The sequence below is a fragment of the Aeromonas rivuli genome (assembly GCF_000820045.1).
In the GTDB taxonomy this organism is placed as follows: domain Bacteria; phylum Pseudomonadota; class Gammaproteobacteria; order Enterobacterales; family Aeromonadaceae; genus Aeromonas; species Aeromonas rivuli.
The window spans coordinates 274,212-331,246 of sequence record NZ_CDBJ01000027.1 but is presented as its reverse complement, the minus strand read 5'-3'; the positions used below and the strand labels follow the sequence as shown (position 1 = coordinate 331,246).

General features: G+C 59.3%; 55 protein-coding genes and 1 pseudogene (2 of these 56 cut by a window edge). 27 read left to right on the top strand and 29 right to left on the bottom strand.

The features are described from left to right. Positions 1-545, top strand: partial view of a 3-deoxy-8-phosphooctulonate synthase gene (gene kdsA / locus BN1130_RS05760; RefSeq protein WP_042040827.1) — the 3' portion only. The gene continues 310 nt to the left of window position 1, outside the view; the window shows 545 of its 855 coding nt (coding positions 311-855); its start codon lies beyond the left edge, outside the window; the stop codon is at positions 543-545. Between the two features lie 71 nt (positions 546-616). Here the strand turns inward: kdsA and grcA are convergent, their stop codons facing one another. After that, complete coding sequence (gene grcA / locus BN1130_RS05755; RefSeq protein ID WP_042040826.1) at positions 617-997, bottom strand: autonomous glycyl radical cofactor GrcA; 381 nt, start codon at positions 995-997, stop codon at positions 617-619. 471 nt (positions 998-1,468) lie between these two features. Here grcA and ung point away from each other — a divergent pair, with 471 nt between their 5' ends. Beyond that, entirely contained in the window at positions 1,469-2,137 is a 669-nt protein-coding gene (gene ung, locus BN1130_RS05750; RefSeq protein ID WP_042040825.1) for a uracil-DNA glycosylase, read from the top strand. A gap of 81 nt (positions 2,138-2,218) precedes the next feature. Further along, a complete protein-coding gene (locus BN1130_RS05745) occupies positions 2,219-2,764 on the top strand; it encodes a hemerythrin domain-containing protein (protein WP_042040824.1) in 546 nt (181 codons plus the stop codon). A 127-nt stretch (positions 2,765-2,891) separates the two neighbouring features. Here BN1130_RS05745 and BN1130_RS05740 read toward each other — a convergent pair whose 3' ends face one another. Both BN1130_RS05740 and tal read right to left on the bottom strand, forming a co-directional pair. Beyond that, positions 2,892-3,074, bottom strand: a complete 183-nt coding sequence (locus BN1130_RS05740; protein ID WP_042040823.1) for a DUF3545 family protein — start codon at positions 3,072-3,074, stop codon at positions 2,892-2,894. 166 nt (positions 3,075-3,240) lie between these two features. Then, entirely contained in the window at positions 3,241-4,194 is a 954-nt protein-coding gene (gene tal, locus BN1130_RS05735; protein ID WP_042041004.1) for a transaldolase, read from the bottom strand. Positions 4,195-4,908: 714 nt separating this feature from the next. Between tal and BN1130_RS05730 the strand changes: the two genes are divergently transcribed. The 4 genes from BN1130_RS05730 to yidZ all read left to right on the top strand — a co-directional run bounded on the left by BN1130_RS05730 (position 4,909) and on the right by yidZ (position 10,189). Next, a complete protein-coding gene (locus BN1130_RS05730) occupies positions 4,909-6,339 on the top strand; it encodes an alanine/glycine:cation symporter family protein (protein WP_042040822.1) in 1,431 nt (476 codons plus the stop codon). 253 nt (positions 6,340-6,592) lie between these two features. Further along, on the top strand, positions 6,593-7,759 hold the full coding sequence (gene ampC, locus BN1130_RS05725; protein ID WP_042040821.1) for an FOX/MOX family class C beta-lactamase: 1,167 nt from the start codon (positions 6,593-6,595) through the stop codon (positions 7,757-7,759). Positions 7,760-8,033: 274 nt separating this feature from the next. After that, the gene (locus BN1130_RS05720; protein ID WP_232301932.1) at positions 8,034-9,251 is read left to right on the top strand and encodes an MFS transporter; all 1,218 of its coding nucleotides are present in this window, start codon (positions 8,034-8,036) and stop codon (positions 9,249-9,251) included. Then, a complete protein-coding gene (yidZ, locus tag BN1130_RS05715; protein ID WP_042040820.1) occupies positions 9,224-10,189 on the top strand; it encodes an HTH-type transcriptional regulator YidZ in 966 nt (321 codons plus the stop codon). The genes BN1130_RS05720 and yidZ overlap by 28 nt, the downstream gene beginning before the upstream one ends. Positions 10,190-10,315: 126 nt before the next feature. Here yidZ and ruvX read toward each other — a convergent pair whose 3' ends face one another. From ruvX to metK, 7 genes are all read right to left on the bottom strand, one after another. Beyond that, on the bottom strand, positions 10,316-10,741 hold the full coding sequence (ruvX, locus tag BN1130_RS05710; protein WP_042040819.1) for a Holliday junction resolvase RuvX: 426 nt from the start codon (positions 10,739-10,741) through the stop codon (positions 10,316-10,318). 33 nt (positions 10,742-10,774) lie between these two features. After that, entirely contained in the window at positions 10,775-11,329 is a 555-nt protein-coding gene (locus BN1130_RS05705) for a YqgE/AlgH family protein (protein WP_042040818.1), read from the bottom strand. 313 nt (positions 11,330-11,642) lie between these two features. Then, a complete protein-coding gene (gene gshB / locus BN1130_RS05700) occupies positions 11,643-12,593 on the bottom strand; it encodes a glutathione synthase (protein WP_042040817.1) in 951 nt (316 codons plus the stop codon). 121 nt (positions 12,594-12,714) lie between these two features. Continuing rightward, the gene (rsmE, locus tag BN1130_RS05695; protein WP_042040816.1) at positions 12,715-13,446 is read right to left on the bottom strand and encodes a 16S rRNA (uracil(1498)-N(3))-methyltransferase; all 732 of its coding nucleotides are present in this window, start codon (positions 13,444-13,446) and stop codon (positions 12,715-12,717) included. 95 nt (positions 13,447-13,541) lie between these two features. Beyond that, on the bottom strand, positions 13,542-14,225 hold the full coding sequence (locus BN1130_RS05690; protein WP_042040815.1) for an endonuclease: 684 nt from the start codon (positions 14,223-14,225) through the stop codon (positions 13,542-13,544). Between the two features lie 68 nt (positions 14,226-14,293). Beyond that, the gene (locus BN1130_RS05685; RefSeq protein WP_042040814.1) at positions 14,294-14,812 is read right to left on the bottom strand and encodes a SprT family zinc-dependent metalloprotease; all 519 of its coding nucleotides are present in this window, start codon (positions 14,810-14,812) and stop codon (positions 14,294-14,296) included. 149 nt (positions 14,813-14,961) lie between these two features. Beyond that, entirely contained in the window at positions 14,962-16,113 is a 1,152-nt protein-coding gene (gene metK, locus BN1130_RS05680; protein ID WP_042040813.1) for a methionine adenosyltransferase, read from the bottom strand. A 375-nt stretch (positions 16,114-16,488) separates the two neighbouring features. Between metK and tkt the strand changes: the two genes are divergently transcribed. Together tkt and BN1130_RS22155 are read left to right on the top strand one after the other, a co-directional pair. Beyond that, positions 16,489-18,480, top strand: a complete 1,992-nt coding sequence (tkt, locus tag BN1130_RS05675) for a transketolase (protein WP_042040812.1) — start codon at positions 16,489-16,491, stop codon at positions 18,478-18,480. A 149-nt stretch (positions 18,481-18,629) separates the two neighbouring features. Further along, entirely contained in the window at positions 18,630-19,205 is a 576-nt protein-coding gene (locus BN1130_RS22155) for a hypothetical protein (RefSeq protein ID WP_157013913.1), read from the top strand. 108 nt (positions 19,206-19,313) lie between these two features. Here BN1130_RS22155 and BN1130_RS05670 read toward each other — a convergent pair whose 3' ends face one another. Next, positions 19,314-20,579 (bottom strand): RidA family protein, encoded by a 1,266-nt coding sequence (locus tag BN1130_RS05670; protein ID WP_042040811.1) that lies wholly within the window; start codon positions 20,577-20,579, stop codon positions 19,314-19,316. A 407-nt stretch (positions 20,580-20,986) separates the two neighbouring features. Here BN1130_RS05670 and BN1130_RS22150 point away from each other — a divergent pair, with 407 nt between their 5' ends. After that, complete coding sequence (locus BN1130_RS22150) at positions 20,987-21,307, top strand: hypothetical protein (RefSeq protein ID WP_157013912.1); 321 nt, start codon at positions 20,987-20,989, stop codon at positions 21,305-21,307. Positions 21,308-21,619: 312 nt separating this feature from the next. On the opposite strand, the pseudogene BN1130_RS21545 reads toward BN1130_RS22150, so the two are convergent. Together BN1130_RS21545 and BN1130_RS05655 are read right to left on the bottom strand one after the other, a co-directional pair. Then, positions 21,620-22,803, bottom strand: a pseudogene (locus tag BN1130_RS21545) (anhydro-N-acetylmuramic acid kinase). Between the two features lie 98 nt (positions 22,804-22,901). Continuing rightward, a complete protein-coding gene (locus BN1130_RS05655; RefSeq protein ID WP_042040808.1) occupies positions 22,902-24,203 on the bottom strand; it encodes a peptidoglycan DD-metalloendopeptidase family protein in 1,302 nt (433 codons plus the stop codon). 112 nt (positions 24,204-24,315) lie between these two features. On the opposite strand from BN1130_RS05655, the gene tyrS reads away from it, so the two are divergent. After that, positions 24,316-25,515 (top strand): tyrosine--tRNA ligase, encoded by a 1,200-nt coding sequence (tyrS, locus tag BN1130_RS05650; protein ID WP_042040807.1) that lies wholly within the window; start codon positions 24,316-24,318, stop codon positions 25,513-25,515. Between the two features lie 123 nt (positions 25,516-25,638). On the opposite strand, the gene BN1130_RS05645 is transcribed toward tyrS, so the two are convergent. Together BN1130_RS05645 and BN1130_RS05640 are read right to left on the bottom strand one after the other, a co-directional pair. Next, positions 25,639-26,196: a DJ-1 family glyoxalase III gene (locus BN1130_RS05645; RefSeq protein WP_042040806.1), complete on the bottom strand. Its 558-nt coding sequence runs from the start codon at positions 26,194-26,196 to the stop codon at positions 25,639-25,641. Between the two features lie 36 nt (positions 26,197-26,232). Continuing rightward, entirely contained in the window at positions 26,233-27,168 is a 936-nt protein-coding gene (locus tag BN1130_RS05640) for a ketopantoate reductase family protein (protein ID WP_042040805.1), read from the bottom strand. A gap of 195 nt (positions 27,169-27,363) precedes the next feature. Between BN1130_RS05640 and BN1130_RS05635 the strand changes: the two genes are divergently transcribed. Continuing rightward, complete coding sequence (locus BN1130_RS05635; protein WP_042040804.1) at positions 27,364-27,846, top strand: YajQ family cyclic di-GMP-binding protein; 483 nt, start codon at positions 27,364-27,366, stop codon at positions 27,844-27,846. A gap of 102 nt (positions 27,847-27,948) precedes the next feature. On the opposite strand, the gene BN1130_RS05630 is transcribed toward BN1130_RS05635, so the two are convergent. From BN1130_RS05630 to BN1130_RS05605, 6 genes are all read right to left on the bottom strand, one after another. Then, positions 27,949-28,767: a nucleoside-specific channel-forming Tsx family protein gene (locus BN1130_RS05630; RefSeq protein WP_042040803.1), complete on the bottom strand. Its 819-nt coding sequence runs from the start codon at positions 28,765-28,767 to the stop codon at positions 27,949-27,951. A 156-nt stretch (positions 28,768-28,923) separates the two neighbouring features. Beyond that, positions 28,924-30,303, bottom strand: coding sequence for an AmpG family muropeptide MFS transporter (locus BN1130_RS05625; RefSeq protein ID WP_042040802.1), 1,380 nt, complete (start codon positions 30,301-30,303; stop codon positions 28,924-28,926). A gap of 224 nt (positions 30,304-30,527) precedes the next feature. Continuing rightward, the gene (locus BN1130_RS05620) at positions 30,528-30,857 is read right to left on the bottom strand and encodes a hypothetical protein (protein WP_042040801.1); all 330 of its coding nucleotides are present in this window, start codon (positions 30,855-30,857) and stop codon (positions 30,528-30,530) included. A gap of 116 nt (positions 30,858-30,973) precedes the next feature. Then, positions 30,974-31,522, bottom strand: a complete 549-nt coding sequence (locus BN1130_RS05615; protein WP_042040800.1) for a peptidylprolyl isomerase — start codon at positions 31,520-31,522, stop codon at positions 30,974-30,976. A 26-nt stretch (positions 31,523-31,548) separates the two neighbouring features. After that, positions 31,549-32,124: a YajG family lipoprotein gene (locus tag BN1130_RS05610; RefSeq protein ID WP_042040799.1), complete on the bottom strand. Its 576-nt coding sequence runs from the start codon at positions 32,122-32,124 to the stop codon at positions 31,549-31,551. Positions 32,125-32,135: 11 nt separating this feature from the next. Further along, positions 32,136-33,281 carry a methyltransferase gene (locus BN1130_RS05605; RefSeq protein ID WP_042040798.1) on the bottom strand — a complete coding sequence of 382 codons (1,146 nt, stop codon included), beginning with the start codon at positions 33,279-33,281 and terminating at the stop codon, positions 32,136-32,138. 282 nt (positions 33,282-33,563) lie between these two features. Between BN1130_RS05605 and BN1130_RS05600 the strand changes: the two genes are divergently transcribed. From BN1130_RS05600 to nqrM, 9 genes are all read left to right on the top strand, one after another. Next, the gene (locus BN1130_RS05600) at positions 33,564-33,878 is read left to right on the top strand and encodes a BolA family protein (RefSeq protein WP_042040797.1); all 315 of its coding nucleotides are present in this window, start codon (positions 33,564-33,566) and stop codon (positions 33,876-33,878) included. A 422-nt stretch (positions 33,879-34,300) separates the two neighbouring features. Beyond that, a complete protein-coding gene (locus tag BN1130_RS22145; protein ID WP_042040796.1) occupies positions 34,301-35,644 on the top strand; it encodes a Na(+)-translocating NADH-quinone reductase subunit A in 1,344 nt (447 codons plus the stop codon). 3 nt (positions 35,645-35,647) lie between these two features. Continuing rightward, entirely contained in the window at positions 35,648-36,877 is a 1,230-nt protein-coding gene (locus BN1130_RS22140; RefSeq protein ID WP_042040795.1) for an NADH:ubiquinone reductase (Na(+)-transporting) subunit B, read from the top strand. Next, positions 36,867-37,655, top strand: coding sequence for a Na(+)-translocating NADH-quinone reductase subunit C (locus tag BN1130_RS05585; RefSeq protein WP_042040794.1), 789 nt, complete (start codon positions 36,867-36,869; stop codon positions 37,653-37,655). The genes BN1130_RS22140 and BN1130_RS05585 overlap by 11 nt, the downstream gene beginning before the upstream one ends. Further along, positions 37,648-38,280 (top strand): NADH:ubiquinone reductase (Na(+)-transporting) subunit D, encoded by a 633-nt coding sequence (locus BN1130_RS05580; RefSeq protein ID WP_042040793.1) that lies wholly within the window; start codon positions 37,648-37,650, stop codon positions 38,278-38,280. The genes BN1130_RS05585 and BN1130_RS05580 overlap by 8 nt, the downstream gene beginning before the upstream one ends. Positions 38,281-38,283: 3 nt before the next feature. Next, on the top strand, positions 38,284-38,880 hold the full coding sequence (gene nqrE, locus BN1130_RS05575; protein ID WP_042040792.1) for an NADH:ubiquinone reductase (Na(+)-transporting) subunit E: 597 nt from the start codon (positions 38,284-38,286) through the stop codon (positions 38,878-38,880). Between the two features lie 18 nt (positions 38,881-38,898). Beyond that, positions 38,899-40,122, top strand: coding sequence for an NADH:ubiquinone reductase (Na(+)-transporting) subunit F (gene nqrF / locus BN1130_RS05570; protein ID WP_042040791.1), 1,224 nt, complete (start codon positions 38,899-38,901; stop codon positions 40,120-40,122). Between the two features lie 3 nt (positions 40,123-40,125). After that, positions 40,126-41,169, top strand: a complete 1,044-nt coding sequence (locus BN1130_RS05565; RefSeq protein WP_042040790.1) for an FAD:protein FMN transferase — start codon at positions 40,126-40,128, stop codon at positions 41,167-41,169. Positions 41,170-41,178: 9 nt separating this feature from the next. After that, positions 41,179-41,403: a (Na+)-NQR maturation NqrM gene (gene nqrM, locus BN1130_RS05560; protein ID WP_042040789.1), complete on the top strand. Its 225-nt coding sequence runs from the start codon at positions 41,179-41,181 to the stop codon at positions 41,401-41,403. A 68-nt stretch (positions 41,404-41,471) separates the two neighbouring features. On the opposite strand, the gene BN1130_RS05555 is transcribed toward nqrM, so the two are convergent. Beyond that, positions 41,472-41,696 (bottom strand): hypothetical protein, encoded by a 225-nt coding sequence (locus tag BN1130_RS05555; RefSeq protein WP_042040788.1) that lies wholly within the window; start codon positions 41,694-41,696, stop codon positions 41,472-41,474. Positions 41,697-41,835: 139 nt separating this feature from the next. Between BN1130_RS05555 and dinB the strand changes: the two genes are divergently transcribed. The 6 genes from dinB (at position 41,836) to rlmM (ending at position 48,469) form a co-directional block, all read left to right on the top strand. Beyond that, positions 41,836-42,894: a DNA polymerase IV gene (gene dinB, locus BN1130_RS05550; RefSeq protein WP_042040787.1), complete on the top strand. Its 1,059-nt coding sequence runs from the start codon at positions 41,836-41,838 to the stop codon at positions 42,892-42,894. 62 nt (positions 42,895-42,956) lie between these two features. Beyond that, a complete protein-coding gene (locus BN1130_RS05545; RefSeq protein ID WP_042040786.1) occupies positions 42,957-45,098 on the top strand; it encodes a methyl-accepting chemotaxis protein in 2,142 nt (713 codons plus the stop codon). Positions 45,099-45,415: 317 nt separating this feature from the next. Beyond that, positions 45,416-46,336: a transcriptional regulator GcvA gene (locus BN1130_RS05540; RefSeq protein ID WP_042040785.1), complete on the top strand. Its 921-nt coding sequence runs from the start codon at positions 45,416-45,418 to the stop codon at positions 46,334-46,336. Further along, positions 46,329-47,006, top strand: coding sequence for an alpha/beta family hydrolase (locus BN1130_RS05535; protein WP_042040784.1), 678 nt, complete (start codon positions 46,329-46,331; stop codon positions 47,004-47,006). The genes BN1130_RS05540 and BN1130_RS05535 overlap by 8 nt, the downstream gene beginning before the upstream one ends. Further along, positions 46,996-47,382, top strand: a complete 387-nt coding sequence (locus BN1130_RS05530; protein WP_042040783.1) for a DUF423 domain-containing protein — start codon at positions 46,996-46,998, stop codon at positions 47,380-47,382. Before BN1130_RS05535 ends, BN1130_RS05530 begins: the two co-directional genes overlap by 11 nt. Continuing rightward, positions 47,375-48,469, top strand: a complete 1,095-nt coding sequence (rlmM, locus tag BN1130_RS05525; RefSeq protein WP_042040782.1) for a 23S rRNA (cytidine(2498)-2'-O)-methyltransferase RlmM — start codon at positions 47,375-47,377, stop codon at positions 48,467-48,469. The genes BN1130_RS05530 and rlmM overlap by 8 nt, the downstream gene beginning before the upstream one ends. Positions 48,470-48,573: 104 nt before the next feature. Here rlmM and BN1130_RS05520 read toward each other — a convergent pair whose 3' ends face one another. The 7 genes from BN1130_RS05520 to queF form a co-directional block, all read right to left on the bottom strand. Further along, positions 48,574-49,011, bottom strand: coding sequence for a hypothetical protein (locus tag BN1130_RS05520; RefSeq protein ID WP_042040781.1), 438 nt, complete (start codon positions 49,009-49,011; stop codon positions 48,574-48,576). A gap of 120 nt (positions 49,012-49,131) precedes the next feature. Continuing rightward, the gene (locus BN1130_RS05515; protein WP_042040780.1) at positions 49,132-50,139 is read right to left on the bottom strand and encodes an isocitrate dehydrogenase; all 1,008 of its coding nucleotides are present in this window, start codon (positions 50,137-50,139) and stop codon (positions 49,132-49,134) included. Positions 50,140-50,287: 148 nt separating this feature from the next. Beyond that, positions 50,288-51,088, bottom strand: coding sequence for a flap endonuclease Xni (xni, locus tag BN1130_RS05510; RefSeq protein WP_042040779.1), 801 nt, complete (start codon positions 51,086-51,088; stop codon positions 50,288-50,290). Between the two features lie 142 nt (positions 51,089-51,230). Beyond that, positions 51,231-52,586: a nucleotide 5'-monophosphate nucleosidase PpnN gene (gene ppnN, locus BN1130_RS05505; protein ID WP_042041003.1), complete on the bottom strand. Its 1,356-nt coding sequence runs from the start codon at positions 52,584-52,586 to the stop codon at positions 51,231-51,233. A 245-nt stretch (positions 52,587-52,831) separates the two neighbouring features. After that, positions 52,832-54,445: a GGDEF domain-containing protein gene (locus tag BN1130_RS05500; RefSeq protein ID WP_042040778.1), complete on the bottom strand. Its 1,614-nt coding sequence runs from the start codon at positions 54,443-54,445 to the stop codon at positions 52,832-52,834. Between the two features lie 92 nt (positions 54,446-54,537). Then, positions 54,538-56,805: a hypothetical protein gene (locus BN1130_RS05495; RefSeq protein WP_042040777.1), complete on the bottom strand. Its 2,268-nt coding sequence runs from the start codon at positions 56,803-56,805 to the stop codon at positions 54,538-54,540. Positions 56,806-56,868: 63 nt separating this feature from the next. Further along, a protein-coding gene (queF, locus tag BN1130_RS05490) for an NADPH-dependent 7-cyano-7-deazaguanine reductase QueF (RefSeq protein WP_042040776.1) crosses the window boundary here: on the bottom strand, positions 56,869-57,035 show its end. 676 nt of this gene lie beyond the right edge of the window; only the last 167 of its 843 coding nucleotides appear in the window; its start codon lies beyond the right edge, outside the window; its stop codon occupies positions 56,869-56,871.

Here is a 57,035-nt window from a genome sequence, read left to right as displayed (position 1 = left end):
CGGTGGCGGAAGTGGTGGATGTCATCCAGCTGCCCGCCTTCCTGGCGCGCCAGACCGATCTGGTGGAGGCCATGGCTCGCACCGGCAACGTCATCAACATCAAGAAGCCGCAGTTCCTGAGCCCGAGCCAGATGAAGAACATCACCGACAAGTTCGAGGAGTGCGGCAACGATCAACTTATTCTCTGTGAGCGCGGTGCCAACTTCGGCTATGACAACCTGGTGGTGGACATGCTGGGTCTGGGAGTGATGAAGAAGAGCACCGGTGGCTACCCGGTTATCTTCGACGTGACCCACTCCCTGCAGTGCCGCGATCCCCTGGGCGCCGCCTCCGGTGGCCGTCGGGATCAGGTCACCGAGCTGGCCCGTGCCGGCATGGCGGTCGGTCTGGCCGGCCTGTTTATCGAATCCCACCCGGATCCGAAATCGGCCCGTTGCGACGGCCCAAGCGCCTTGCCGCTGGAGAAGCTGGAAGGCTTCCTCAAGCAGATGAAGGCGATCGATGACCTCATCAAGGGCTTTGAGCCCCTCGATACCTCCGCTTGAGCCTGCGCGCAACAGCCATAAAAAAACCTCCCGTCGGGAGGTTTTTTTTCATCCGTAACCTTAAGCGTGGCTTACAGGCTCTTGGTAAAGGTACGGGTGATCACGTCACGCTGCTGTTCCGGGGTCAGGGCGTTGAATCGCACTGCGTAACCGGAGACACGGATGGTGAGCTGCGGGTACTTCTCGGGGTTGGCGACGGCGTCTTCCAGGGTCTCGCGGCTCAGCACGTTGACATTGAGGTGCTGGCCACCTTCGACGACGGGGTCGCTCTGCAGCGGCAGTTCACGATATTCGAACTGGCCAAGATCGGACAGTTTGACGTCCTGATCGGCGGCGAAGGCATCGTCTTTAGCGCAAATGCAGCGAGCCTGTTGCTGTGCTTCATCCAGCAGCCAGAAAGAATTCAGCAGCGCCGGGTTGGCGGCCTGGGTGATTTGAATGCCCTTGATCATGGCATGACTCCTCATTAAAAGCGGATCCACTGTAAGGAAATTACCCAAATGCGCTGAAAATAACTGAAACAGCCTTAACGGGCGCTTGCCTTACACCTTTACTCTGATGGGGTCATATATAGCATGTTAGTAATAAAACCAATTTTGATCTAAATCAAAAAATATCCAGAAAGCTGGGCTTTTAGATATTTAATTCATTGAGTTTAATCAATATTAAGTCATTTGTTCCGAATCGTAAGATGGTCTAATTATGCATCTTTTCAACTCTTAATCTAGTAATTTAACTACATCTTATGCGCTTGTTAACCACACATATAAGCTCAGGGCGGTGAGGATATATGCGGGTGGCTCAATCTCTTATCCCGTATCTCACTCTCTTTGTCCGGTGGCGCCTGAGTCGGCCCTGGTTGCGTCCGGCGGTTCCTCCCCCTATTCTGGGCACCTTGCAGAAACTGAGAACGAGGTATCCCGGTGTTGACCTGGACGGATGTGATTGGCTCCCAGAAGGAGCAGGACTATTTCAAGCAGACCCTGGCTGCGGTCAGGGCTGAGCGGGAAGCGGGCAAGCTCATCTACCCTCCGACCAGCGAGGTGTTCAACGCCTTCAAGCTGACCGAGCTGGCGGATGTCAAAGTGGTGATCCTGGGACAAGACCCTTACCACGGCCCGGGCCAGGCCCATGGTCTCTGTTTTTCCGTATTGCCCGGAGTCCGTACCCCGCCCTCGCTGGTCAACATCTACAAGGAGATGGCACGGGATCTGCCCGGCTTCACCATCCCCAACCATGGCTTCCTCGAGTCCTGGGCGAAACAAGGGGTACTGCTGCTCAATACGGTACTGACGGTGGAGGCGGGTCAGGCCCACTCCCACGCGGCTCTGGGTTGGGAAACCTTCACCGACAGGGTGATAGAGCAGCTCAATGCCAGCCGGGAAGGGGTGGTGTTTCTGTTATGGGGTGCCCATGCCCAGAAGAAGGGGCGTTTCATCGACAAGGAGCGTCACCATGTGCTCACAGCGCCCCATCCCAGCCCGCTTTCAGCCCATCGTGGTTTCATCGGCTGCGGTCATTTCACCGAGACGAATCGCCTGCTGGTTGAGCAGGGTCAGCACCCGGTCGACTGGTGTTCTGTCTGCGTCTGACTTGATGGAGGGCAAAGTTGAGGGGATAAATGGCCGTATACTCAAGGATGGACATGTTCATTTTTAAGCCAAGGAGAGCTTATGTTAGCCAAGCTGCACCAGGATCACCTCAACATAGCCAGGCTGTTGGAGCTGCTCAAAAGCAAGCTCAATGCTATCCATGAGGAGCGGCCGGTCGATTATGCGTTGGTGCGTGACGTGATCGACTACTTGCGGGAAGTGGCCGACAAATACCACCATCCCAAGGAAGATCTCATCTATGACTACTACCTCAAGTACCGTCTGGTCGAGGGAAATGTCAGCCAGCGGCTGCAACTGGAGCATGCCTCTCTGGTCGAGACTGGCTCCCACTTGAAGGAGATGGTGGAGATGATCCTGATGGACGCCGTCATCCCCCTGGATCAATTTACCGCCAAGCTAGCCCAGTTCGTGGCCTTGCAAGAGGGACACATGAACTATGAGGAAGGGGTGATATTCCCGCATCTGCGCGATGTGCTGACCGAAGATGACTGGCGTCAACTGGAGCAACAGTGGCAGAACCGTGCCATAGGCGATCCCCTGTTCGGACCCGAGGTGAGCCAGCACTTTCAGGAGTTGGCCCGTCGCCTCTCTCTGCCAGTCATCTAGATGGTTATTTCACTGAAAGGGGGCTGTGATAGCGGGCCTGTTGTTGAGAGAGAATGGCGGTGGCAGCAGCCTCGTTGAAATAAGAAGACCCCGCGCAGGCGGGGTCTTTTCATGAGAGTCGATGCGGTTACAGCACTATCTCCTCGGAGAGACCATCGTAGGTGATATCGATCGACTGCAGCTCCTTCTGCAAGCGATGTTTATCCTTCAATGCCTCAATTTCTCTCCACTTGCGTTTTTTTCCCGTTGTCCCGCGACCGCGTGAACCCAGCTCAACAACATCATCAACGTCATAGCTGAACATATCCATGGATCCCTCCTTGGTTGTTATTCTTTTCACCAACCGTATAACACAACGCTATGGAAATTAAAACGTTTTCGTGACATTCATATGACAGGGTTCAATTGGCTAAATTAATCGACGAAAAAAAACCGGGCTCCCAACAGGGAGCCCGGTTTTTTCATCCGATGCAGACTCACGCCAAGCGGCTGGCCAGCATGGTTTCCAGTTTGCCCTGATCGACGGCGAACAGGCGGATGCCTTCGGCCAGTTTCTCGACGGCCATGGCATCCTGGTTCAGTTCCCAGCGGAATTGGGCTTCACTCAGGGGGGCGGGTTTGGCCTGGCGTTCACCGGTGTAGCTCAGTTTGCGTACCACGGCGCCTTCGCTCTTGCTCAGCTCTTCCAGCAGGGCAGGGCCTATGGTCAGGCGGTCGCAGCCGGCCAGTTCCAGGATCTCGCCGGTATTGCGGAAGCTGGCACCCATGACCACGGTCGAGTAGCCGTGCTGCTTGTAGTAGTCGTAGATGGCGGTAACGGAGACCACGCCCGGATCTTCGCTCGGAGTGTAGTCACGGTTGTGCTTGGCCTTGTACCAGTCGAGGATACGGCCCACGAAGGGGGAGATCAGGAAGGCACCGGCTTCGGCACAGGCACGGGCCTGGGCGAAGGAGAACAGCAGGGTCAGGTTGCACTGGATGCCCTCTTTCTCCAGCACCTCGGCGGCACGGATCCCTTCCCAGGTGGAGGCGAGCTTGATCAGGATACGATCGTTGCTAATGCCCGCTTCGTTATAGAGACGGATCAGCTTGCGGGCCTTGGCGATGCTGGCCTCGGTATCGAAAGAGAGACGCGCATCCACCTCGGTGGAGATGCGACCCGGCACTATCTTCAGCACTTCCAGGCCGATATTGACCGCCAGCTTGTCACCGGCGTCGATAAGCTGCTGAGCCTTGTCCTGGCTCTGGGCCTTGGCCCAGTTGATGGCGTCGTCGATCAGCGGTGCATACTCGGGGATCTCGGCGGCCTTGAGCACCAATGATGGGTTGGTGGTGGCGTCGGTCGGCTGGTAGCGCTTGATGGCTTCGATATCACCGGTGTCGGCGACGACTGTGGTCAGGGCTTTGAGCTGAGTTAATTTATCGGCCATGGCAAATATCATCTCTTGATGGGGAGTCATCCCAGGGTGATGGCGTGGGCGGTACGTTTTGAAACAAAATTACAAAAACGCGGCGGCAGACGCTCAGAACTGCTGGATGAGGCGACCCCATCCACACTGTTTGCCTACTTAATACAGTTGAAGGGCCTACCGCAAGAGGGGGGATTGCACAGGGATCGAACAGCAGCATGGTCTTTAGGGTAAACCATGGTTAAAGCGTATGATTTATATGATTTTTTTAATATCTTCATCGCACTATCGAGTGGCTTGTCAGCGTCACTTTTTTTATGTTTTTATCGGATATGTGGAGTTGGTCACAAAAAACTTGATGGCCACTACTTGAAATTTTATTACGTGTAAAACGTTTTTCAGAAAACCTCCTGTTTTGGCCCTTGTTCTGGGAAACGTTTGAGCAAACGATGGCGCGTGGATCGGGGAGGGCCGGGCACTGGCATCTTGTACATCTGCGCGGGCTAAATATGCCCAGATTGGGTATGGATTATTGTTTTTGTTGAATGTTTGCTGAATAACTGCGGTTTTTCGGCCTGGTATCGTTCACTTATTGTGATCGGGGTGACGGGGATCACTATTCTGAACCTGCCCGCTATGCTAGATTCCGCCCCTTTAGCAGAAAGCTAATGCGGCAACATACAGCAAAGCGGTCAGCGCAGACTGGCCATGGATGTGAATAACAACGAGAGAATTATGGATACCTTGATAGCGCTACTGAACGACCTGATGTGGGGAGCCGTGCTCATCTACCTGCTGATTGGGGTCGGCATCTTCTTCACTGTCCGCCTGGGGTTTATCCAGGTGCGCCACTTTGGCCACATGTTCTCGGTACTACGCAACAGCCGTAAATCCGACCAGGCCGGCATCTCCTCCTTCCAGGCACTCTGTACCAGTCTGGCCGCCCGCGTGGGGACAGGTAATCTGGCCGGTGTCGCCGTTGCCATCTATCTGGGGGGCCCGGGCGCCATCTTCTGGATGTGGCTGATTGCCTTCATCGGCATGGCGACCGCCTTCGTCGAGAGCACCCTGGCTCAGCTCTACAAGGTCAAGGATGAGGATGGCAACTACCGAGGGGGCCCCGCCTATTACATGGAGCGTGGCCTTGGCATGCGCTGGATGGGGGTGCTCTTCTCCCTCTGCCTGCTGCTGGCCTTCGGTCTGGTATTCAATGCCGTGCAAGCCAACTCCATCAGTCTGGCCATGAACGTGGCGTTTGGCATTCCTGACTGGATGAGTGGCATCGTCCTGGTGCTGCTGGCGGGTCTTATCATCTTCGGCGGCATTCGCGGCATCGCCCGCTTCGCCGAACTGGTCGTGCCCTTCATGGCCTTGGCCTACATACTACTGGCCCTGGTCATTGTCGCGATGAACATCACCGAGCTGCCCGGTGTGTTTGCCCTCATCTTCAAGTCTGCCTTTGGCATAGAGCAGGCCGGATCCGGTGCCATGGGGTATGCCATCTCCCAGGCGATGATCAACGGCATCAAGCGTGGTCTCTTCTCCAACGAGGCTGGTATGGGGTCTGCCCCCAACGCCGCCGCGACCGCCACCCCCTATCCGCCGCACCCGGCCTCCCAGGGTTATGTGCAGATGCTGGGGGTCTTCATGGACACCATCGTCATCTGTACCTGTACTGCCGCCATCATCCTGATGTCCGGTCAGTTCGAGCCGGGTTCTGGCATCACGGGGGTCGAGTTGACCCAGCGGGCACTCTCGTCCCAGATTGGCAGCTCGGGCAATATCTTCATTGCCACCGCCATCTTCTTCTTTGCCTTTACCTCGATCGTGGCGAACTACTCCTACGCCGAGACCAACCTCATCTTCCTGGAGCACAACCACAAGGGCGGCCTGCTGTTTTTCCGTCTGCTGGTGCTTGGCATGGTGATGTTTGGCTCTGTGGGTGAGCTGCCGACCGTGTGGGCCCTGGCGGATGTCTCCATGGGCTTCATGGCCATCGTCAACCTGGTCGCCATACTCCTGCTCTCCGGGGTCGCCATCAAGTTGGCCAAGGATTACAACGATCAGCTCAAATTGGGCAAGGTGCCGACCTTCGATGCCAACAAGTACCCGGAGATCCGCAGCCAACTGGAGGCGGGGATCTGGGATACGCCGGTCAAGAAGTAACACCGCACACCAGACCGATAGCAAGAGGGGAGCCAATGGCTCCCTTTTTTATGGATTGAGGGCGGGGAAGTGGGTCAGGGCGGGAGAGGCGCAGACCAGAAGGTTTCGGAGCGACTGGCCCGCAGTGAGATTATCCGGCGCGACTTCACCCAGACTTCACATGACCTCATCACCAGCACATGCTGCTCGCCTATGTTGGTCTCACTGTGCGCCATGACGGCGACCTGCCGATAAACAAGAGGATGAAGACACAATGCAACAACGACAGCGGATTAACTGGGTGGCAGCGAGCACGCTGTTGTGGGTCGGTCTGGCCCAGGCTGGCAGCGCAGCCACCGACATTCAAGCCGATACCCTGAACAAGTTGGTCGATGCCAACATTCAACCCCTGCTCAAAGAGCAGAGGATCCCCGGCATGGCGGTCGCCGTGCTAAAAGGGGGCAAGGCGCACTATTTCAACTATGGGGTGGCTGATCGGGCAAGCGGGGCCAAGGTCAGCGAGCAGACCTTGTTCGAGATTGGCTCGGTCAGCAAGACTCTTACGGCAACGCTTGGGGCTTATGCCGTGGTGAAGGGAGGGATCAAACTGGACGACAAGGTGAGCCAGCATGCGCCCTGGCTGCAAGGCTCGGTATTTGACGGCATCACCATGGCTGAGCTTGGCACCTACAGCGCCGGGGGCCTGCCGCTGCAGCTCCCGGACGAGGTGAATTCGACCGACAGCATGCAGGCTTACTACCGCCACTGGTCACCTCCGTATCAGGGGGGAACCCATCGCCAGTACTCCAACCCCAGCATAGGTCTGTTCGGCCATCTGGCGGCGAGTAGCCTGGGCCAGCCCTTCGAGCAGTTGATGAGCCAGACTCTGCTGCCCAAGCTAGGTCTCGAGCATACCTATCTCACCGTGCCCGAGGCTGCCATGGCGAATTATGCCTATGGCTACGCCAAGGATGACAAACCGATCAGGGTCAATCCGGGGATGCTGGCGGCAGAGGCCTATGGCATCAAGACCGGCTCGGCCGATCTGCTGGCCTTTGTGCGGGCGAACATGGTGTATCAGGGGGATAGCGAGGTCAAAAAGGCGATAGAGCTGACCCACACCGGTTTCTACTCGGTGGGGAAGATGACCCAGGGGTTGGGATGGGAGATGTATGAATACCCGCTGAGCCTGGAGACATTGCAGGGGGGGAACAGTGCCGAGATGGTCCTCAAGCCTCATCCCGTGAGCCCTGTCACCAAGCCGGCCGTGGCGGGGGGCAGTGTGCTGTTCAACAAGACGGGTTCCACCAATGGCTTCGGCGCCTATGTGGCTTTCGTGCCTGCCAGGGGGATTGGCATCGTCATGCTGGCCAATCGCAACTACCCCAACGAAGCCCGGGTCAAGGCGGCCCACGCCATCCTGAGCCAGCTGGGCGAGTGACAGCTCGGCCCCGTTGATTGACATGAGTACGCCGGGATAGCCCGGCGTACTTTTTGGTGTTGCCCGGCACAGTCACGGATCACCTGATGGCCCCAATGGCTTGCCCCCCGCCACCTAATTTCCAAACTGGAATCTACCGATCGCCATCTCGTCACTAGGTGCGAGCGGGCGCCCCTCCTATAGTGCTGCCCATATTCAACCTGTCCCCCCTGCTCCCGCCACCGACGCTGGTTGGCATGGTCTGCGTGGGCTGGCCTTTCGCAATGGAGCATCCATGGGCATTTTCCTGCTGTGCACTTTCCTGATGATCATCCTCTACCCGGTCGGGATCGATCTCTATCTGGTGGCAGTGCCCCAGATTGCCGATGCCCTGCAGGCGAGCGAGGCGCAGATCCACACCGCCTTCTCCATCTACCTGTTCGGCATGGCGGCCACTGTGCTGCTGGGGGGGATCATTGCCGATCGCCATGGACGGCGTTGGGTGGTGCTGGGAGGCGCCCTGATTTTTGTCCTCGCCTCCCTGGTGGCGGCCAATGCGGTGGGGATCCGCCAGTTCTATCTCGGCCGTTTCTGGCAGGGGGTCGGGGCGGGGGCGCTCTACATCATGACCTTTACCGTGCTGCGGGATGTGCTGAGCCAGGCGCGGCTGGCGATGGCGCTCTCCATGATAAACGGGGTGATCTGTGTCATCCCTGTGCTGGCGCCTGTGCTCGGTTATCTCATCCTGTCGCATTTCGACTGGCGCGGGATCTTTGTGGCGATGGCGTTGCTGGCCGCCGTCAGCGGTCTGGTCAACCTGCTGCTGCTCAGGGAGACTCGCCCGGCCCGCCAGCAGAGTGGCGCTACCCGGCCAATGGCCCTGCTGGGCTCCCCGCGCTTCATGCTGCACTCGCTTCTGACCAGTGCCAGCGTGACCGCCATCCTGGTCTATGTCAGCGTCTCGCCGCTGATCCTGATGCAGGGGCTTGGCTTCACCACTGAGCAGTACTCCATAGTGATGATGGTGATGGCCGGGGTGAGCATGTCCACTTCCTTCCTGACCCCGCTGCTGCTGCGCTGGCTGGGCAAGCACAGGGTGCTGGCGCTCTCCCATCTGGCCTACCTGCTGGCGGCCTGCCTCCTGCTCGGCAGCTGGCAGCTGGCAGCTGGGGGGCGACATCCCCTTGCTGCTGCCGGGCTTTGCCCTGGTCTGCATCGGCTTCTCCTGCGGCTTCGGGGGGGCGATGGGGGAGGCGCTGGCGGAGTGTCAGCACCATGCGGCATTTGCCAGCGCACTGCTCTGCATCATGCAGATCAGCCTCTCCGGCTTCTATATCTGGCTGCTGGGCCAGCTTGGCGTGGCCCCATCCTTGATGCTGATCTCTGCCCTGCTGTTGACCCTGCTCAGTTACCTGGCCGTCAAAGGGCTGCTACCATGGCTCGCGCTGCGCGAAGCGCGGTCGCGGGGATAAGGGGAGAGGAAAGATGCGCAACCTGGGTGAACTGGATTTGAACCTGCTGGTGGTCTTCAAGCACCTGATGCAGGAGCGCAGCGTGACAGGGGCGGCCAAGAAGCTCTGCGTCACCCCCTCGGCGGTGAGCAAGGCGCTCGCCAAGCTGCGGGACTGGTTTGACGATCCCCTCCTGGTGCGGGTGCGTCAGGGGCTGCAGCCGACCCAGCTCTCCCTGACCCTGGAGGAGGAGCTCAAGGCCTGGTTCCTGCTGACGGACAGCATCATTTCCCTTAACAGCGAGGCGATCCCCGAGGGGGCCCGCTTCAGCCTGGTGATGGAGTCCCCCTTCAGCACCAGCTTCCTGAGCGAGCTGCCCATGACCATCTACCAGAAGTATCCCCACTCTGTGGTCAGGATGCTGGGGTGGGATCATCACTCCCTCAACGACATAGTCAACGGGGATGCGGATCTCGGCTTCTGCGCCCGGGAGACCCACGGTCGCTCCCAGGCCAGGGTCAACCGGCTGCCCTATTACATCGATCACGAGGTACTGTTCAGCGACAGGCCCGTGGTGTTCCTGCGTAAAGATCACCCCCTGCTCCAGCAGACCTGGTCCCTGGAGAACTTCCTGGCCTGTCCCCAGGTAAGCGTGGTGTGGGAGGCCAGCGACAGCTGGGCGCTGGACGATCTGCTGGAGGACGAGGGGCAGAGGCGGGAGGTGCCCATCATGGTGGCGAGTTTCGAGCAGGCCCTGCACATCGCCTCCCAGTCGAGCCATGAGCTGATCGCGGTGGCGCCGTCCTATTGCGCCGGCTATGCCGCCAGGCACCACGACAACCTGATCGCCATGCCTCTGCCGCTGGCCGAGGCGCTCTATCAGCAACTGGAGATCGCCTTCATCTTGTTGTGGCATAAACGCCACAACCAGGATGCCAAGGTGATGTGGTTGCGCAATGAGATCAGAAGGCTCTATAGCGAGGCATCGAAGGGGACATAACGGGCAGGGCACGAGGCATGGCCATGGGCGTTCGCCTGTCTCATGGTCGGGAGCGGGATCAGGCTGGAAACCGCGAGAAAGATGGGGGCGGTGTCGAGGCCAGCGGATATCTGGCCTCGTGTGGCATCAACCGTATTGCTCTTCCATCCAGGCTTCGACGATGAGCTGAGCCGAGACCCCATCCACGCTGCCCTTGTCGAGCGCCTTGTAGCCGCCACGTTCGAACAGACGGGCGCGGGCATCCGTGGTGGTGAGCCGCTCGTCCTTGAACTCGACCGGCTTGCCGAAGCGGCCATGGAGGCGGTTGCCGAACTTGCGGGCCCGCACCGTGATCTCCTGATCGGTACCATCCATATTCAGCGGCAGGCCCACGACCAGCAGATCCGGTTGCCACTCCTTGAGCAGTTTCTCTATCTCGTCCCAGTTGGGCACACCGTCATTGGCCTTGAGGGAGCGCAATGGCTGCGCCGTGCCGGTGAGCTCCTGGCCGATGGCGACCCCTATGCTCTTGGTGCCGTAATCGAAACCCATGATGCTACGCGCTGATGACATGTCTGTTCCTGTGAGGTGGGAGAAGGGCCAGGCTTAGCTGTGCCCTATGTCGCTGGAGAGGTGCAGGGGGTTGACCCCTATGCTGGCGGCGGCTTGCTGCCAGCGCAAATGGGTTGGGGTATCAAACAGCAGGGCCTTGTCCGGTGGTATCACCAGCCAGGCGCTGTCGACCAGCTCCTGCTCGAGCTGACCCGCACTCCAGCCGGCGTAGCCCAGCGCCACCAGATAGTGATCCGGCGCCAGCTCCGTGCCCAGGGTCTCCAAGATGTCCTTGGAGGTGGTGACCATCAGCTCGTCACTGACCTGCAGGCTGGAGTTGAAGCCGGGGCGAAAGCTGTGCAGCACGAAGCCGCGTTCGGCGGCGACCGGCCCGCCCTGCAACACCGGCTGCTTGAGTTCGGGTTTGGGGGGCGGCGTCAGCTTGAGCTGCGCCAGCATGGTATCGAGCGCCATGTCGACGGGGATGTTGACCACCAGCCCCATGGCCCCCTCTGGGCTGTGCTCGCACAGGTAGACGAGGGCACGCTCGAAGTAGGGATCCTTGAGGCTCGGCATGGCGAGCAGAAAATGATTTTGCAGTGTTTGCATGGGTCAAAGAGTGCAAGGCCGAGGTATTTGGGCCAATTATGGCAGCTAGGGCGGGCGGGCAAAACCGCTTTTTTAGTGGGCGGGCTGGAGAGTTGCCATCGGATGAGCCTGATGGGAGCCCTGAAACGGGGGCCAGTTCTTGGTAGAAGAGGCTGCGAAAGCGCTGAGTCATGCCACTTTCCTGGCGGTGGCCACTGCGTGCTTGGCGGTTATCGCCGCGCGGGATCTTCGGCGCTGTGGCGACAAGATGGCAGGCGAAAAAACGAGGGAGCGGGTTGCCCCACTCCCTCGTTGTGTTGCCAACCTGGGCTGATCAGTGGCCCAGGCGACGCTCGATGGCATCCATCAGCATGCCGGTGACGGAGACGTCGAAGGCCGCCTCAATCTCGCGGATGCAGGTCGGGCTGGTGACGTTAATCTCGGTCAGCCGATCGCCGATGATGTCGAGGCCGACGAAGATCAAGCCCTTGGCCTTGAGGGTCGGGCCGACCGCGCGGGCGATGGCCCAGTCCGCCTCGCTCAAGGGGCGCGCCTCACCGCGGCCACCGGCCGCCAGGTTGCCACGGGTCTCCCCTTGGGCCGGGATACGGGCCAGGCAGTAAGGCACCGGCTCACCGTCCACCACCAGTACCCGCTTGTCACCGTCCTTGATGGCGGGCAGGAAGGTCTGCGCCATGCAGTACTGGCTGCCATGTTCGGTGAGGGTCTCGATGATGACGCCGACGTTGGCATCGTCCTCCTTCATGCGGAAGATGGAGGCGCCTCCCATGCCGTCCAGCGGCTTCAGGATCACGTCCTTGTGCTCGGCGTGGAAGGCGCGCAGCTTGTCGGCGCGACGAGTGACCAGCGTGGTCGGGGTGTTCTCGGCGAACCAGGCGGTGTAGAGCTTCTCGTTGGCATCGCGCAGGCTCTGGGGCTTGTTGACGATGAGGCTACCCTCGTCCTCGGCCCGCTCCAGCATGTAGGTGGCGTAGATGAATTCGGTGTCGAACGGCGGATCCTTGCGCATCAATATCACATTGAGCTCGCTGAGCGGCTGATCGACCACCTCGCCCAGTTCATACCACTTGGCCGGGTTCTGATCCACGCGCAGTGGGCGCATGGTGCCAAAGGCGCGCCCGGCCTCCATGTAGAGATCCGCCATCTCCAGATAGAAGAGCTCATAGCCACGGCGCTGGGCTTCCAGCAACATGGCAAAGCTGGAGTCTTTCTTGATGTTGATGGTCGAGATGGGGTCCATCACGATGCCGAGTTTGATGGTCATCCGGAATTCCTTCTGTGGCTCGGTTGGGTTGTAGGGTCGATTAGCGAAGCGTAATCGGCCGTTTAAGGCTGCAATCGTTCGAGGATGCCGCCACGGGGCTTATCGACGCTGCCCGATGGCATTAAGCGAGATCGCCAAACCGGCACTGCAGTGCCGTGATGACGGTCAGGGCCGCGGTTTCGGTGCGCAGCACCCGGGGCCCCAGCAGCATCTCTTTGAAATCTTCCTGCACAGTACGGGCGATCTCGTCGCTGGACAAGCCGCCCTCCGGGCCTATCAGCAGGCGTACGCCGTGCGCAGGGATAGGCAGGGTGCTGATGCTGTACTCGGCGCGCGGGTGCAGGTTGAGCTTGAGCTCCTGGGTCTCTTCTGCCAGCCAGGCATCCAGCTCCATGGGCATACGCACCTCTGGCACCACATTGCGGCCGCACTGCTCGCAGGCACTGATCACCACCTTCTGCCACTGTTCGCGTTTCTTCTCCAGCCGATCGGCGGGCAGTTTGACGCCGCAGCGCTCGGAGAAGAGCGGGGTGATGCAGGTGACGCCCAGCTCCACCGATTTCTGGATGGTGAAGTCCATCTTGTCGCCACGGCTGATCACCTGGCCCAGGTGGATGGCCAGAGGCGACTCGATCGAGCGGGCCTCGGCGCTCTCTATGCTCACCTCGAGGGATTTTTTCCCGACGCTGGTGATGAGGGCGTGGTACTGCTGGCCATCGCCGTTGAACAGCTCGATGGCCTGACCGGCCTGCATGCGCAGCACCCGGCCTATGTGATTGGCACCGTCTTCCGACAGGGCGAGGGTCTGGCCAACCTGCAGGGCGGCCGGTTCATAGATACGTGGAATGCGCATGGCTGAGTGTCTGTCTCTTGGCTGATTCAATGAGCGGGATGGCTCTCATCCCGCCCTGTCTGGGAGCAAGGGGACGCCTGCTTCCTTACATGGTGTCATTGGCACTGCTTTTCAATGAAGGGATTGGTGTTGCCCTGCAGCTTGCCGATGCGGCGATTGCGTTCGCACTCCCAGCTATCTGCCGGGTACTGCCTGTCCCAGGCTTCGAACAGTTTACGTTGTTGTGCGGCCAGACGCAGCCCGTGTTGTTTGCTCATATAGAGATAGGCGCGGGCTATCTGGCCCCGTACCGGCCCCTTGGGCGGCTGTACCCGGCGCTCCTTGAAATCCACCAGCATCTGGCACTGGCCATACTGGTTCGGCTTGCCGTTCCAGTCGGAGAAGCGGTAGTTGGCTCTGTCGCCATTCACCTCGCCGATGGCGGGGAAGAGGTTGTGCATGTCCCCCTCCATCTGGTTGAACTCGTCGCTCTTGCCGCAGTTTTTGCGCCCACCCTCCTGCCAGCACTGCAGCTGGTGGCCGAACTCCCAGGCGGGCACCACATGTTCCCACTCGATGCGGGCGGCGCGTTTGGCCTGCTTGCGCGGCTCATAGCCACAGCTGGCCAGATCCGGGCTCATCTGCTTGCCCTGATAGTCGATGTCGCAGCCGCAGTAGAAGCTGGTGGGGTGGGACTGATAGAGGCGATTAAGACTTTGCTTGGCGGTGCGAAAGGTCTGGGCTTGCAACGGCAGGGCCATGAAGAGGGCAAGCAGGATGAACGAGGCGAAACGAGACATGGGCTTCCTTAAGGGGGTCGGGAGTGAGGTTGGCCGCGCCCCTGGCATGGGGGCGACAAGAATGCGACTCAGGGGCGAGTGAGCACCTGCTTACAGCGGCGGCAATGGTAGTTGGCCTCCCCGCGCGCCACCTTGTTATGGCGGCGGATGGAGAGCTGGTGCTGCTGACAGGCACAGGCGTAGGTCACGTTAGGCTGAGCCAGTACGGCGAGATCGAAGCTGTGGGTGGTTCTGGGTTCCAGATTGAAGACCTCCTGCATCACCGATTGCCACTGGCGGCCGTGGGGAAGCACTCGCCCCTTGCCTCGTCCTGCGCCCCACAAGGCATGCACCAGCAGGTGCGCTACCTCATGGGGCACCACCTCATCGAGGAAGGCCTGATAATTGGCCGCAAACAGTGCCGGGTTGAAGCGCAGCTCCCAGGTTTGCAGCCGTGCCGCTCCCGCAGCCCGGCCACGCATGTTGCAGTGGATGTGCGGACGCGGGAACGGGCGCCCCAGTTTCTGCTCGGCTTGACTGAAACAGAGATGGACCCGTTCGGTCAGGGTCTGCTGCATCTGTAGCGGGGTGAGAGTAAGTGCTGACATGGGCAATTGAAGGCTATTCATGCAGGTGAGCGAAAGGGGGCAGTCTACCTCTTGCTCATGCTGACGAAAAGCAGGCAAGGGGTCTGTTCATCAGGATCCCGGCCATGAAAAAGGGGAGCCTGAGCTCCCCTTTCTGATTACCGGCTGGCTTAGAGGCCAGCGGCGGCGCGCAGCAGCTCGGCCTTGTCGGTACGCTCCCAGGGGAACTCTTCGCGACCGAAATGGCCGTAGGCGGCGGTGGCCTTGAAGATGGGGCGCTTGAGATCCAGCATCTCGATGAGGCCGTAGGGGCGCAGTTCGAAGTGCTCGCGCACCAGCGTGACCAGCAGCTCCTCGGAGACCTTGGCGGTGCCGAAGGTTTCGACGCTGATGGAGGTCGGCTCGGCCACGCCGATGGCGTAGGAGACTTGCAGCTCACAGCGGTCGGCCAGACCGGCGGCCACTATGTTCTTGGCGACATAGCGAGCGGCGTAGGCGGCGGAGCGATCCACCTTGGATGGATCCTTGCCGGAGAAGGCGCCACCACCGTGACGGGCCATGCCGCCGTAGGTATCGACGATGATCTTGCGACCGGTCAGACCGCAGTCACCCATGGGGCCGCCGATGACGAAACGGCCGGTCGGGTTGATGAAGAACTTGGTGTTCTTGCTGATCCACTCGGCGGGCAGTACCGGCTTGATGATCTCTTCGCGCACCGCTTCGACCAGATCGGCGTGGCTGATGGAGTCGCAATGCTGGGTGGAGAGCACCACGGCATCGACGCCAAGGATCTTGCCTTCGCTGTCATAGGCGAAGGTGAGCTGGCTCTTGGCATCCGGACGCAGCCAGGGCAGGGTGCCATTCTTGCGCACTTCGGCCTGACGCTTCACCAACAGGTGAGAGTAAGTGATGGGTGCTGGCATCAGCACCTCGGTCTCGTTGGTGGCGTAGCCAAACATCAGGCCCTGGTCACCGGCGCCCTGCTCATAGGGATCGGCACGGTCAACACCCTGGTTGATGTCCGGGGACTGCTTGCCGATGGCGTTGAGCACGGCGCAGGAGTCGGCATCGAAGCCCATGTCGGAGTGGGTGTAGCCAATCTCGCGCACGGTATCGCGCACGATCTGCTCGATGTCGACCCAGGCAGAAGTGGTTACTTCGCCGCCAACCAGTACCATGCCTGTCTTGACCAGGGTCTCACAGGCGACACGGGCCATGGGATCCTGTTCCAGGATGGCATCCAGCACCGCATCGGAGATCTGGTCGGCGATTTTATCGGGATGGCCTTCGGAGACCGACTCGGAAGTAAACAGCTTTGCCATGGAAGCATTCTCAACGCTAGGGGTTATCGCCTTGGCCATAACCGGGTAAAAAGGAGAGTCTTGGTATTTGAGATATCTGCATCGGGACGTCACTCTAGGGACGTCTTTGTAGAGGTATCTCCATCTGGACGTCTATTTTAAAGAGGGGGGAGGGTGATTGCCAGCACTATTTTGGTTTGGTGCCAGCTGTGGCCAGCCTTACCCATAAAGGGTTGCAAATGGCCGCAACGCGAATCGTTTGCCGGGGCAAGAAAAGCGACTGCGCTCCCAAAGCCACTTTATTCGCCCAGATAATATTTGCACCTCGCCCGCCCTGCTGGGACAATAACGCGCCTTAATCTTGGCCATCAAATGAAGCAATCGCAGGAGATACAGATGCCTTCTCGTAAAGAGCTTGCCAATGCCATTCGCGCATTGAGTATGGATGCCGTACAAAAAGCCAACTCCGGTCACCCGGGCGCCCCCATGGGAATGGCAGATATCGCCGAAGTGCTGTGGCGTGGCCACCTCAAGCACAACCCGAACAACCCCAAGTGGGCCGACCGCGACCGTTTCGTGCTGTCCAACGGCCACGGCTCCATGCTGATTTACTCCCTGCTGCATCTCTCCGGTTACGACCTCACCATCGAGGATCTGAAAAACTTCCGCCAACTGCACTCTCGCACCCCGGGTCACCCTGAGTACGGTTATGCCCCTGGCATCGAAACCACCACTGGCCCGCTGGGTCAGGGCATCACCAATGCCGTGGGCATGGCGATCGCTGAAAAATCCATGGCCGAGCAGTTCAACCAGCCGGGTCACGACATCGTCGACCATTACACCTACGCCTTCATGGGCGACGGCTGCCTGATGGAAGGTATCTCCCACGAGGCTTGCTCCCTGGCCGGTACCCTGCAGCTTGGCAAACTGATCGCGTTCTGGGATGACAACGGCATCTCCATCGACGGTCACGTGGAAGGCTGGTTCACCGATGACACCCCCAAGCGTTTCGAAGCCTACGGCTGGCACGTCATCCCGGCCGTTGACGGTCACAGCCCGGAAGCCATCAATGCCGCCATCGAAGCCGCCAAGGCCGAGACCGGCAAGCCGACCCTGATCTGCTGCCGCACCATCATTGGCTACGGCTCCCCGAACAAGTCCGGCTCCCACGATTGCCACGGCGCACCGCTGGGCAACGACGAGATCGCCGCCGCCCGTGCCTTCCTGAAGTGGGATCACGCGCCCTTCGTCATCCCGTCCGAGATCGCCGCCGAGTGGAATGCCCAGGAGAAAGGCACCAAGCTCGAATCCGACTGGGCTGCCAAGTTTGCCGCCTATGAAGCCGCTCACCCGACCCTGGCAAGCGAATTCAAGCGCCGTACCGCAGGCGAGCTGCCAGCCAACTGGGCCGCTGAATCCGCCAAGATCATCGAAACCCTGCAAGCCAACCCGGCCAAGATAGCGACCCGTAAAGCGTCCCAGAACTCCCTGGAAGCCTTCGGCAAGCTGCTGCCCGAGTTCATGGGTGGTTCCGCCGATCTGGCGCCGTCCAACCTGACCATGTGGTCCGGCTCCAAGTCTCTGACTCCCGAGAGCGCGGCAGGCAACTACATCCATTACGGTGTGCGCGAGTTCGCCATGTCCGCCATCATGAACGGCATCGCCCTGCACGGTGGTTTCATCCCCTACGGCGCCACCTTCCTGATGTTCATGGAGTACGCCCGTAACGCCCTGCGCATGGCCGCCCTGATGAAGCAGCGCGCCATCTTCGTTTACACCCACGACTCCATCGGTCTGGGTGAAGATGGCCCGACTCACCAGCCGGTAGAGCAGATAGCCTCCCTGCGTCTGACTCCGAACATGAGCACCTGGCGCCCCTGTGATCAGGTTGAATCCGCCATCGCCTGGAAGCACGCCATCGAGCGTATGGACGGCCCGACTGCGCTGATCTTCTCTCGTCAGAACCTGCCCCAGATGGACCGCACCGCCCAGCAATTGGCCGATACCGCCAAGGGTGGTTATGTGCTGAAAGATTGCGCCGGTACTCCGGAGCTGATCCTGATCGCCACCGGTTCCGAAGTGGAGCTGGCCGTGGCCGCCTATGAGCAGCTGACCGCCAAGGGCCGCGCCGTGCGCGTGGTTTCCCTGCCGGCCACCGACGTGTTCGACGCACAAAGCGCCGAGTACAAGGAGTCTGTCCTGCCGTCTTCCGTCACCAAGCGCGTGGCCATCGAAGCGGGCATCGCCGACTACTGGTACAAGTACGTGGGCTTTGGCGGCAAGATCATAGGTATGACCACCTTCGGTGAGTCCGCCCCGGCCGAGCTGCTGTTCAAGGAATTCGGCTTTACCGTGGAAAACGTGGTCGCGACCGCAGAGTCCCTGTAATTGCTGATTGCTTGGTACTGAATTGAAAAGCGCCTCCCTATGGAGGCGTTTTTTTGTTGAACAACCTTTGACTGAAGAAACTGTGAGTAGCAGGATGTGAATTATTATTTTTTGAATAGGGTTTACTGGTAAAAATAGGGAGCATCTCTTTGAATAATCAATTAAAGCAAAGGGTTTCACGATATATAAGTAAATCATCAAATTTAGAATGGCCTGAAAATATAGTTGATTTTAATAATCATAGTTTTATTGTTAATGGAATAAAACCCCTTATCCAAGTTCAAGACGATATCGAATCAGCATTTGTTTGGTGTTGGTCAATAAAAGACCTGCTTATAGCTGAGTTAATAAATATAAACCCAAGTATTAACAAAGAAATGCTTGAAAGTGAAATTAACAAGCATAGCTGTTTGACATATTGTTCTGATATAGCAAATGGTCTAAAGCACGGTGGGCTTAGAAAAAGCCGTAGTGGGAATTTTGCTCAGCTTTCAGTTGTACAAAGCATCTTGGTTAATTCTGAATTAATCTCAGTTATTTATCGGTTGGAGGGGAGGTATTTTATTGTGCCTAAAGATAGAGGTTGTGTAAAAATTAAAGCCTGTGTAAATGATGAAAATGGACAGTTTTTATTAGATGCATATAAGTGTCTTCATGAATCACTAATCGCATGGGATTATATATATAATAGTTATAACCTCGTAGGTTCGATTAGCGAAGCGTAATCGAACGTTCGCGTTCTTTACGTCGATGCCATAAAAATAATATCTCTTCGTGTTACGTAAAAAGAGACCGACATATAGCCGGTCTCTTTTTGCTATTTAAACCGCCCCTTACACCTGCGGCGGGGTACTTTCCGCATTGGAGAGTACAGCATCCATCTGGATCATGGCGCCGGCGGGCAGTTCGCTCACGCCAATGACGGTGCGGGCGGGCAGATAGCTCGGGAAGTATTTGGCGTAGATGGCGTTTACTGCTTCCAGATCCTCGATGTTCTTCAGCTGGATATTGACCTTGACGATATCGTCCATCCCGTGGCCGATGCTCTCCACGATGGTCTCGATATGGTCGAGGCACTGGGCAGTCTGCTCCTTGATACAGCCAGTCAGCACCTTGCCGGTGGCCATGTCGATCGGCAGCTGCGCAGTCAAGTGGTTGTAGTGGGAGAAGGCGACGCTCTGGCAATGGAGCGGGCTGCGCGGTGCCTTGTCGGTATTGCGGGCGCGGATCACCAGGTTGTGCCTGTCTTCCACCAGCTGGGGCGGGGTGCCGTCACCGTGGGAGATGACCGCATCCATCTGCACCCGGGCACCCAGTGGCAGGGCGGTGGCACTGACCACCGAGCGAGCGGGCAGATAAGCCACGGCGCGGGCGATGGCGGAGTCCGGGAAGAAGGTGCGGTAGACCTCGTTGACGGCCTCCAGATCCGCGAGGCTGGTCAGGTAGACAGTCACCTTGACGATATCGTCAAAGGGCACATCTATGCTCTCCAGCACGTTTTTGATATTGCGCAGGCACTGGGCCGCCTGCTCCTGGATGCCACCGCCGACCAGCTGGCCGGTGGCGGCATCCACCGGCAGCTGGGCACCGATATTGTTGTAGTGAGAGAAGGCAACGGTATGGGTCGAGAGTGCACACTGCGGGGCTTTGTCGCTATTGCGGGCGAGTTTCACTAAGGCGCAGGGTGCCTGGGGGAAGGTGCCTTCGCCGTTGGAGATAAGGGCGTCCATCTGCACCAGGGCATGCATCGGCAGGGCGGCCACGGCGAGCACGGTGCGGGTCGGCACATAGCCCGGGAAAAATTCGCGATAAACGCTGTTGACCGCCTCCAGATCCCCCATGTCTTTCAGGAATATGGTGGCTTTGACCATATCGTCCATCCCGTGGCCGATGCTCTCGACGATGGCCTTGATATTGGTGAGGCACTGTCTGGCCTGCGCCTGGATATCGCCACTCACCAGCTTGCCGGTCTTGGGATCGACGGGCAGTTGCGCCGAAATATTGTTGTAGTGGGAGAAGGCCACGCTCTGGGTGCAGGGGCTCAGATCCTGGGGGGCACTGGGGGTATTTCTGGCTGACTTGATGATGGTACCACTCATGGCGATACTCCTTTCTCTTTATTGATGTAGGGTCAACGCCTTCCTTCCTCGTTTGCCGCACGCCTCGCTTTATTTCGGCAACAGTTGCCCGCTCCCGACGAATGACGACGGGTGATACGGAAAACAGTCATCGCTGTTTCGAGTCTTGCTTCGACGTCGCCTGCGTGGGCGAGCGGCTGATGGAGAAATGGATCGGGTTGATGATTCAGACAGGGGGATTCTATGGGGGGCCGACCAAGGGATGCAAACCAGGATCGTATTTCTATGAGGTGGGTCAATGCTCTGAAATTTAGCTAAAATGCGGTTCAATTCACGATATATAACGGCTGGCCGGGTGTCATAACGCGCCTTATAAGGGAAATGGCCGCAGTGCGTGGGTTTGTCTCGGGCCGTCGTTGATCAATTCTGTGAATAAAGGGTTAATCATCGGCAATATTTTGCTGTTCATGCACCCCAATATGAATGGCTATGCATTTTATGCCCATGAACGGGGCTGTCAGCAACATCAAAAATATGCTAGCCAGTGTCCGTTTTTGACCCTTGAAACAGAGGCGGGAATTATCATTCGCCCAGGCTGCATGGCGACGATGTCATTGACGCAAGCGAGCCGCCGCAATCAACCAATACGGGCTGCATATGACATCCAGATTTATGCAATGAAATTGCAGCGGGAAAAAGAAGGGAAGAGAACAAGGTCGATAACGTCTGCCGGCAGAGCCGGATTATGACAGAGAGGGCGGCATGTGCCGCCCTCTCTGTTCGTGTGCGCTGGTTGCCCGCTCAGGCGGGATAGAGGGCATCGAGTACCGCCGGGTGGCTGTGGCACCGGAGCTCGAATAAGGGCAGGTTGCCCGGTTTGATAAACGGGGCCGGGATGACAGTCGGCTACCCCTATTGCCCCTCTCGGCCCTTCAGGCGGGATAGAGGGCACCGAGTACGGCCGGTCGACTGGCGCCGGTGCTCGAATAAGGGCAGGTTGCCCGGTTTGATAAACGGGGCCGGGATGACAGTTGGCTACCCCTATTGCCCCTCTCGGCCCTTCAGGCTGGATAGAGGGCACCCAGTACCGCTGGTCGGCTGGCGCCGGTGACGGCGGGCAGGTTGCCTGGCTGGCGCGCAATGAAGCGCTGCGCCAGCCAGGCAAAGGCGGCTCCTTCCACCCAGTCGGGGGCGAGCCCCAGCTCGGCCGTGCTGGCGATGCGCCAGCGGGGCAGCAGGGCCGCCAGCTCGGCCAGCAGCGGGCCATTATGGGCACCGCCACCGCAGACAAACAGCTCGGCCAGCAGCGGGTCGTTGTGGGCACCGCCGCCGCAGACAAACAGCTCGGCCTGGGGGGGGGGTCATCCGCTCCCGTTGCAAGCGCGGGCAATTGGCGGGCGATGCTGTGGCAGCTCAGCGCCTGCAGGGTGCGCTGCACATCGACGGGGGAGTAATGGCTGCCTGCCAGCTCGCCGTCTAGCCACTCCAGGGTAAACATCTCCCGCCCGGTGCTCTTGGGGGCGGGGGCGGCGAAGTAGGGGTGGCTGAGCAGTTTGTCGAGCAGTTCAGGAACCACTTGGCCGCTGGCACCCCACTGGCCACCGGCATCGTAGTTGCCGCCCTGGGGTTGATGACGGCGATACCAGCCATCGAGCAGGGTGTTGGCGGGGCCGGTGTCGAAGCCATAGACATTGCAACCGGAGCCGCCGCTGGCATTGGCCGGCAGCACAGAGATATTGGCGATGCCGCCCAGATTCAACACCACCCGCAGGGCGCCCGCTTTGGCAAAAATGGCCTGATGGAAGGCGGGCACCAGGGGGGCTCCCTGGCCGCCGAGGGCCATGTCCAGACTGCGGAAGTCGCTGATGACGTCGATGCCGGTCAGTGCGGCCAACAGGGCGCTGTTGCCAATTTGCAGGGTGAAGCCGAGCTGGGGGCGGTGGCGAATGGTCTGGCCGTGGGAGCCGATGGCACGGATGTCGGCGGGCGCGAGCCCCGTTTTGTCGAGCAGAGCCTGAGCGGCGGCGGCAAATTCACGGGCCACCAGGTTATCGGCCACCCCCATGCGATCGATTTCGTTCTCACCCGGGGTGCAGAGGGTGTGCAGCGCGTGAGCCGTGTCATCGGGCCAGGGATGGCACAGCGCCGCCTCGACCCGCACGCCATCCCCATCCGTCTCTATCAGCACCGCATCGATGCCATCCAGACTGGTGCCGGACATCAGACCCAAGTAACGTTCCGCCATCTGAGGGCTCCTTGTCATTGCTTGTGATAACCGCTTTGCCTGTCGCCATACCGGCGATGGCTGCTGCTTGCTCCCCGTGATCCGGGTGAGCCCTTGACTCAGGATCCGTCCCGGCGCTGGGCAAGCTGAGGCTCTGAGCGCTCCAGCTTGGCGAGTTGCAGCAGGGCCTGGGCCTTGAACTGGCTCAACTCGCGGCCGCTGAGGGTTTCTGCCTGAGGCAGGGTCAGGGTGCGGGGGTTCTTGTGTACCCCGGCGACCAGGAATTCGTAGTGCAGATGGGCGCCCGTGACCCGGCCCGTGCTGCCCAGCAGGCCGATGGTCTGTCCCTGCTTCACCCGCTGACCCTTGTTGACGGTGCGCTTGGAGAGGTGCAGGTATTTGGTCACATAATTGCCGGCATGCTTGATGAACACATAGTTGCCGTTGAACTGGTTGTAACCGGCGGCCACCACGCTCCCCGACCCCGAGGCCATGATGGGGGTGCCCACGGGGGCCACGTAGTCGATGCCGTTGTGGGGGCGCACCTTGCCGGTGACCGGGTGCAGGCGACGCGGGTTGAAGTTGGAGCTGATGTACTTGAAGTTGACCGGCGCGCGCAGGAAGCTCTTGCGCATCGCCTTGCCCGCCGGGGTGTAGTAGTTGCCATCATCGCTCAGCACGGCGCGGTAGGCCTCGCCCTGGTTGACGAACTCGGCGGCCAGAATATCACCGGAGGCGACCCGCTCCTCATCCTGGTATTTCTCCTCGAACAGCACCCGGAAGCTGTCCCCCGGTTGCAAGTCCTGGGCAAAGTCGATGTCCCAGCCGAAGATGGCGGCCAAATCCATGATCTGATCCTCGGTCATGCCCGCTTCGACGGCGGCGCCCCAGAAGCTGGAGCGGATATTGCCTTGGGCCCAGTTTTCACGGGTGTCGAGTTCCAGGCGAACCACTTTGGCCACGAAGCCATCTTCCCGTCGGTTGACCTTGAGCGCCTGCTCCAGACTGTGAGGGTAATAGAGGCTCTGCAGTTCGCCGCCCTGGGTGAGTTTGAAGGTCAGCTCCTGACCGGGTTTGAGCATGCGCAGCGGATCGGCGGCCGCGAGCTGATCGATGAGGTGCAGATCTGCCGTGCCGAGGCCCAGACGCTGGAAGATGACCCCCATGTTGTCGCCGCTGCGAACCTTGACCTGCTTGGTGACATAAAGAGGCTTGGCCGGGCGGACAGTCTGCTCCAGTGCGAGGCGATCCTGCTCGTCCGGCAACTCGTCGCGGGTCAGACTTGCGGCATGCTCATCGACCCGGGTGGCGACGGCCTGTTCGCCGGGCCAGGCGGCCAGCATCATCACCAGGATGCTCAGAATAAGCACCATCTTGCGGTGCCAGAGGGGAAGAGCGTTGAAGGTGTGCCAAATATGCATGAGAAAAGGGTGTGAAGTCGGGCGGAATCAGCGGATTTTACAGGCTTTCCAATTGTCTCGCCATTCCAGTAATATGTCTGGCCCTGTGGAATCGTGATTGGAGAGTCAAAAAATGTCCCAGCTCGAGGTGGCGCTAGCCGAGATCAAGCGCGGAGCGGAAGAAATTCTGGTTGAAGAAGAACTGGTTGCCAAGTTGAAGGAAGGGCGCCCGCTGCGCATCAAGCTGGGCATGGACCCGACGGCTCCGGACATTCACCTGGGTCATACCGTGATCCTCAACAAGCTGAAGACCTTCCAGGATCTGGGCCATGAGATCATCTTGCTGATCGGCGACTTCACCGCCATGGTGGGGGATCCCTCCGGCAAGAACAGCACCCGTCCGCCGCTCTCCGAAGAGGCCATCAAGCACAACGCCCTCACCTATGCGGAGCAGGCGTTCAAGATCCTGGATCCCGCCAAGACCCGTATCGAGTACAACTCCACTTGGCTGGGTGAGCTGGGCGCGACCGGCATGATCAAGCTGGCGGCCAAGCAGACCGTGGCCCGCATGATGGAGCGCGACGACTTCAAGAAGCGCTACAGCAGCGGCCAGTCCATCGCCATTCACGAATTCCTCTACCCGCTGCTGCAAGGCTATGACTCGGTCGCGCTAAAGGCGGATGTCGAGCTCGGCGGTACCGATCAGAAGTTCAACCTGCTGATGGGTCGCGAGCTGCAAAAAGATGCTGGCATGGCCGCCCAGTGCGTGCTGATGATGCCGCTGCTGGTGGGTCTGGACGGCGTCAAGAAGATGTCCAAGTCCGCCGCCAACTACATCGGCGTGCACGATGCCCCAGGCGAGATGTTCGGCAAGATCATGTCCATCACCGACACCCTGATGTGGAACTACTACGAGCTGCTCTCCTCCCGCCCGCTGGCGGACATCGAAGGCTTCAAGGCCGGCATCGAAGCCGGTACCCTGAACCCGCGCGACGTGAAGATCTGGCTGGCGAAAGAGATCATCGCCCGTTATCACGACGAGGCGGCGGCCGAGGCGGCCCACGAAGACTTCACCCAGCGTTTCTCCAAGAACGCCATCCCGGACGAGATGCCGGAAGTCGAACTGGCCCTGGAAGGGGACGGCCTGGCCATCGCCAACCTGCTCAAGGACGCCGGCCTGGTGGAGACCACCTCCGAGGCACTGCGCATGATCAAGCAGGGCGCGGTCAAGGTGGATGGCGACAAGCTGGACGATGGCAAGGCGCTGATCGCTGCCGGCACCGCCGTCTATCAGGTCGGCAAGCGCAAGTTTGCCCGGGTGACGGTGAAGTAAGCGCTTCCCCTCCGCCAGCCGGATCAGGCTGGCCCTGAGATCAGAAAGGCCTCCCTCGCGGAGGCCTTTTCGTTGGCGATGTCGCCTCGGCAAGCTGATGGGTCGATCCAGTGGCCATTTCTCTTAAAGGATCATCGGGCCAGCCACGGCCTCGGCCGCAGTGGCGCCACGCAGCACCTGCACCAGGGTGAGGGCAAACTCGATGGCCGTCCCCGGTCCCTGGCTGGTCACCAGCCGCGCGCCCTTGTCTATCACCACCCGCTCATGGCGGAGTTGGGCGGCGGGGATCTGGGCCCAAAAGCCGGGATGGCAGGTGACGCTGGCTTGCCCCAGCAGCTGATGGGGCAGCAGCACCACGGCGGGGGCGGCGCACAGGGCCGCGCGCCAGCGACCGTTCGCGGCTTGTTCGCGCAGCAGACCGATGGCGCGGCTGTTATCGCGGATGCACTCGCTGCCGGGCAGGCCGCCGGGCACCACTATCATCTCGAACTCCTCTTGCGGCAGCTCGTCGAGATGGCAATCGGCGACCAGCTGAACCCCGCGTGAGGCGCGAATTTGGCGCAGGCCCAACGGGCAGCAGGAGGCGAGCAGCACCGCTATGTTGGCGCGCACCAGCACATCCAGGATGGCAACGGTTTCTATCTCCTCCGAGCCGGGGGCGACCAATACCAAGACACTCATGGGGGACTCCTGCTCCGGTTGAGGACTAAAGGTGGATCAGCGCTCGGCCTGGTGGCGATCCTTGACGGCCTGATAGAGGCCCTGGTTGACCGGTACCATGATGCCGTGGAGGCGCGCCTTGGCCAGCAGGAAGCCGGTGATGGCCTCTATCTCAGTCTCTTTGCCCTGCTCCAGATCCTGCTGCATGGAAGAGTAGTTGTCCGCGGTCAGTCCGGCGACCGACTGTACCCGCCGCGCCAGCTCCTCGTGGGTCGTGGCAATGCCCTCTGCATTCATGACATCGGCCACCTCGATGCAGACTTGCTGCAAGGTGTCGGCAAAGCGTGGACCTGTCAGCTCGCCATTCTTGATGCGATAGAGGGCGGTGAGGGGGTTGATGGCGCAGTTGATGGCGAGCTTGTGCCATTGGCGGGCGAGGATCTGCTCGTCCCAGCCCGCCTGGCCCAGGGCCTGGGCAAGGCGGTCTGCCAGATGGGCGAAGTGGCGCCCCTGCTCGTTGACCGGGCCTAGCCAGGTCTCGCCCCGGCCAGTGTGGCGGAACACGAAATGGCCCTGCTGCAGGGCGCCATGGCTGGTGACACCCGCGATGATGGGGTTCTCTGCAAACAGCTCGGCGACCCGCTCGGCCACCCCCATGCCGTTGTGCAGCAGCACTATGGGCACAGACTTGTCCAGCTTGCCGACCAGGGGCTGCAAGGCGGGGATCACCTGATCCGCCTTGGTCATCACCAACAGGCGACGGATGGGGGGGTTATCGGCCAGGAAACCCCTGGCAATGCTGAGCAGCCCATGCTGGCCATCCAGCCCGGTAAAGTCGATGACGGGGTGCAGTGTCGCTCTGTGGCGCTCGCGTAGCAGCACCTGAGTCGGTTGGCCGGATTGGGTCAGCAGGGCGGCGAAGACGCCGCCGAGTGCGCCACAACCGAGCAGGGACCAGGAGGGGGGGAGGGGGGATTGAGATCCGCTTGGCATGATATGACTCGATCAAGAGGGTGGGCCATTCGACCTGGAGAGGTGCCCGAATGGCGATGGGGTGGACACTCATGGGTCTCACCTGTCGGCAATGGCAAGGATTCTAACAGAGCGCCTTTATCGAAATCAGCAAATTTGCCGGTTTTCTGGTAGATTTGCCCCCTCATAACGAACGCAACATGAGGAGCCCCGGCCATGCCGTCATTCGATATTGTCTCTGAAGTCAAAATGAACGAGGTGTTGAACGCAGTCGACAACGCCAATCGTGAACTGGCCACCCGATTCGATTTTCGCGGTGTAGAAGCCAGCTTCGAGATGGCCAAGGAAGAGGTCAAGCTGGAGGCCGATGCCGACTTCCAACTCAAGCAGATGGTAGAGATACTGCGCGCAGCCCTGCTCAAGCGCAACATCGAAAACAGTTCAATGGAGGCGGGCGATAGCGTCCACTCCGGCAAGCGTTTCCATCTGAACGTCAAGTTCAAGCAAGGGATCGAGAAAGAGGTCGCCAAGAAGCTGGTGAAGCTCATCAAGGATTCCAAGATCAAGGTGCAGGTCGCCATTCAGGGCGATGAAGTGCGCGTCACCGGCAAGAAGCGTGACGACTTGCAAGAGGCCATGGCCCTGGTGCGTGGCGCCGAGCTGGGTCAGCCTATGCAGTTCCAGAATTTCCGCGACTGAGCCCGGGGGAAGAGGGTTCGGCCCTCTTTTTCTGCGCGTTGCGCCATAAAAAAACCGGAGCCCAGGGCTCCGGTTTTTCGTTTCTGCGTGCTACGGGTTCGATTAGAACTTGTAGGTCACGGAGAAGTAGTGACCGAAACCAGTGGATTTGAAACCATCAGAGTTTTGGATGCCGTAGACATCATTGAAGTACTTCAGGCCGTAACCGACGGCGTAGCGGTCGGAGTGCCAGTACAGGCCGTTGAACATGGAGGTACCATCAGTAGACTGTGAGGCAACATCATAGGTATCGGCACCAAACAGGTAATCCAGATAACCTTGATAGGCTATGAAGCTACCGTTGGAGAAGGTGTAGAAGGGTTTGAACCAGTTCATGGAGAACTGATAGCCGTTCCAGTGACCTTCCTCTTCTTTGAAGAAATTATTCTGCAAGGAATGGCGAGCATAGAGGTTCATACCCATTTTGCCAAACCAAGGAACCATCACATCTGAACCCAGACCAATCATGGTGTCAAATTGGTCATCACTAACGTTGCTCAAGCTTGCAATATAAAGCTCTTTAACTGGACCAAAGGAAAGATCTTTACCAGTCAGTGCATCCAGAGACATACGTGGAGCGAACTTCATGAAGATATTTTGACCATCATGCTTATCGCTCTTGCTGGTGTTGAAGATATCAAAAACATCAACATAGCCATAGAGGTCAAACATACCTGAACGACCACCGAATTCCATTTCAAAATAGGTATCGTCGTAGTCGTGGTCACCGTGGGGGAGCTGACCGATGGTGTGCATCAGGTTGAACTGCATCCACTTGTAGTCGTTCTTGTGGATGTCGCCGCTATAGTCGGCAGCCATAGCCGGAGTGGCGGATGCTGCCAGCAAGCCTGCCGCGATCAGAGTCTTGTTCAATTTGGCCATTTTATTGGTCTCTTGTGCGTTTAGTTGAGGTTTTCCGTAGCCTGCCCACAAGGAGCGGAGGGATTCTAGCCAATTAATTTCCGCGGATAAACGATCAAGAGGGAACTTTCTCTGGAAGTGTGAATCTAATCACCCCCAAATTGGCGCAAACGCTTGCTATTCGCTCGATTTCGGTAACAACGCACTGTTTCGTCTGGCAACCATGGTGATGAGGATCAGCACCGGGATGCCCAGCAGACTGGTCCCAATGAAGAAGACGCTGTAGCCAAACTGTTCGACGAAGCCACCGGAGAAGCCAGCCAGCAGTTTTGGCAGCAAGAGCATGACGGAGCTGAACAGGGCATATTGAGTGGCCGAGAAGGCGACATTGGTCAGGCTCGACAGATAGGTGATGAACGCCGCGGTAGCGATGCCGGCGCTCAGATTATCCAGGGAGATGATCAGGGTCAGCAGCTCCAGGTTGTGACCGATCTGATTGAGCAGCGCGAACAGCAAATTGGTACTGGCGGTGAGCAGGGCGCCCAGCATCAGGATGCGCAAGGTGCCAAAGCGCATCACCAGAATGCCCCCCACACTGGCGCCCACCAGTGTCATGATGACACCGTATACCTTGGTGATGGTCGCCACCTCCGTCTTGCTGAAGGCGAGATCCACATAGAAGCTGTTGGACATGACCCCCATCACCACATCCGAGATGCGATAGCAGGCGATGAGCCCGAGGATCAACAGGGCCGAACGGCCATGGCGTTCGAAGAAGTCGGCAAAGGGGCACCAGACGGCCTCGTAGGCCCAGGCGCCGAGTCCCGCCAGTGAGCGTGGCCAGCCGTGTTGCAGCAGCAGGGATTTGCGCATCGCTTGCTGCCTGTCCTGACTTGCCACATCGATGTCGGGCTCATGGCAACAGAGGGTGGTGATGAGGCCAATGCTCATCATTCCCGCCATCAGCAGGTAAGTTAACTGCCAGCCCCGATAGTCATAGACGCTGTTGCTGCCAAGCCAGGCTGCCAGGGCAAGAGCGCCCGCCCCGGCCATGATCATGGCCAGTCGATAACCGGTCATGTAGGAGGCCGCCATGGCCGCCTGAAGGCGTTCAGGGGCTGATTCTATGCGGTAGGCATCGATCACTATGTCCTGAGTGGCGGAGGCAAAGGCCACCAGCAGGGCGAACAGCGCAAGCTGAGCGAGCTGGGTCTTGGGATCGCAAAAGGACATGCCGACCAGGGCCGCGGCGATCAACAGCTGGGAGAACAGCATCCAGCTGCGGCGTCTGCCGAGCAGACGCGAGAGCAGCGGCAGGGCCAGCCTGTCCACCAGGGGGGACCACAGCCACTTGACCCCATAGGCCAGCGCCACCCAGCTCATGTAGCCGATGTCGGTCAGGCTCACTCCCGCCTCGCGCAGCCAGAAGGAGAGGGTGCCGAATACCAGCAACAGCGGCAAACCGGAGGAGAACCCCATGGCAAACAGAATAAGGACGCGGGGCTCGAGATAGACTCGGAGGGATTCTTTCCAGCTTGGTTTGCTGACAGCGTTCAAGTGCCTGACTCCTCGGGAAAAGTGAGCCATTTTGGCAGGTTCATCCGCCCGCGCCAAGGCGGGCGCTCAGATTGTGGGGACAAAGGGAGGTCGTCTGGCCGCCAGAGGGCGGATCACGGCGGCGATGGGTCGTTAACGCGGTGTCGAATGAGATTATTGAGGCTCGTCGGCCACCCCTGGCCTCACCTTGCTCTGCCGGGAGCCAGCCATCCCGTGCGATGAGCTCAGGGTCGGGTTCCTATGCAGCCCAGCGGTGCCGGTCCCTCGCCCAGCAAACAGGCGGCGCAGTCATGCAACTGGTGGCGCAACGCCGGATCCTGAGCCAGCTCATTCTGGTTCCAGAGGTGCAGACTGTGCAGCAGGTGCCAGAACACGCTCTCCTGCGGGCTATCGGCTTGCTTGTCGGCGCAGTCCCGGGGCAGAGACTGCCATTGGCCGAGCAGCTGCCAGCTCACGTCTTGCAGGGCGTCATAGTCGAGCTGTTGTGCCAGAAACTGGCGAACGGCCAGGGCCAGGGGGGCCCTGTGCTGGGCAAAATAGTCATCGCAGGTCACGAGCTGCTCCAATCCATATTGAGGGGAGTGAGCAGTATAGAAAACGATCTGGCATCGGGAGGGAAAAGGGGGTGGATGGGCAAGAGACCGGGCCCGAGCGGGCCCGGCTGTCGGATTTACTCGGCGAGCAGTGTCACCTTCTTGAGGATGATGGTGCTGGTCGGCACATCATTGGCACGCAGGATGGGGCTGTAGCCGGTCTGAACCTGAGCCAGCTTGTCCAGCACCTCCATGCCCTGCACCACTTGACCAAATACCGTATAACCGGCGCCGGCGTTGGCGTTGAGGTTGCTGTTATCGGCAAGGTTGAAGTAGAACTGGCGGGTTGCGCTGTCCACCGCCTGGGTGCGGGCCATGGCGATGCTGCCACGGGTATTGGGCAGGCCCCCCTTGGACTCGTTTACCACGGGATCGAAGGTGGGCAACTGCTGGAACTGCTGGTTGTAGCCGCCCCCTTGCACCACGAAGCCGGGGATGACCCGGTGAAACAGGCTGCCATCGTAGCTGCCATCGGCCACGTAGCGCAGGAAATTCTTCACCGTCTGGGGGGCCGCTTTGGGGGCCAGCTCCACCACGATATTGCCGTGGTTGGTTTCAAGCTTCACCTTGGGGGCTGCGAAGGCCAGGGGGCAGGCCAGCAGGGCCAGCAACATCAGCTTCTTCATGACATTATCCTTAATACATAGAGAGATCAGGCGCTTGGCTGGCCTTTGAGGTAACCGCGCAGTTGTTCGTCGGCCATGATCTGCTGGATCAGGCTACCGAGTTGCTGGTTCAGCACCAGCTCCAGATCGGCGATGCTGGGCTCTCCCGGACCTTCCTTGCTGGCGCTGGCATTGAACACCTTGGTCAGGCGGCTCCCCTGGAAATCGGCCATCACCTGCAGGCTCACCTTGGTCTTGGTGACATAGGTGAAGGTCTTCTCTTCAACGTTTACCAGAGCGTTATTGACCTGCAGCGTCAGATTGGTGGTGCCGCTGTTGCCCACCTCCAGCCCCTGACTGCGCAGCCCTTCACTGAGGCGCTCGACCAGCAGGGTATTGAGGGGCTGCTCGCTCTTGATGTAGACGGGGGCCTTCTCTTTCTGCTTGATGGCGAACACATGGGCGGCGGCACGCTTGTCTATGCCTTCCATGGTGATGCGGTTGCCGGAGTAGTACTGCTGATTCGCCGGGATCACCTGGGGATTGAGCAGTGCCGTCTCGGGCCAGTGGGTGGCACAGCCGCCAAGCAGCAGGGCGGCGAGCAGCAGGAGTGGTGATTTCATGATGGATTCCTCTAGCGTTTAATGGCTTTCAAAATAACGAATTTACTATTGGATGCAACGACTTGTGCATTGGCAAACAGTCGCTTCAGCTTGTTGTGATAGTCCAGATGCCGGTTGCCCACTATCCAGAGTTCCCCCCCCTTGGGCAACACCCTGTGCGCATCTTCGAACATCTGCCAGGCGATGTGATCGGTGATCGCCTGGAGCTGGTGGAACGGCGGGTTGCACAAGATGCGGTCAGCATAACCGGTCGGCAAGCCATCCAGGCAGTTGTTGACCAGGAACTCGGCACGGGGCAGGGCGGCGGGTAGATTGTGTTCGACGTTGAGCCTTGCCGAGGCCACCGCCATATAGGATTCATCGATGAAGGCCACCTCCACCTCGCTGTCCCGGGCCAGCAGGGCCAGACCGAGCACGCCATTGCCACAACCCAGATCGATCACCTTGCGGGCGCTGTGGATAGGCAGGTTGGCCAGCATGAAGCGGGCGCCGATATCCAGGCTGGTACGCGAGAAGACGTTGGCATGGTTGTGGATGCGCATCTCGCTTCCCTCCAGTGGCCAGACGGTCGGGAAGGGGTTGGCCAGGGTGGGGCTGTCTCTCCCCGCTGCGTCAGCGATGCTGCAATGGATGAGGCGGGCCTTCTTCCAGGCCAGGGAGGTGCGAGTCGGTCCGAGGTATTTCTCAAACAGCTTGAGGGTGGAGCTGTGGATCTCTTTGGCCTTGCCGGCGGCCAGGATGCGCGTGGCCGGGGTGACCACCTCACGCAGGGCCAGCAACTGCTGCTCGAGCAGGGCCTGATACTTGGATACCTTGATGATCACCAGGGTCGGGGCCGCTGGCAGTGGTGCCAGCGAGTCCTGGATGCGGACGGATGCCGGATCCAGACCATTGTCGGCCAGATTGGCCAGGGTGCCTTGTTCGCTGACGAAGGAGTCGGTCACGCACAGGGGCTGATGGTCATGGAGAAAGGCGGCCAGGGCGCCGAAGCTGTCATTCATGATGATGACGGGGCCGCAGCCTTCGGGAGGTTGCTCTGCCAACTGATTGATCAGGTACTCATCGGCGGCATCCCATGCCTGCAGGGGATCCTGCGCCTGGCGCGGATAGCGCTGCAGGATCAGGCGGCAATGGTCTGTCTCGAGGTGGGTCTGCATTGAACTGTCTGTCTCACGGCTGGATCGAATGGCGCTATTCTAACGGCGCCGGGGCAATTCACCAATTACCCCGCAGTCAGTGATCAATGTTGATCGAATGGGCCTCGTCTAACGGCGCCGGGGCAATTCACCCATTACCCCGCAGTGAGTGGTCAATGTTGAGCGAATGGGCCTCGTCTAACGGCGCAGGGGCAATTCACCCATTACCCCGCCATGCACGTTCTCCCTGAGCGCCAAAGTCGATAGAATGGGGTTTGTCCCTATCAGCCATCGGAAGAGATCATGAATACCCAAGAGACCATCAGCCAACGCCTCAATGAGGCCCTTCATCCCAGCCATCTAGAGGTGTTCAACGAGAGCCACATGCATCGTACCGAGCCGGGCGCCGAGAGCCATTTCAAGGTGATCATCGTGAGTGAAGCCTTCGCCGCTCAGCGCCTCATTAGCCGTCATCGCCAGGTCAATCAACTGCTGGCCGATCTGCTGGCCGGGCCCGTTCATGCGCTGGCACTGCATACCTATACCGATGAAGAGTGGCAACAAAAGGGCATGGCGCCGCGCAGTCCGGTCTGTGCCAGCAAGCTGGGTTCCCAATGAGTGACAGGGAAATAACTGAGAAGCTGTGATGTTCCGTTAACAAAGGGACACCCCTTTGCCTGTTTCATCGGCAACATTTGTCGGCAACCTCATCAATTTTTCTAATCCTGCAGTGAACTTTCACGAAACTAACTCTTAGTGGGTATTTTAGTCCAGGTGTGGCGGAAGTACGGGTTTTGATGGGAGTGCTGCAAGCAAGTGTGCGGGTTAATTTTGTGATAGCGGGTTAATTTTCCCCATTTGACGTGGCAGTCAGCAGCCTGAAAGTGGTAAACTCAAGCGCTTTTGAAACACCCCGTATGTTGCTGATTTGTTGTTTATTTGTATCCATCCAGCCATGTGCCGAGTGTGTTCAACAACCCGTCGTGATGTATTTCTCGGCGCTAACCATTCTCTCTCCCGTAACGGTAGTGCAAGTGAGTATGATTACAATTAAAAGAGGACTGGACATCCCCGTGCTGGGTGCGCCAGAGCAAGTAATCTACGATGGCCCGGCCATCACCCGTGTTGCTACACTGGGCGAAGAGTTCGTGGGGATGCGACCTACTATGTTTGTCAAAGTAGGGGATCGCGTCATTAAAGGTCAGGTGCTCTTCGAAGATAAGAAGAACCCTGGCGTTAAATTCACGGCTCCCGCCACCGGCGTAGTTTCAGAGATCAACCGTGGTGCCAAACGCATTCTGCAATCCGTGGTCATCGAACTCGATGGCGCTGACGAACAGGTGACCTTTGAGCAGTTTGCGTCCGCCGAGCTGACACAGCTTGCGCGCAGCAAGGTGCAAGAGATCCTGGTCGAGTCAGGTCAATGGACGGCACTGCGCACCCGCCCCTTCAGCAAGGTGCCTGCCGTCGGTTCCGAGCCCCGCGCTATCTTCGTGACAGCCATGGACTCCAACCCGCTGGCTGCCAGCGCTGAACTCATCATCAAGGAGCAATCCCAGGCCTTTATCGACGGTCTGACCGTGCTCAGCCGTCTGACGGATGGCAAGGTGTATGTGTGCAAGGGCGAAGGCAGTCTGCCGCAGTCTTCCGCAGCGCAAGTCCAGGAAGAGGTCTTCACCGGCCCTCACCCCGCTGGTCTGCCGGGTACCCATATTCACTTCATCGATCCGGTTGGCAGCAACAAGATCCAGTGGCACATCAACTATCAGGATGTGATCGCATTGGGCAAGCTGTTCACCACGGGCCAGATCTGTACCGACAAGGTGATCGCCCTGGCCGGCCCCAATGTGGTCAAGCCGCGTCTGCTGCGCACCCGTATGGGCGCCTGCATCAGCCAGCTGACTCACAATGAGCTGCGCGGCGATGAAAACCGTGTCATCTCCGGTTCCCTGCTAAGTGGTGCCAAGACCGATGAGGTACATGACTATCTGGGTCGTTACCACAATCAGGTCAGTGTACTGGCCGAGGGGCGCGAGAAGGAGTTTTTGGGCTGGATCAAACCCAGTGCCGACAAATTCTCCATCACCCGCACCACCCTGTCTCACCTGGTGAAGGGCAAGCTGCTCAATTTCACCACCACGACCAACGGGAGTGATCGTTCCATGGTGCCGATTGGCAGCTACGAGCGCATCATGCCGCTGGACATCCTGCCGACCCTGCTGCTGCGGGATCTGATCTCTGGCGATACCGACAGTGCGCAAGCCCTGGGTTGCCTGGAGTTGGATGAGGAAGATCTGGCGCTCTGTACCTTTGTCTGCCCTGGCAAGACAGAGTACGGCCCCATCTTGCGTGAGTGCCTGACCAAGATCGAACTGGAAGGTTAAGCGATGAGTTTCAAGCAATTTCTTGAAAATATGGAACACCACTTCGAGCCGGGCGGCAAGTATGAGAAGTACTACGCCCTGTACGAAGCGGCTTTCACCATTTTCTACACACCGGGTTCTGTAACCCGTAACGCCGCCCACGTTCGCGATGCCCTCGATCTGAAGCGCATGATGATCATGGTATGGCTGGCCGTGTTCCCGGCCATGTTCTGGGGCATGTTCAACATAGGCAACCAGGCGATCGCCGCCATCGCGCACCTCGGCTCCGCCGCCGGTGCCGTCTCCTGGCAGTATGGTCTGGCTACCCTGTTGGGTGCTTCTCTGGATCCGGCAGTGGCCGGTATCGGCAGCAAGATGCTGATCGGTGCGGCCCACTTCTTCCCCATCTATATCACCGTCTTCATCGTCGGTGGTTTCTGGGAAGTGCTGTTCGCCATGATCCGCAAGCACGAGATCAACGAAGGCTTCTTCGTGACCTCCATCCTGTTTGCACTGATCGTGCCGCCTGAGCTGCCCCTGTGGCAAGCTGCCCTCGGCATCACCTTCGGTGTGGTCATGGCCAAGGAAGTGTTCGGTGGTACCGGCAAGAACTTCCTGAACCCTGCCCTGGCGGGTCGTGCGTTCCTGTTCTTCGCCTACCCGAGCCAGATCTCTGGCGACGCCGTCTGGGTTGCCGTCGATGGCTACTCCGGTGCGACCGCCCTGAGCCAGTGGGCTCAAGGTGGCCAGATGTCGCTGATCAATGGCGCCACCGGTCAGGCAATCAGCTGGATGGATGCCTTCCTGGGCAACCTGCCGGGTTCCATCGGTGAAGTCTCCACCCTGATGATCCTCATCGGCGCGGCCATGATCGTCTACATGCGGATCGCATCCTGGCGCATCATCGCCGGTGTCATGATCGGTATGATAGCGACCTCCCTGCTGTTCAACGTCATAGGTTCCGATACCAACCCCATGTTCAACATGCCGTGGCATTGGCATCTGGTACTGGGTGGCTTTGCCTTCGGGATGGCCTTCATGGCAACCGATCCCGTGTCTGCTTCCTTTACCAACAAAGGTAAATGGTGGTACGGCATCCTGATCGGTCTCATGGTGGTGCTGATCCGTGTTGTGAACCCCGCCTTCCCGGAAGGCATGATGTTGGCCATTCTGTTTGCGAACCTGTTTGCCCCGCTGTTTGACCATTTCGTGGCACAGGCGAACATCAAGCGGAGGATCAGTCGTGGCGTTTAATAAAGACTCAACCGTCGGCACCGTCAGCATAGTGGCGGGTCTGTGCCTGGTCTGCTCCATCGTGGTCTCTGTGGCCGCCGTGGGCCTGCGTCCGGCTCAGCAGCTGAACAAGGCTCTGGACAAACAGAGCAACATCCTTGCCGTTGCTGGCATTGATGTGACCAGCATCGCCAAGAATGAACTCGGCAAGCTCTATGGCGACAAGATCGAAGCCCGTCTGGTAGATCTCTCTACCGGTCAGTTCGTCGATGGCGATGCTGATGGCTTCGATTTCAAGCTGGCTGCCAAGAATCCGGCCGAGAATGTTCGTCTGGCACCTTCCGATGACAAGGCCGGGATCCGTCAGATCTCCAAATTGATGCCGGTCTTCTTCGCCAAAGACAGCGAAGGCAAGGTCGATAACATCATATTGCCGATCTATGGTCAGGGCCTCTGGTCTACCATGTATGCCTTCGTCGCCGTTGCCGCTGATGGCCAGACCATCAAGGGCATCACCTACTATGACCAGGGCGAAACCCCGGGTCTGGGTGGCGAGATCGAGAACCCGGCCTGGCGTGAGCTGTTCGTCGGCAAGAAGCTGTTCGGTCAAGATGGTCAGCCTGCGCTGCGGGTGATCAAGGGTCATGCTCCGGCGGGTTCCGAGCATGAGATCGATGGTCTCTCCGGCGCTACCCTGACCAGCAACGGTGTCCAGCACTCGTTCGATTTCTGGATGGGCCCCCAGGGCTTCGGTCCTTTCCTTGCCAAGATCCGCGCAGGAGAACTCAACAATGGCTGACAATACCGCAATGAAGAAGTTGCTGTTGACGCCAGTGCTCGGCAACAACCCCATCGCCTTGCAGGTGTTGGGTGTCTGTTCCGCCCTGGCCGTTACCAGCCAGATGAAGACGGCGTTCGTCATGACCCTGGCGGTCATGGCGGTCACCGCCTTCTCTAACCTGTTCATCTCCCTGATCCGTAACCAGATCCCGAACAGTGTGCGCATCATCGCCCAGATGGCGATCATCGCGTCCCTGGTTATCGTGGTTGACCAGGTGCTCAAGGCGTATGCCTATGACATCTCCAAGCAACTGTCGGTATTCGTGGGTCTCATCATCACCAACTGTATCGTGATGGGTCGTGCCGAAGCCTTTGCCATGAAGAGCGCCCCGCTGCCCTCCTTCCTGGACGGTATCGGTAACGGTCTGGGTTATGGCGCCGTGCTGCTGACCGTGGCGACCGTGCGCGAGATCTTAGGGTCAGGCACCTGGTTCGGCATCGAGCTGCTGCCGCTGGTCAACAACGGTGGCTGGTATGTGCCCAACGGTCTGCTGCTGCTGCCGCCGAGTGCATTCTTCATCATTGGTCTGATCATCTGGGGCGTACGCACCAAGGATCCCAAGCAGGTGGAGGCGAAGGATTAAGGTATGGAACATTATCTGAGTCTGTTGGTTCGTTCGATTTTCATCGAAAACTTGGCCCTCTCCTTCTTCCTGGGGATGTGTACCTTCCTGGCGGTGTCCAAGAAGGTCAAGACCGCCATGGGTCTGGGTATTGCCGTGGTGGTGGTGCAAACCATCGCCGTACCGGCTAACAACCTGATCTACAACTTCGTGTTGAAAGACGGTGCCCTGGCCCCCGGTCTGGACTTAAGCTTCCTGAGCTTCATCACCTTCATCGGTGTGATTGCGGCCCTGGTGCAGATCCTGGAGATGGCCCTGGACAAGTATTTCCCTGCGCTCTACAACGCCCTGGGTATCTTCCTGCCACTGATCACCGTGAACTGCGCCATCTTCGGCGGCGTCTCCTTCATGGTGCAGCGTGACTACAACTTCGCGGAGTCTGTGGTCTATGGCGTGGGCTCGGGTGCCGGTTGGATGCTGGCCATCGTTGCGATGGCGGGGATCCGCGAGAAGATGAAGTACTCCGATGTTCCGGAAGGCCTGCGTGGTCTGGGCATCACCTTCATCACCGCGGGTCTGATGGCGCTGGGCTTTATGTCCTTCTCTGGTATTTCCTTGTAATCGGAAAAGGAATCATAAATGGAAATTATTCTGGGTGTGGTCATGTTTACCGTGATCCTGCTGGCCTTGGTGGCAGTCATTCTGTTCGCCAAGTCCAAGCTGGTGACCGCGGGTGACGTGACAATCAGCATCAATGGCGATCCGGCCAAGGGCGTGACCAGCCCGGCCGGTGGCAAGCTGCTCAGCGTGCTGGCCGGTAGCGGCATCTTCGTCTCCTCCGCCTGCGGCGGCGGCGGCTCCTGTGGTCAGTGCAAGGTGCGAGTCAAGGCGGGCGGCGGTGACATACTGCCGACCGAACTGGATCACATCAGCAAGGGTGAAGCCCGTCATGGGGAGCGCCTGGCCTGTCAGGTCACCGTGCGTTCCGACATGGAGATCGAGCTGCCTGAAGAGATCTTCGGGGTGAAGAAGTGGGACTGTACTGTTATCTCCAACGATAACAAGGCCACCTTCATCAAGGAGCTCAAGCTGCAGATCCCCGATGGCGAGAGCGTGCCGTTCCGCGCCGGTGGTTATATCCAGATCGAAGCGCCGGCCCACCACGTCAAGTACAACAGCTTCGATATTCCCGAGGAGTATCGTGGTGACTGGGATCGCTTCAAGATCTTCGAGCTGGAGTCTGTGGTGAAGGAGCCGATCATTCGTGCTTACTCCATGGCGAACTATCCGGAAGAGTTCGGCATCATCATGCTGAACGTGCGGATCGCGACCCCGCCACCGAGCAACTGGACTGCACCTCCTGGCCAGATGTCCTCCTATATCTTCAGCCTCAAGGCTGGCGACAAGGTGACTATCTCGGGTCCGTTTGGTGAGTTCTTTGCCAAAGATACCGACGCCGAAATGGTGTTTGTCGGCGGTGGTGCCGGCATGGCGCCGATGCGCTCCCACATCTTCGACCAGCTGCGTCGCCTGAAGACCAATCGCAAGATGACCTTCTGGTACGGTGCTCGCTCCAAGCGTGAGATGTTCTATGTCGAAGACTTCGACATGCTGGCCGCCGAGAACGACAACTTCCAGTGGCACGTCGCCCTGTCTGATCCGCAACCGGAAGACAACTGGGATGGCTACACCGGCTTCATCCACAACGTCTTGTTCGAGAACTATCTCAAGCACCACGAGGCGCCGGAAGATTGCGAGTTCTACATGTGTGGACCTCCCGTCATGAACGCGGCCGTCATCAACATGCTGAAGAACCTCGGCGTTGAAGACGAAAACATCCTCCTGGATGACTTTGGTGGTTAATCCATGCGCAGTGTTGTAAAGACCTGGCTAGCCTTCGGGCTAGCCTTTTTCTTGGCAGGGTGTGGCCAGGAGAATGTCAAAACTCATCCGGAGATGCAGATCACCGGCAGCACCATGGGGACCTATTACTCCATCAAGGTGGCCGATGACGCCATTTTGGACAAAGCCAAGTTCCAGGCCGATATCGACCAGCTGCTCGAGCTGGTGAACGATCAGATGTCCACCTACAGGCCGGAGTCGGAACTGTCCCGGTTCAATCAGGCCCGTAACGCGACGCCGGTTGTGGTCTCTCGCGATACCGCCCGTGTGGTGACCGAGTCCCTGCATCTGGGCCGCGAGACCCGCGGCGCCCTGGATGTGACGGTGGGCCCTCTGGTCAATCTGTGGGGCTTTGGCCCGGATGCAAAGCCGACCAAGGTGCCATCCGATGAGCTGATCAGCCAGACTCGCCAGAAGACGGGGTTGGGCAATCTGCACGTGATCACCTCGGCCGATGCCGATACCCTGCAGAAGGACATTCCGGATCTCTATGTGGATCTCTCCTCCATCGCCAAAGGCTTTGGGGTCGACAAGGTCGCCGAGTATCTGGAAGCCAAGGGGTCGCGCAATTATCTGGTCGAGATCGGCGGCGAGCTGCGCATCAATGGCGTCAACGGCAAGGGTCACCCCTGGCGCGTCGCCATCGAGAAGCCAACCGTCAATCTGGGCTCGGTGCAGGAAGTGATCCAGGTCGGTGACAACGGGGTTGCCACCTCGGGGGATTATCGTAACTATTACGAACTGGATGGGCAGCGTTTCTCCCACACCATCGATCCCGCCACCGGCAAACCCATTCATCATCGACTGGTCTCGGTGACAGTGGTGCACCCCTCCTGCATGACGGCGGATGGGCTGGCCACAGCGTTGACGGTGATGGGGCCCGAGAAGGGGATGGCCTATGCGACCGAAAAAGGCGTGGCCATCTTCATGGTGACCAAGACGGATGAAGGGTTTGAGGAGCGTTACTCTCCCGCTTTCGAACCATTCCTGACCCGTGATGCTAAGTAAGGAATCAATATGCAGATTTTTCTGATCACCTTCGCGGTGTTTCTGTTGGTGGTGGCCGGCATGGCCATCGGTTACATCTTCCAGAAGAAGAGCATCTCGGGATCCTGTGGTGGTTTGGGCACTGTGGGTATCGAGAAGGCGTGCGACTGCCCTGATCCCTGTGACAATCGCAAGAAGAAGATGGCCAAGGAAGAGGCCCGCCGCAAGATGCTCGAAGAGCACAGGATCATCTGATTGCAAAAGGCCATCTTCGGATGGCCTTTTCTATCTTGAGTCTGGCCAGGCAGACCGCCCTGGCATTGCTAGTAGTCGTATTGGCGGCACTGTTTCTCGCTGTACTCCTGCTGCCAGCGGGCAAGTTCCTCGTGAGTGCCCAGGGTGTCGCCCTTGGCGATGACCTGCTTGAGCGTGGCTATCCTGTCGTGCAGCCAGCGGCACTCGGCGGTGGGATGCTGTTTGGCACTCCCCAGCATAGGCCAGAGCAGCAGCCCCAGGATCAGCCCCCGATATCCCCATCCTCTCTCCATATTGCCCCCTGATATGTCATCTATCGAGTCTTGTAGACTAGTCGAAATAGTGGCCGAAAGATGCCGAATGACACCTATCTAGTCTAGGTCCCGGCTCTGGGGTAAGATGTTGGCATTAACTGTTTATTTGTACAGTGTTATGCGCAAGATCATTCACATCGATATGGATTGCTTCTTCGCCGCCGTCGAGATGCGCGAGAACCCGGCCCTGCGTGAGGTGCCGCTGGCCATCGGCGGTGCGGCGGACAGGCGCGGGGTCATCTCCACCTGCAACTATGTGGCACGCCGCTTCGGGGTGCGCTCCGCCATGCCGACCGCCCTGGCGCGCAAGCTCTGTCCCCCGCTGGTGCTGCTGCCGGGGCGGATGGCGCTCTACAAGGAGACCTCGACCCGGATCCAGGCCATCTTTGCCCGCTACACCGAGCTGGTTGAACCGCTCTCTCTGGATGAAGCCTATCTGGATGTCACCGACAGCCCCCATTGCGGCGGCAGTGCCACCCTGATGGCCGAGCAGATCCGCGCCGCCATCCAGAGTGAGCTGGGGCTGACCGCCTCGGCCGGGGTAGCGCCCAACAAGTTCCTGGCCAAGCTGGCGTGCGAGCGGCGCAAACCCGATGGTCTCTTCGTGATCGCCCCCCAGGAGGTGGACGACTTCGTGCGCCTGTTGCCCCTTGGCAAGATCCCGGGGATAGGGCGCAAGACGGCGGAGCGGCTCGAACTACAGGGGCTCTATCTGTGCGAAGATGCGCGTCAACTGCCAGAAGAGGAGCTCAAGGGGCGATTTGGCAAGTTGGGTGTGATGCTGGCCGATCGCATCTGGGGACGCGACGACAGCCCGGTTCAGGCGAGCCGGGTGCGCAAGAGCATAGGGGTGGAAACCACCCTGGATGCCGATGTCTATGACGAGGCGGCTTGCTGGGCCGTGCTGACCCGGCTCATCCCCGAGCTGGAGCTGCGCTTTGGCCAGCGCTGTCCGCGGGATCAGATCATGGGGCAGGGGATCAAGCTCAAGTTTGCCGATTTCCAGCAGACCACCGTCTACCGCAGTCATGGAGGCTATTCGGCCCCTCTGTTCCATGATCTGCTCCATGAGGGGTTGGTGCGAGCGGAAGGAAAACCCATACGACTCCTTGGCTTGGTGGTGGGCCTGCCAAAGGAGGGGGAAGTGAATCAACTTAGTCTGGATCTCGACCGTTGAGGTTAAGTTTTTGTTATTGTCACCGATAACCTGTAGACGACTGCATTAAAAGGATGTTTCGCATGTTTTCTCTCTCAGTACAGGGGCGTATTACCCTGATTGCGGGTTGCTCCCTGCTGCTCTGTGCCGCCACGCTAGTGGTCTCCTCTCTCTACAACGCGTCCCGCATGCAAAGCGAGGTGATGACCTCCACCACGGCGGAGGCCGAACTGGCCGCGACCCGCTGGATGCAGGCCATGGGCTCGGAGCAGTCGGCCCGGATCACCAGCTATCTGGATGAAGCCTATTTCCGGGCCACCCTGCTGGCCCAGAGCCTGCTGTTCCAGCGCCAGAATGCCAGCGACAACTTCATCCACTCCGAGGCGCTGCGCGGGGCCGTCAACCAGCAACTGCACAATGCGGTCATGCACTCTCCGAACCTGCTGGGTGCCTATGCCATTTTTGAGCCCGATCAGCTCGATGGTGAGGATGCCAACTACCAGGGCTCCACGGATCTTGGCTCCAATGACAAGGGGCGCTTCTCCAGCTATTGGGCCCACGTAGGGGATAAGGTGAGTCTGGAGGTGATGAACGAAGCCACCCTGAATGATGCCAGTCCCGATGAGTCTGGCACCCCCAAGAATGAGTGGTATCGCTGCAGCCTGCGTGACAAGGCCCTCTGTCTGCTCGAGCCCTATCTCGACGAGGTGGGCAGCGAGGAGGTGTTGATGACCTCGGTCACCACGCCGCTGCTCGAAGAGGGCAAGCTGCTCGGCATGGTGGGCATGGATATCTCCTTGGCCAAGCTGCAAGCGCTGGTGGTCGAGATGGATCAGACCCTCTACCAGGGCCAGGGGCGGATACTGCTGCTCAGCCATGGCGGGCGGGTCGCCGGTGCTGCCGGTTTTGACATCATCCCCGGCAAGGCCCCCGGTGCACAGTTTCAGGGGCTGATGACCATGCTCACCGGCTGGCTCAGTGCGGGCCAGCCGCTCACTCAGTGGAGCCAGGATGGCAGCAGCCTGCAGAGCTTCATGCCGGTGACCATGCGGGGCAGCGATCAGCGCTGGGGCATCTATATCGATTTGCCACGGGCTGTGGTGCTGGCGTCGGCCAGCGAGCTGCAACGCGAGCTGACGAGCCAGGCAACACGCAGCATCTGGTCCCAACTTGGGGTCGGCAGCCTGATCACCCTGGCGGCCCTGCTGTTTATCTGGTGGATGGCCCATCACATAGTGGCGCCTATTCGCGCCGTGGTGGCTCGTCTCAATGACATCGCCTCCGGGGAGGGGGATCTCACTCAGCGTATCGACATCCAGCGCAGCGACGAGATTGGCGAACTGGCCGATGGCTTCAACCGCTTCCTCAACAAGTTGCAGCTCACCATGGGCGACATCATCACCACAGTCGGCGGCACTCGGGCCAGCGCCACTCAGGCCGCCGTGGTGGCTGACAGTACCAGCGAGGGGATGCAGGCCCAGTATCAGGAAGTGGATCTGGTGGCGACCGCGTTCGAGGAGCTCAGCGCCACTGCGCTGCAGGTCTCGGGCCATGCCAAGGCGGCGGTTGCGGCGGCCGATGAAGCGGACAGTGCGGCCCAGGAGGGCAAGTTTGTGGTGGCCGATACCCAGGTCGCCATGGCCAGGCTGATGACTGTCATCAGTGAGGCCAAGCCTGAGGTGGAGCGCCTGTCAGCCAACAGCGAGAACATCAACGACATACTGACGGTGATCCAGAGCATTGCCGAGCAGACCAATCTGCTGGCGCTCAATGCCGCCATAGAGGCGGCGCGGGCAGGGGAGCAGGGTCGTGGCTTTGCCGTGGTGGCGGATGAGGTACGCAACCTGGCCGGTCGCACCCAGAATGCCATCGTCGAGATCCAGACCCTGATCCATCAGTTGCAATCGGGCACTCAGGCGGTGGTCAAGGGGATCATGAGCGGCCATGATCAGGCGAGCCTGACCCTGGACAAGGTGGACTCCTCGGTGCGGGTGCTCGAGCAGATCATCTATGCGGTGGGTACCATACACCAGATGAATGAGCAGATAGCCCGGGCGGCGGGGGAGCAGAGCACGGTGGCTGACGAGATCAATCGCAACGTCAGCAATATTCGCGACGTGAGCCATCGCATTCGTGAACAGGCGGCAACCGCCGCCGAAAATAGCCGCTCCCTGGCATCCCTGGCCGATCAGCAGCAGCAGTTGGTGGGTCAGTTCAAAGTATGATGATGGGGCCCGTGGCGCGCTGCGGGCCAACCCCTTGTTGCAGCCATAAAAAAGGCGCCATCCAATAGGAGGCGCCAAACACATTCAGATGACAGACTGGGTCAACACCTCACGGCATAAACCCTCTTCCCGCAGAGGAAGAAACACAACACCACAATCGGATCGTCGGCTCATAAGGCACATGTAAACCACATGGGGCAGAAAAAGTGAGCCATATGACAACGGATTGCGGAGCGAATTATGTTTATTCACTGGTCGGCCCGCAACCGACAAATTATAATGCGGTCCATTAGAAAAACTCATCGTTGGCTGGTGTCATGTCTCGTCGTTTACCCCCGCTCAATGCGCTCAAGGCTTTCGAAGCGGCGGCGCGCCATTTAAGTTTTACCCGGGCAGCCGAAGAGCTGTTCGTCACTCAGGCTGCCATCAGTCACCAGATCAAGGCGCTGGAGGAGTACCTGGGGATCAAGCTGTTCCGGCGCAAGAATCGCTCCTTGCTGCTGACCGAGGAGGGGCAGAGTTACTTTCTCGACATCAAGGACATCTTCGCCTCCATCTCCGAGGCCACCGACAAGCTGCTGGCTCGCAGCGCCAAGGGGGCCCTCACCGTCAGCCTGCAACCGAGTTTCGCCATTCAGTGGCTGGTACCGCGTCTGGTGCGCTTCAGCGAGCGTCATCCCGACATAGACGTGCGCATCAAGGCGGTGGACATGGACGAGGGGGCCCTCACCGACGACGTGGATGTGGCCATCTATTACGGCCGTGGCAACTGGCCGGGATTGCGCTGTGACAAGTTGCATACCGAATACCTGATCCCGGTCTGCTCACCGCTGTTGCTGACCGGTCCCAAGCCGCTGCGCACCCCTGATGATCTGACTCGCCATACCCTGCTGCACGATACGTCCCGCCGCGACTGGAAGGCCTGGTTCCGCCAGCTCGATATCGATGCCCCCAACGTCAATCAGGGACCGATTTTCAGCCACTCCACCATGGTGATCCAGGCCGCCATTCACGGTCAGGGGGTGGCGCTCGGTCACAGCGTGTTGGCCCAGCCCGAGATAGAGGCAGGCCGCCTCATCTGTCCGTTCGAGCAGGTACTGGTCAGCAAGAATGCCTTCTACCTGGTGTGCCAGGAGCAGCAAGCGGATCAGGGCAAGATCGTCGCCTTCCGTGACTGGATGCTGGAGCTGGTGGAGCAGGAGGAGGCCCGTCGCCGGGCGCGGCTCGCCGATGCCTGATCCTGTTTATGATGTGATCCGGGCAGGCAGTGTCCAGGCTCCCACCCGGCTGTTGCTGGCCCATGGCGCCGGTGCAGGCATGGACCACGACTTCCTGACCCGGCTCTCGACCCTGCTGGCAGGATCTGAGCTTGAGGTGATCCGCTTCAATTTTCCCTATATGAGCAAGCGGGCCCAGGATGGCAAGCGCAGGCCACCGGACAGACAACCGGTCTTGCTGGCCCATTGGCGTGCCATGGTGGCCGAATTTGCTCATCCCCGGCTCTTTATCGCCGGTAAATCCATGGGCGGGCGGATGGCGGCCGAGATAGCCGATGACGTCAATGCTGCAGGATTGTTCGTTCTCGGGTATCCTTTCCACCCTCCCGCCAAGCCGGACGCCTGGCGTGGAGAGATACTCAAGCAGATAAAGACGCCAACTCTGCTGCTGCAAGGGGAGCGCGACAGCTTCGGCAGCCGTTTGGAATTGGCGGATTTCCCCTTCTCCGCCTGCGTCGATGTGCAGTGGTTGCAAGATGGTGACCACAGCTTCAAGCCGCGCAAGGCCAGTGGCCGTACCGAGCCGGAGAACCTGGCTCAGGCGGCGGCCCATATAAAGTGCTTCATCGAGGCGCAGGCTCAAGAGGCTGCCCTTGGTGCTGCATTGCAAGGAGTTAATGATGAGAACTAACCCTGTCTGGTTGGTGCTCGCGGGCCTCTTTGGCCTCACGGCCACTATGCTGGGGGCCTATGGTGCCCACGGTTTAGGCGCCACCGGGATAAGCCCGGAGCGACTGGCGGCTTATCATAGCGCCGTCGAGTATCAGTTCTTTCACGCCCTGGCCCTGCTGATGCTGGGTTGGTGCGCACCGCGCCGCCGCGCTATCACTGTGGCGGGCGTTGCATTCACGCTGGGGATCCTGGGATTCTCCGGCAGTATTTACGCCATGGTGCTGCTTGGCAGCAAGGGGCTGGGGTTAGTGACTCCGGCCGGTGGCCTCTGTTTTATGTTGGGATGGACCGCCCTTATCTGGGTGGGCTGTCGTCTTGGAGGAAAAAATGAATAATCTGCTGCTTTATTGCCGCCCCGGTTTTGAGAAAGAGGCGGCGGCAGAGATCACCGAGCGTGCCAGTAACATGCAATGCTACGGCTTCGCCCGGGTCAAGGACGACAGCGGTTATGTGATATATGAGTTGTATGACGAGGAGCAGGCCGATCTGCTGGCGCGCAAGCTGCCGTTCCGTGAGCTCATCTTTATCCGTCAGATGCTGGTGGTGACCCACGAGTTGAAGGATCTGGATGTGGCGGATCGGATCTCGCCCATCATAGAAGCGACCAGCGACTACACCATCTGTGGCGATCTGCGGGTCGAAACTGCGGATACCAACGAAGCCAAAGAGCTGTCGGCTTTCTGCCGCAAGTTCACCGTGCCGCTGCGCCAGGCCCTGCGCAACAACGAGCGACTGACCAAGAAGGAGACCGGCAACCGCCCCGTGTTCCACGCCTTCTTCATGGCCAACGATCACCTGCTGCTCGGTTACTCCTATTCGTTCAACAACTCCGAATTCCACATGGGCATACCGCGTCTGCGCTGCCCGGCCGATGCACCGAGCCGCTCCAGCCTCAAGCTGGAAGAGGCCTTCTATGTGTTCGTGCCCAAGGAAGAGTGGAGCCGACGCCTCACCTCCGGCATGAAGGCGGTGGACTTGGGCGCCTGCCCCGGTGGCTGGACCTATCAGCTGGTGCGTCGTGGCATGATGGTGACCGCGGTGGACAACGGCACCATGGCGCCTGCCTTGATGGAGACGGGCCAGGTCAAGCACCTGCGCGATGATGGTTTCGTCTGGCGGCCCAGCAAGAAGAACATCTACTGGCTGGTGTGCGACATGGTCGAGAAACCGGCGCGAGTGACTCACATGATCGCCGACTGGTTCAAGGATGGAGATTGCCAGGAGGCCATGTTCAACCTCAAGCTGCCGATGAAGAAGCGCTACGCCGAGGCGGTGCACAATATCGAGGTATTGCGCGAGCTGCTCAAGAAGATCGATAGCGCCTTCGTCATCCAGGCCAAACAGCTCTATCACGACCGTGAAGAGATCACTGTGCATGTGTACAACAAGTACTGGGTCTCCAAGCTGGAAGAGAAGATCTGACGGCTCACATCCGATGAGGATGGATGCAAAAAGACCGGCTCTGGCCGGTCTTTTTCTTTTCCCGATACGCTCTGTTTAGGCTGCAAGTTTGTGCAAGACGGAGCTCAGAACTTGTAGTCGAAACGCAGGGAGGACTCATCATCGGTGAGCTTGATCTCGACTTGCAGCGGTATCTTCTTGTCGGTCGGGTTGAATTGCATCTTGACCCCATCCCCGCGCAATTTGACGGCGGTGTTCATGCCACCAGCCTTGAACTTGACCCTGGGCCGGAAGTTCTCGAAGGCGAGGCTGACACTCTTCTCCGGCGTCAGGTTGAGTTTTTGATAGGGGGTGATGGTCTTGTTGCCGAGGTTGTCCGTACTGATATCTACCCCGAACGACAGCGGTTTGGGGGCTTTCAGCAGGTCATTGGTATCCAGGCTGGATTGCCAGGTCTGGGTAGGGGTCTGTTCGGGTGCCTCTTTCCAGGCTCGTTGTGCGACGGGTCTGTCGATGGCCATTACCCCGCTGCTTATGAGTAGCAGCATCAGCATAGCGCGCATGTCGGATCTCCTTATCCTTGGTCTATTGAACATAGTTGCCAATGGAACAGGGGGAAAGCGGCGCGCCGGAGAAAATAGAGGGAGCCGAAGCTCCCTTTTTAAATCAATCAGTTGAGGGGTTTACAGCCGGGCGATGATGGCCTGGGTGAACTCATCGGTGGAGGCCGTGCCGCCCAGATCCCGGGTCACACATTCTCCCGCTTCGATGGTGCTGCGCACCGCTTCGCGGATCTGCTCAGCCTTGTCCTGCATACCTAAGTACTCCAGCATCTGGATGGAGGCCAGGATCACCGAGGTGGGGTTGGCAATGTTCTTGCCCGCGATGTCGGGGGCCGAACCATGCACCGCCTCGAAGATGGCCGCGCCATCGCCAATGTTGGCGCCTGGGGCCATGCCCAGTCCGCCGACCAGGCCTGCGCACAAGTCCGAGAGGATGTCGCCAAACAGGTTGGTGGTGACCATGACATCGAAGCGCTCCGGGTACATCACCAGATTCATGCAGGCGGCATCGACGATCATCTCCTCGCTCTGGATATCCGGGTAGCGAGCGGCAATTTCCCGTGCCACTTCCAGGAAGAGGCCGGAGGTGGATTTGAGGATGTTCGCCTTGTGGACGATGGTGACCTTCTTGCGGCTCTCTTTGCGTGCCAGCTCATAGGCGAAGGTGACGATTCGCTCGGCGCCATCGCGGGTGATGATGCTCATCGCCTCGGCACTGCGGTTATCTTCGCTGCGCTTCTGGCCAGCCCCCGAATACATGCCTTCGGTATTCTCCCGCACCGTGATGATGTCGATGTTCTCGTAGCGACTCTTGGTGCCCTTGAAGGAGATGACGGGGCGGACATTGGCGTAGAGGTGAAACTTCTTGCGCAGGGAGACGTTGATGGAGGTGAAGCCGCCGCCGACCGGTGTGGTGAGTGGCCCCTTGAGGCTTATCTTGTTCTTTTCAATCAGATCGAGGGTGGATTGGGGCAGCAATTCACCGTGCTTCTCGAGGGCCACCAGGCCCGCATCGGCGTACTCATATTCGAAGTCACAGCCTGCATGGGTCAGGATCTGGATGGCGGATTCAATGATGCTGGGGCCTATGCCGTCGCCCGGGATGACGGTGATCTTGGTTTTTGACATGAAACTAATCCACTTCTAGGGAACGAGGAGGGGGAGGATTCGGCGGTTTTTATATCATTTTCACCCAAAAACCACCATGTTTCTTTACATTTTACCGGTTTTCATCAACAGCGAAGGTGAGCCCGATCATGCTTGTGGCTATTTGCACTCAGCGGGCGCAATAGCGGATCTCCTGCAGATTGAAGCCCAGCGGGATATCGAGGCGCAGGCGAACCAGGGTCTGGGCGAGTCTGGCCTCTTCGGCCTGGGCCAACACCTTCTGCAGGGGCTTGCCTGCATCCTCGGGGGCCACCTCGAGCATCTGGGCCAGGCTGCCATATTGCTGCAACAACAGCGTCGCGCCCTTGGGGCCAATGCCCGCTACCCCCTTGATGTTGGAGCCGCCGACACCGGTCAATGCCCAGAAATCCACCAGCTGCGTCGGCGCAACGCCGTACTGCTGCTGGACGAAAGCGGCATCCAGCCAGCGCTTGTTGAAGTAGTCACGGATCTGGATCTGCGGGCAGATGAGCTGGCAGAACCCCTTGTCGGTGGAGATGATGGTGGCGTTGTGACCATGGCGGGCGATGCCGCAGGCCAGGGTCCCTATCAGGTCATCGGCCTCATCGGTTTCGGAGAGCAGGGCGTCGATGCCGCACTCCCAGAAGGCATCCTGCAAGCTGGCGAGCCCGGCCCTGAGTTCAGGAGGCATGGGGTTGCGTCCCTCCTTGTAGGCGGGGTAGCGCGCCTTGCGCCAGCCTGGCACCTCACCATCGAGCTCACTATCAAATACGGCGATGACGTGGGTCGGCTCACTGGCCGCCAGCAGTTTGCGGCTGGTGTTGATGAGATTGGCCCGGGTGGCGATCAGAGCCTGCTCCGGGCTCAGGGATTGCTGGGCCTGCACCGCATGGAGGCGGCGGATGAGGTTGAGTGCATCGATGATCAGCAGATGGGATTTGGGCGGCATAGCGGTGTGCTTTCTCGAATGGCCAGATCCTCGGGGCCCGGCGGTGGTGACAAGGCGCTGATGCGCTCGGATGGCCATTGTAACAAGGGAGGGGCGCCATTGCGCCCCTCCCTTCATCTTGTCTGCATCGATGTGCGGGCGATCAACGCACAATCTCGTAGCAGGGAATGTACTGGCTACCCGGCAGCTTCATGCGCTGCTGTTTGACGAAGCTCTCCAGCAGGGTATCCATGCGCTGCATCAGCTCCTTGTCCCCGTGCAGCTTGAAGGGGCCATGTTGTTCGATGGCCTGCAGCCCCGCTTCCTTGACGTTGCCCGCCACTATGCCGGAGAAGGCACGGCGCAGGTGCGCAGCGAGCTGCTGCGGAGCCTGGTTGCGATGCAAGTCCAGGGCGGCCATGTTGGCGTGATTGGGCTCGAATGGCAGCTGGAACTCGGGCTCTATCTTGAGGGACCAGTTGAAGGAGTAAGCGTCCCCCACGGACTTGCGGTATTCACGGATCCGCGGCATGGCCTCCTTCATGGCGCGGGCCACCTCGGGGGCATCTCCCACCACGATGCGATAGAGGCTGGTCGCAGGTTCGCCCAGGGTCGCCTTGATGAAGTCATCGATGGCGCGGAAGTAGTCGGCACTCTCCCTGGGGCCCGTCAGTATGATGGGGATGGGTTGGCGCTCGTTGGCCGGGTGCATCATGATGCCGAGCAGGTAGAGCAGCTCCTCGGCGGTGCCGACCCCACCCGGGAAGATGATGATGCCGTGGCCCAGACGCACGAAGGCCTCGAGCCGTTTTTCTATGTCCGGCAGTATCACCAGCTCGTTGACGATAGGGTTGGGGGGCTCGGCGGCGATGATGGAGGGCTCGGTCAGGCCGATATAGCGGCCATTACGAACCCGCTGCTTGGCGTGGCCCACGGCGGCCCCCTTCATCGGACCCTCCATGGCGCCAGGGCCGCAGCCGGTACAGATGTTGAGTTCACGCAGGCCGAGTTCGCTGCCCACCTCACGGGTGTACTGGTATTCAGTCTCGTTGATGGAGTGACCGCCCCAGCACACGACCAGGTTGGGATCCGCCCCCGGATGGATCGCCTTGGCGTTGCGCAGCATGGAGAACACCAGATTGGAGATGTGGCTCGGACTGGTCAGGTCGACCAGGCGGTTGGCATCGATCTGGTTGGAAACGTAAAGAATATCGCGCAGCACGGAGAAGAGATGCTCCTGGATGCCGCGGATGATTTCGCCATCGACGAAGGCGTGCTCGGGGGCGTTGAACAGCTCGAGCTTGACCCCGCGCTCGCGCCGGATCACGTGAATATCGAATGATTTGAAACGCTCCAGTATCTCTTTGGAGCTGTCGGTGTGGCTACCCGAGTTCAGGACCGCCAGCGAGCAGTTGCGATAGAGTTGATAGATATCGCTGGAGGCCGTTTGCTTGAGTCTGTCGACCTCAAGCTGGGACAGCAGGTCCATGCTGCCCACGGGATTGATGTGTGTGATCATGATCTTCCCCTTCTCGCTCAATTGTTATCGTTCTCTCTTTCCCTGGGGATAGAGGGGATGCCTTTGGGCATCCCTCTCGCCTGATAGTAGAGCCAACTTGAGGGGGAGGGGAATAGGGGGCTGTGCGACTGTTGCTTTTTTGAGCGTTTCATCGGGCTGGTGTGGCCCTTTGACTAGGCAAGGCAGGGCCGATGTATCACGAACCGTGCCACCGCCAGCGCTGCCCGGCGCTGGCAGTACCGGGATTATCCGAGGTCGGTATTGACCCTGTCCCTGCCGCCATTCTTGGAACCGTACAGCGCCTTGTCGGCCCGCTCGAAGGCATCCGAGGGTTGATCCCCCTCCTTGAACAGGGTGGCACCGATGGAGATGGTGATCTCGACCCTGGCATCGCGAAACCGGAACGGAATGCTCTTGATCGCCTTGCGCAGATTTTCGAGGGGTGTCTCGAACTTGTCCGGGTTGACGTTGGGCAGCAGCACCACGAACTCCTCACCGCCGAAACGGGCGATGAAGTCGGTATCGCGCAGGGATTTTTGCAATGCCTTGGCAACCACCTTCAACGCCTTGTCGCCGGCCATATGGCCATAGTTGTCGTTGATGTTCTTGAAGTGATCGATGTCGATGATGGCCAGGCACAGGGGGGTGCGGTAGCGCAGCCAGCGTTTGTATTCGAGCTCGAGCCGCTCATCCAGCGCCGCCCGATTATGGACCTGGGTCAGGCTGTCGAGGAACAGCTTGTGCTTCTGGATGGTGAGCCGCTTCTTGTACTCCGCCGTCTCCTCCTTCATCAGCCGCAATTTGGCCTCCATGGTGGAGAGGCGGGTGATGAGATGCAGTTCCCGGGCCGTCATGCTCTCCCGCTCCCGCAGCAGCAAGCCGATGGTGGCCATGTGCTCGCTGATGGCCTCCTTGAGCGCCTCGGAGGAGTGGTGGCGAGTGAGGGTGTCATCGATGGCCTGGACTTCGTTATCCAGGGCCACGCGGCTGGTCTGGCTCGCCTGCTGCAAGGCCCGCCCCTCATCCAGCGACTCGGTGAAGTTGAAATGGACCGAGGAGAGGCTCTCATTGAGGGCCGTCAGGAAGGCCCGGGAGCTTTTACGCTCCTCGCGGGTGCCCTCGATGATGAGCTGGATCACCTGCAGGCAGGATTCAGCCAGCAGAGTGGGATCCATTCCCATCAATAGCTGACGGCGAATTTCCGCCAGGCTCTCACCCACGGCACCGGCAAAATCGAGCTCGGTAATGAGGCGCTGCAGTTCATCGGCGATACGGCTATAGACCTTGCCATCCAGGCAGGCGGACGCCTCGCCAGTCTCCTTGCTTGCGGATGCCAGACCCTGGCCCGCGGTGTCGGAGGGGAGGTTTGCGGGTAACAGCTGGATCTTGATGGCCTGCTGATAGAACTCCAGCAATTGAGTGACCCGGCGCTGATGATCGCTGAGGCCATAACCATTGGGGGTGGCCAGGAATGCCTTGAGGGACTTTCGGGTCTCTTCCGGAAAGCCCTTGAGGGATTTGAGCTGCCTGGAGCCGAGCTCGATGGCGCCCGCGGTCAGGCTGATCGACTCCTCAAGCGCCGTGCTGTGCTGCTGCAGCAGCTTCTCGATGGCGGCGAGATCCTGATCCAGATGGGTCAGGGAGGGCTGGCCATCCAGCTTCTGTTTGAGCTTGGCGAGCTTGCTGTCGAGTTCGCGATCGTGGCCGCGGCAGGCTTGCATCAGTTTGGCGATAAACTGAATGCTGCGGCTGCGCTCGGCCTGGGAGCAGAGCACTGTCTCGTCGAGTTCAAACTGTTTGCGCTGAAGGGACTCTCTGAGTCTGGCCAATTGTCCCGCTACGGCAGTGATGTCATTCATTCTTCAGGCTGCCCTGTTTGTTATTATTTATGGCGGTGGGATAGTCCTCTGCGGGCGAGGCCGACTCAGATCCCCAGCGATTCGCTATCTTGTCATCGATCATCTGTGCCCTTCGTCCGTGACAGGCCAGGCCAGTTGATCCACTGTTTGTCGTGAGAAGAGTTTACTTTTACCAATCCCTTGTCAATCGCCATCAGACAGCATTGCCACACATCTCCGTTAAAAAACGCGGCCTGTTGACAGTCGATCGCGGCCAGCTCCAACCAGGCGCTCTGATTGGCCCGCTCGCTGAGCTGGATTGCACCTGCCAGAGCCAGGTAGCAGAGATCGAACAGGCCGAGATGATCGAGGGCGGTAGCCGCCTTGGGCAGGAAGGGATGGCTGACGATGCCGAGGCTGATGCGGCGATCGATGGGCTGAGCGCAGGGGAAGGCGGCGAGCTGCTCGAGCAGTTCTCGGGCCAGTTGATGCAGCTGTGCGACATGACGCTGGGGCACCACATAGAGCAAGTGGCCCTCGCGCAGGTCATAGATACGGCCATCGGGTGGCGTCAGCCCGGCGACATAGTCGCCGAATGCCGTCTCAATGTCCCTCGCTAGCTGATAACCGTGTCGTTCCAGGTTGTTGGCCAGGAAGGGCACCTTGAAGAGCAGATAGTGCAACTTGTCATCAAACTCACCCTCGGTCAGCTCATTCAGGTACCAGCGCTCCGATTGTTGCTGACGCTTGGCCATCTCTTTTGGCCAGCGGTTCATCAGGCGCTGCCAGTTGGCCAGACCGCTACGGGGCTCTTTCAGGGTGGCTTCTCCCAGGAAACGCGCCTGTTGGCGGGCGCTCTTGAGCCGCAGCCAGAGGGTGAAGAAGAGGTAGATGAAGAAGGCCAGCAGCAGACCTGTGATGACACTCGACCAGAGGTAGCGCTCCTGCTGATGGCGGCTGTTTTCCAGGCTCAGCTCCAGGGACTTGATCTGCTGCTCACGCTCGACCTGGGTGTAGTTGTCGCGAATGGCCTCCTGCTCCAACGCAACCTGTTGCTGGCTGATCTGTTCGCTCAGCTGGTGGAAGCGCTTATAGCTTTCCAGCGCCTGCAGCAGATAATCCTTCTGTTCATAAGCGAGGGAGAGCAGGCGATAGATCTGGAACTGGCGACCGGTATCGGCAATCTGGTTGGCAAGGTCCAGGGCATTTTCCAGTTGCAAGATGGCGATGGCCGCCTCTTTCTGCTTGAGGTGCAGTTCACCGAGCAGCAGCAGGGTATCGATGAGGGGTCGCTTGTCATCCTCCGCCCGATGCGCCTGGCGCGCTGCGCTCAGATAGCTGCGAGCGAGGGGCAGGTTGCCGTTTTGCAGATAGGTTTTGCCTATTTCGTACTTGAGCTGCGCGACCTGGATGCGCTGGTGCCCCTCGTCGAGCAGGTCCAGGGCATTGAAGAAATAGACCAGGGCCATGTTCATGTCGCCCTGGGTACGGTTCAGGCGCGCCAGCACGGTCAGTGCCTGGCTGAGCAGCGCGGGATTGCCGAGGGCGTGGAAGTAGTTGGCCGCCTCGTTGGCGTACTGCAACGCCTTCTGGGGCTCCTGCTCTTCCTGATAGAGGTCCACTATCTGATTGGCGAGCAGGCCGAGGAACAGGGGATCCGCCAGGGGGCGAGCCTGTTGCTGGGCCGAAATATAGTCGCCAAGGGCGAGCTGGGGCTGCCTGAGGGCATGGTAGAGATCGCCGCTGACCGCATCGACCCAGGCTTGCGCCTTGCTATCGCCTATGGTGCGGGCCCATTGCCGGGATTCGCTGAGTCGTTGTTTGGCCTCCTCGAACTGATGAGATTCGATAAGGTCGGTGATGAGCAGTAGTCGGCTATAGACCTGGAGCGGGCTGTTCTTGAGGGCTGTTTCACCGAGCAACTGATCGAGCTGGGTGCGAAGGGGCACATAATCACGGCCGCTGCCGAGCAGCGCTTTGTTGCGCAGCATCAGATAGAGGCTCTGGGCTTGCAGCTCGGGTTGCTTCTCCTTGCTTGCCAGGGCCAGGGCCTGCTGCAGCTCCTGATCCGCCAGCCGGTGTTGAGCGAGCTGGATCAGGCACTCACCCTTGAGCAGGTGTGCCCCCGTGGCCTGGGCGACAGTGCCGAAGCTGAGCATGGGCTCGCGGTAGCCGTACTCTTGACGATTGCTGATGATTTGCTTGGGATTATTGGCCGTGCGGACCAGGAAGGCCGAGGTGATCTCTACGCATCTGGCCGGATCGCTCAACACCAGAGTCTGAGCCTGTTGCAGATCGATAGACAATTGGTCCTTGGTCAGATCCACATTGGGAGCCGACAGGGAGGACATCATCATTGCCAGAAAAAACAGTTGATTCATTAGATTAAGGGCCGCACGGGAGTGAGGGCATGTTATCCAAGCCCCCCCCCGTGAGTCCAGAGTTTACTGACGGATCAGTCGCAGGTTCTCACTTGGTTCTTCCCAGTCGCTGCGGAACGGGTTGATATCCAGGCCGCCCCGGCGGGTATAGCGGGCATAGACGGTAAGTTGCTGCGGGGCGCAGTGCTGTTTGAGGTCGGTGAAAATCCGCTCGATACACTGCTCGTGGA

Coding starts and splice junctions, on each gene's coding strand:
- gshB (WP_042040817.1), bottom strand. CDS start 12,593: ATGACCATCAAACTCGGCATCGTGATGGACCCCATCTCGACCATCAAC.
- nqrE (WP_042040792.1), top strand. CDS start 38,284: ATGGAACATTATCTGAGTCTGTTGGTTCGTTCGATTTTCATCGAAAAC.
- ampC (WP_042040821.1), top strand. CDS start 6,593: ATGCAACAACGACAGCGGATTAACTGGGTGGCAGCGAGCACGCTGTTG.
- rlmM (WP_042040782.1), top strand. CDS start 47,375: ATGAATAATCTGCTGCTTTATTGCCGCCCCGGTTTTGAGAAAGAGGCG.
- BN1130_RS22140 (WP_042040795.1), top strand. CDS start 35,648: ATGAGTTTCAAGCAATTTCTTGAAAATATGGAACACCACTTCGAGCCG.
- tal (WP_042041004.1), bottom strand. CDS start 4,194: ATGGCCGATAAATTAACTCAGCTCAAAGCCCTGACCACAGTCGTCGCC.
- BN1130_RS05720 (WP_232301932.1), top strand. CDS start 8,034: ATGGGCATTTTCCTGCTGTGCACTTTCCTGATGATCATCCTCTACCCG.
- tyrS (WP_042040807.1), top strand. CDS start 24,316: ATGTCCCAGCTCGAGGTGGCGCTAGCCGAGATCAAGCGCGGAGCGGAA.
- BN1130_RS05540 (WP_042040785.1), top strand. CDS start 45,416: ATGTCTCGTCGTTTACCCCCGCTCAATGCGCTCAAGGCTTTCGAAGCG.
- BN1130_RS05600 (WP_042040797.1), top strand. CDS start 33,564: ATGAATACCCAAGAGACCATCAGCCAACGCCTCAATGAGGCCCTTCAT.
- BN1130_RS05635 (WP_042040804.1), top strand. CDS start 27,364: ATGCCGTCATTCGATATTGTCTCTGAAGTCAAAATGAACGAGGTGTTG.
- xni (WP_042040779.1), bottom strand. CDS start 51,088: ATGCCGCCCAAATCCCATCTGCTGATCATCGATGCACTCAACCTCATC.
- nqrF (WP_042040791.1), top strand. CDS start 38,899: ATGGAAATTATTCTGGGTGTGGTCATGTTTACCGTGATCCTGCTGGCC.
- tkt (WP_042040812.1), top strand. CDS start 16,489: ATGCCTTCTCGTAAAGAGCTTGCCAATGCCATTCGCGCATTGAGTATG.
- BN1130_RS05580 (WP_042040793.1), top strand. CDS start 37,648: ATGGCTGACAATACCGCAATGAAGAAGTTGCTGTTGACGCCAGTGCTC.
- ppnN (WP_042041003.1), bottom strand. CDS start 52,586: ATGATCACACACATCAATCCCGTGGGCAGCATGGACCTGCTGTCCCAG.
- BN1130_RS05640 (WP_042040805.1), bottom strand. CDS start 27,168: ATGCCAAGCGGATCTCAATCCCCCCTCCCCCCCTCCTGGTCCCTGCTC.
- BN1130_RS05545 (WP_042040786.1), top strand. CDS start 42,957: ATGTTTTCTCTCTCAGTACAGGGGCGTATTACCCTGATTGCGGGTTGC.
- BN1130_RS05670 (WP_042040811.1), bottom strand. CDS start 20,579: ATGAGTGGTACCATCATCAAGTCAGCCAGAAATACCCCCAGTGCCCCC.
- BN1130_RS05500 (WP_042040778.1), bottom strand. CDS start 54,445: ATGAATGACATCACTGCCGTAGCGGGACAATTGGCCAGACTCAGAGAG.
- BN1130_RS05685 (WP_042040814.1), bottom strand. CDS start 14,812: ATGTCAGCACTTACTCTCACCCCGCTACAGATGCAGCAGACCCTGACC.
- BN1130_RS05615 (WP_042040800.1), bottom strand. CDS start 31,522: ATGAAGAAGCTGATGTTGCTGGCCCTGCTGGCCTGCCCCCTGGCCTTC.
- yidZ (WP_042040820.1), top strand. CDS start 9,224: ATGCGCAACCTGGGTGAACTGGATTTGAACCTGCTGGTGGTCTTCAAG.
- BN1130_RS05655 (WP_042040808.1), bottom strand. CDS start 24,203: ATGCATATTTGGCACACCTTCAACGCTCTTCCCCTCTGGCACCGCAAG.
- dinB (WP_042040787.1), top strand. CDS start 41,836: ATGCGCAAGATCATTCACATCGATATGGATTGCTTCTTCGCCGCCGTC.
- BN1130_RS05520 (WP_042040781.1), bottom strand. CDS start 49,011: ATGCGCGCTATGCTGATGCTGCTACTCATAAGCAGCGGGGTAATGGCC.
- rsmE (WP_042040816.1), bottom strand. CDS start 13,446: ATGCGCATTCCACGTATCTATGAACCGGCCGCCCTGCAGGTTGGCCAG.
- nqrM (WP_042040789.1), top strand. CDS start 41,179: ATGCAGATTTTTCTGATCACCTTCGCGGTGTTTCTGTTGGTGGTGGCC.
- grcA (WP_042040826.1), bottom strand. CDS start 997: ATGATCAAGGGCATTCAAATCACCCAGGCCGCCAACCCGGCGCTGCTG.
- BN1130_RS05530 (WP_042040783.1), top strand. CDS start 46,996: ATGAGAACTAACCCTGTCTGGTTGGTGCTCGCGGGCCTCTTTGGCCTC.
- ruvX (WP_042040819.1), bottom strand. CDS start 10,741: ATGTCATCAGCGCGTAGCATCATGGGTTTCGATTACGGCACCAAGAGC.
- BN1130_RS05495 (WP_042040777.1), bottom strand. CDS start 56,805: ATGAATCAACTGTTTTTTCTGGCAATGATGATGTCCTCCCTGTCGGCT.
- BN1130_RS05605 (WP_042040798.1), bottom strand. CDS start 33,281: ATGCAGACCCACCTCGAGACAGACCATTGCCGCCTGATCCTGCAGCGC.
- BN1130_RS05610 (WP_042040799.1), bottom strand. CDS start 32,124: ATGAAATCACCACTCCTGCTGCTCGCCGCCCTGCTGCTTGGCGGCTGT.
- BN1130_RS22145 (WP_042040796.1), top strand. CDS start 34,301: ATGATTACAATTAAAAGAGGACTGGACATCCCCGTGCTGGGTGCGCCA.
- BN1130_RS05645 (WP_042040806.1), bottom strand. CDS start 26,196: ATGAGTGTCTTGGTATTGGTCGCCCCCGGCTCGGAGGAGATAGAAACC.
- BN1130_RS05740 (WP_042040823.1), bottom strand. CDS start 3,074: ATGGATATGTTCAGCTATGACGTTGATGATGTTGTTGAGCTGGGTTCA.
- BN1130_RS05535 (WP_042040784.1), top strand. CDS start 46,329: ATGCCTGATCCTGTTTATGATGTGATCCGGGCAGGCAGTGTCCAGGCT.
- BN1130_RS05690 (WP_042040815.1), bottom strand. CDS start 14,225: ATGTCTCGTTTCGCCTCGTTCATCCTGCTTGCCCTCTTCATGGCCCTG.
- BN1130_RS05630 (WP_042040803.1), bottom strand. CDS start 28,767: ATGGCCAAATTGAACAAGACTCTGATCGCGGCAGGCTTGCTGGCAGCA.
- BN1130_RS05565 (WP_042040790.1), top strand. CDS start 40,126: ATGCGCAGTGTTGTAAAGACCTGGCTAGCCTTCGGGCTAGCCTTTTTC.
- BN1130_RS05705 (WP_042040818.1), bottom strand. CDS start 11,329: ATGCAAACACTGCAAAATCATTTTCTGCTCGCCATGCCGAGCCTCAAG.
- BN1130_RS05555 (WP_042040788.1), bottom strand. CDS start 41,696: ATGGAGAGAGGATGGGGATATCGGGGGCTGATCCTGGGGCTGCTGCTC.
- BN1130_RS05730 (WP_042040822.1), top strand. CDS start 4,909: ATGGATACCTTGATAGCGCTACTGAACGACCTGATGTGGGGAGCCGTG.
- BN1130_RS05745 (WP_042040824.1), top strand. CDS start 2,219: ATGTTAGCCAAGCTGCACCAGGATCACCTCAACATAGCCAGGCTGTTG.
- metK (WP_042040813.1), bottom strand. CDS start 16,113: ATGGCAAAGCTGTTTACTTCCGAGTCGGTCTCCGAAGGCCATCCCGAT.
- BN1130_RS05515 (WP_042040780.1), bottom strand. CDS start 50,139: ATGTCAAAAACCAAGATCACCGTCATCCCGGGCGACGGCATAGGCCCC.